Below are 44,062 nucleotides of genomic sequence, written 5' to 3'. Positions count from 1 at the left end.
CTTAGGGAAAAGGTAGACCAACTTCTAGCAGAATTAACTCCCCAAGTTATAGCATCGATTACTGGATATCCTTTCATTTTGGAAGCCCTATCTGTTGCCAATATAATTTAAATTGGTATTAGGCTTTACGGTAGAAGCCGCGATCGCAATGAACCAGCAGCGATAGTATTGGAGCAGTGCGATCGGCTGTAAAAATGATGCTCATTGAATTTTGGATTTTTAAGTAATATTCAAAAGCTGATTCGCTGTTAGATTTAGCTCGGGGAAAACATGCGATCGCATGTTTTCCCCGAGCGCGAAACTGCGCCAATTGATACTCGCGATCGACCAAGCCGATAATCTCTTCATGATCGCCAACTGGACGCGCTTCTACGATCTCTCCGTCAATGATTTCATAACGCCTGCCATCCTCGGGATACTGCTCTAGGAACTCCGCCAACGTAAGTAATCTTGATATTGCCTGTACCATCGTTCTCACTAACGCAATTAGAATTCATCGCTCGCCTACTCCAGTAGGGGCAATTCATGAATTGCCCCTACTGGAGGCAATTCGTTACAAGAGCGCTTCGCCGCGACGATAGAGTTCGCGAGCGTAGTCAGTCCAAGTTCCCTGACCCCAATAGCGGAAACAGCTCGTTTGCACCAGTAGGTTATAGAGTAGCGCTTCTTGATAGTCCGATCGCTTGGTCACAGAAGGATCTTGCTGCACCAAGGTATCGTACTTGCCATGGAACTTGGCACTGAGTTGATTCATTGGTTCCAAGACATTCTCATAACCGCGCACCCAGCTCAGATCGTTCGTCCATGAAGCGCCATCCATGTGGAAGCGGCGATCGGTTTGCTTTAACTCCGCGATCGCTTTTTCCACTGCCTCAGGCGTAGAATTATTTGGATCGACGCGTTCCCAAATCTTAGACTGTTGCACGGCTTGGCAGACAGGATAATCATCAGGACTGACACCTGCCGCTTCAATCAGTTCCAAATATTCGGTTCCATTAAAGCCAACCACGCCAGTTTTACCAATTTCTTGCCATACTCTTGGGTAATCGCGGGGGAATTCATTCATCATGACGCCACCATTCTCACCATCAGCAATTTGGGTAACTAGAGAAGGAACTTCAATATTCCCGATTTTCTGCTTTCCTCTACTCTTGGCTTCGTAGTAAGGTTGCATTTGGGCTACCAGCTTGGTATCAGAACCTTGGGTTTTAATCAGTGCCGTAATGCTTATGGTTTCGCTTTTAGAGTTACGTGCGACCAAGCGGTTGGGTACATATTTGTGTTCCTGCCAAATCCCCGAACCATCGAGCCGCTCGATCGAATGCTCTTGGATCATCAACCAGCGATAGCCGCATTCTTTGAGCGCTTTGATATATTCAAACAAAGTGTCGGGGTGGTTGGGCATATGCATCTCAGGCGGCGAGAAACCTTTCACCCGCTTTAGCGCCTCAAACCCAAAGATAGAGGCAAAATATTGCTGCCATGCTTGAATGTGCAGTTTCACATCGGGAATTGGTGTAGAAGGCACGACGGCATGGCTCCACATCGTTCCGAGCCACTCGACATAGGGCTGATATTGGCGATCGCAGGTGATGCGCTTGAGATGGGTAAAAATATCCTCTCTGCCCATTTGCTGTAGTCCCCACAACAAATTGCCTGAGTAATCGAGCATAATGCGAGGATTGCAACCCTGAGCCACGAGATCGGGAATAAACTCGCCCATGCGGCTATAACACCAAGCAAATACACCCGCATTATGATTGTCACCATCGCCTGAATGCTCAAACATATGCTGGAGATTGCAGATCAGTTCTCCATGTGCCCCAGCAGGGATGGTGGGCTGATGCATGTGAAGGGCGCAAGCAAACCCCGATGTAATGTCTTCTAAACGAAGATTTGTGGTAGGTAAAAATACAGGTTCATCTTGCTGAACCAACGAACGAATTTCCTCTTCCCAGCCAGAAATACTTGGCAATCCAGATTTTAGGTCTGGTGAATTGGGAAATGGTGCTGTTGCAATCATATAAACTTCCTTCGCGATTTGCGTTGCTTGCGATTTTGGGTAATGTCACCCCACTCTAAGCTTATGCGCGATCCTATCTCTGATAACGAACGCTTAGGTTTAGAATTACTGATTTTTATGTATATCCCCTTAATATCTGCTTAAAAAGTTTTTACAAAGGAATATAATGATTCTTTAAGATTTTGTTTCTAAGGATGTCAAGCGTTTATGAGTACTAGCAACATAGAAAAAGAAGATACCCCTGAGAAACCAACCCGCCCTGCCACTGCTAAAAGTTCTAAACCAGCTTCTAGCAATAACGCTCAGGACAAAGAAGGTGCTTCTGAAGTCTCAGCGCTAGCAATTCAAGGAGAATCTAAACCAGCTGCAACCGTTGGTAGTTCTAAGGGTGGACTTCAAATTAAGAAAACCGTGCAACATTTTGGCCCACGCCCCATTGGCTCGAGTGGGTTTAAGGTGAGCGAATATTATTCTCAGGCTGGTACGCGACCTATTGGAGAAGGGACTTTACAAATTGTGGAAACCTATGCAATTGGCGGCAGCGATCGCCCGATCACCTCTAGTGGTCTGCAAGTGCTAGAGACATTTTCGTCCGCAGGCATTCGCCCTGTAACCGCAAGCGGTTTGGTAATCGTGGACAAATTTATGTCCTCTGGCGAACGGCCTGTAATGGCAAGTGGACTGGAAATCAGCGATTCCTATGTGGTGATGGGCAATCGCCCTGTTGCCTCTAACACGACCGATGACTCCACCACTTTGATGGGCTTTATTGATTAATTTGATTAATGAATGCTTGCTAGATTTCACACTTAGCGTTCAAATTCTTTGATCCTAAGTTTTAATTCTGATAGGTTAGGCTGGGAGACGATCGCCCAGCCTAATTTATTCGTCTGAATTTTGGTTTGAATTTTAGTTTAAATTTCTAATGCGATCGCTAAATTGGCGAGGAAGTTAAAATTGTTTGATTCTCTTAACCCATGAGCCTTGACCCGAAATTTGATATGAATCTTGCCCCCCCTGATTTGAAGGAATTAAGTGAAAAGCTGGCATCAGGCAAGGAAACATTACAGCTACAAGCCATCCCTGAATTCATGCGTTGCGGAGATGCGGGGATCGAGCAATTAATCGACTTTTTGCGCCAACGTCAAGCCGCCAATATTGAAGTTAGTTATATTGATGGCAAAGCTTACCAGACGCTGATTCAAGCAGACTCATCCAAGGCGAGTGCCCTGCTGCAAACCCATTACCCCAACGGGCTCTTACCGATTCAATCGGAGTCTGGAGTAGACTTTGAGCCATTGCAGACCATGCTTGCCAAACAAGACTTTCAAGCCGCCGATCGCATCACCAGTGAGAAAATGCGCGAGTTGGCTGGCAGTGCTGCTGTCGAACGGGGTTGGCTCTATTTCACCGATGTGAATTTAATTTCTGATGACGATTTAAAAATACTTAACAATTTGTGGCAAGTTTATTCAGAAGGTAAATTTGGCTTTTCGGTACAGCGCAAAATTTGGCTCAGCTTGGGAAAAAACTGGGAAAAGCTGTGGTTACAGATTGGATGGAAAAAAGATGGCTCGTTTACCCGCTATCCCGATGCCTTTACTTGGAACTTGTCTGCCCCCAAAGGTCATTTACCCCTTTCCAACCAAATTCGCGGCAATAAGACCATGCAGATGATTTTTGGGCGCAAGGTGTGGTGATGGCTTGTCACTTACTGATTCCAGCGGCGGGTAGTGGTAAACGCATGGGGGGCGATCGCAACAAGTTACTGATCCCGCTCTTAGAGAAACCAATTCTGCAATGGACGCTAGAAGCGGCGATCGCCTCTGAAGCGATCGCCTGGATTGGTGTGATGGCGCAACCCCACGACTATCCCGAATTTCAAAAAATTTTTAATCGGCTGCATACCACCAAACCGATTCGCCTGATCCAAGGCGGGGCAACGCGTCAGGCTTCCGTATTTAACGGACTGAAAGCTTTACCCACCGAAGGCGATCGCGTCTTAATCCACGACGGAGCCAGATGTTTGGCAACACCCGAATTATTCGATCGCTGCGATGCCTCCTTACGAACGATGCCAGGGTTTATTGCAGCCGTGCCAGTCAAGGACACAATTAAAATTGTCAATGGCAAAACGATTGTCGATACGCCAGACCGCGATCGGCTCTGGGCAGCCCAAACCCCCCAAGGCTTTCAAGTAGATTTGCTTAAAAATGCTCACCTCAAAGCCGTAGAGCTAGGCTGGGAAGTCACGGACGATGCCGCCTTATTTGAAAAGGTGGGATTATCCGTTCAAATTGTCATGGGCGAGGAAACCAATCTTAAAGTTACGACACCCCAAGATTTAGCGATTGCTGAATTTATCCTGAAATCAAGATCCTAATCGAGTTTATGAAGGGGACTAAAGGCAATAGCTCATGAATTTTGTCAGAATGTTATCATGAAGCCTAAATCAAGCCCCTGTGAGGTATTTCCTTCATGATCCTCTCACTGGAAAAATCTAACCCAACTTCGCAAAATCTTCTACAACGCGATGCCACTTGGCAAGATTATGTGGCATGCCGAGATCGCCTCGATCTCGATTGGCGTAAAATAGCATTTCACAAAGGATGGTTATGGGTTGAGATGGGGAAAGAAGGACCAAATCATGCCTCTTTTAGCGACTTACTGACCGCGATTTTCTTTGCTTGGGCATTTCTAAACCCCGAACCCACCATTCAATCCTATGGGCGCTGCTTAATTGAGAAACCAGAAACCCAAGCCTGTGCCCCAGACTTAGTTCTATACAAAGGTGAAAATATTCCCCGTTGGCAAGTCGGCGAGCCACGTCGGATTCTCTTAGACAGAGATCGCCTCCCCGATCTAGTCGGAGAAATTTCAGATACAACCCTCAGTTTAGATCTCGACGAGCAAAAGCAGCTTTATGCCAGTTTAGGCATAGCGGAATATTGGGTGATTGATGTCAAAGGGATGCAGATTTTCGCATTTGGGTTAACCCAAACAGGACTGTATGAAGCGATCGAGATTTCGCAGGTGCTTACCAATCTATCGATCGCACTGGTAGAGCAAACCCTACAGCGATTGGACAAAGAAACAAATACAGCCGCCGCAAATTGGTTTATGCATCGGCTGCAAGATCTCAAACAAGCTTGACGCTTTCTCCTCAAACCCTCCCCAAGTTTATGGCTTTAAGCTACGCAGAGCCACCAAAAGCTCGCTGTCTTCACGCTTAAAGACTGGCAAAAACTCAATATGCTTGTAACGCACGATGCCATGAATATCGATGATAAAGTAAGCGCGCTTGCTGCCAAAGAGACCCGCCACCCCATATTTTTGGCTGACTTCCCTATTGCGATCGCTCAGCAGAGGAAATTGCAGCCCTAGTTTTTTAGAAAACTCAATATGTTTCTCGATCGGATCGGTACTGATCCCCAAAATTTCGGCACCCGATTCGCGGAATTTTGTCCAGTCGTCTGCAAAGCATTGCATCTCGCTCGTACAAACAGGGGTAAAATCCCCAGGGTAGAATGCCAATACCACATTGGTTTTGCCCTCATAGCGACTGAGCGTAATATCGCCGCGATCGCTTGGCAAAGTAAAATCTGGAGCTTTTTGTCCTATTTCGGCTGACATGAAATTTTCGTGCTATTTTTACAATGTTAACTTCAAACCCTAACAGGTAAGAAACTCGTTAATTTAAGAATCATCTTAGCAATCTCAGACAAACCGATCATAATTAAATTAGAAAGCTAATTTTAAAACTGGCAAATCTTATGTCCAAGGCACATCAGACAGAAAACCTCAATATTGAGCTTGCTTCTGACCTGTATGAAGCCCTACAAGGTAAGGCTCAGTTATTGGGAAAAACGACTACAGATCTTATAGAGAAAGGTTTACGACTACTATTAGAGCAGTCTCTTTTAGAGGAATCATTTCTCGAACAATCGTTTTTCCAGCAATCTCGATCTGAACCACCTCTCACATTACAGACGCAGCTAGAGCGCACAATCCAAACCCGTTTTAGCACGCTCGAAAAACAATTAGAAAATTACGTCAATGTCTTAGTGGAGCAGCGTCTCAAGCATGAAGGATTTTCACAAATCAAGTTAGACCTAGCCAGCAACACCGCCGCGATCGCCACAATTCAAACTCAGATACAAACCTTAAACCAAACGCCAATTTCTAAACAATGGCGATCTCAGACGACACCCTCTTCACAAACAGGCTCTCTGCAAACCGACACAAGGGCATTCTCAGAGCGGGAATCCGAGTTTGGGAAGGCTGAGCCTACTTCACCTGAAACACTACCAAAGAGTCAGACACAGGGACTAGAATCGCAGTCAAGCTATCTTGCACCCACTATTCGCCAGTTGCAGGTTGGGGATCTCGTGCAAATTCGCGATCCTGATAGCCCTCACTACATGGAAAAATTACGTTTGACCAAAGTTAGTTTAATCAGAGCCAGCATTCAAACCGAAACAGGCGAACATACTTATTTAAAACGCGATCTGCGCTTTGTCCAGTCGGAGGACAGTCCTGAAAGTTGAAAAGTCCTGAAAATCGAAAAATTGCCTTTGACCCCTGCGATCGCGCTATAAAGCTATATAAATTCTCTTGTTTAAACCTGTACAGAGCGATCGCGAATGCAGTAGCATCGATAACTAATACCCGTAAATGTTTTAGCTTATACTGAACAAAACTCAAGATCTGTAAATAGTATCTTGAGTTACAAATATCTACAGCTAATTCGGTGTAAAGAATTGCTATACGCAATGGAGGAGTTAATTTGAAAAAGGTTGAGGCAATCATTCGTCCTTTCAAGCTAGATGAAGTCAAAATTGCTCTAGTCAACGCTGGAGTAGTCGGTATGACTGTATCTGAAGTACGCGGTTTCGGTCGTCAGAAAGGACAAACAGAGCGTTATCGTGGCTCAGAATATACTGTTGAGTTTCTGCAAAAACTCAAGGTTGAAATCGTCGTAGAAGACGATCAGGTGGATATGGTAGTCGAGAAAATTATCTCTGCTGCTCGTACTGGTGAAATCGGCGATGGCAAGATCTTTATTGCTCCTGTCGAACAGATTGTCCGTATCCGTACTGGGGAGAAAGATCTTGAAGCTGTCTAAGCTTCCTTCCTTCTAAGGTTAGAATATTATACAAATCATTACTCTTCTTGCTATTAAGCAGAAGAGTTTTTTGTCATTGGGCAAATGGCGATATTGAAAGCATCACTACGACAACTATCACGCACAAATCCGCAGGCACAGACCGTGTTTGCCTTAACAGATCGCTCCTCGATCGTGGGTAGAGACCCTAAATGTGAAATTGTGGTTGACTCTAGTTCTTTTGTTTCCGTTTCTCGACGACATGCAGAAATTAGACCTTTATTCAAATCTTTTAACGGCACATCGATTCTGAGTGGCTGGGAAATTTGCGATTTAGATAGTGCCAATGGCACCTATATTAACAAGCGGCGTTTACTCGGATGTCAGGTTTTGCAGCATGGCGATCGGATTCGCCTGACTCAAGATGGTCCTGACTACGAAGTTGTCTTTGAACGCGAATTTGAGGATGCTGGCTTAGAAACCGTCATTGCAGGTGATCGGTCAACTTTGCAGCCTATTTCTCAAATTACCAATCTAACGCTCAGCCAGTTAATTCCTATTTTTTCCAACGGGAGTGATTTACTGCACAAAGCCTATCTCGTTCCTGTGATAGGGACGGTAATCTTTGTCGTGCTGATGTTTGCCTCACTAAGGCAACCGATATATTTCAATCTAACTCTTTCTATTTATCTCAGTATTGCTGCCTATTATTTTGTCTATCAACTTTGTGGCAAGTCTAAACCTTGGTGGGTTTTGCTTGCAGCAATGATTGTAACCCTGCTGATTTTGAGTAGCCCCATTCTAGATCTATTCATCTGGGTGTTTCGCGATCTACTGCCGGGAAAAATACCTACAGGACAAGTTAGCTTTTTGAGCGTATTGGTTGCTATGTTCTTTGGAGCAGGCTTGATGGAAGAATTGCTCAAAGCTATCCCCATTTTTATGGCATGGTTGGTAGGCTCGCGATTGCGTTCCCCTTGGCGATCGCGGGTGGGAGTTCGAGAGCCTCTAGATGGCATTTTATTAGGGGCTGCCAGTGCGGTTGGGTTTACTCTATTCGAAACTCTGGGGGACTATGTGCCCAGTATCATACAGAGCGTATCTGCTCAGTCTGGCAATTCTAATCTCGGGGAACTGACTGGTCTACAGCTATTAATTCCGAGGGTGCTGGGTTCTGTGGCAGGGCATATTGCCTACAGTGGCTATTTTGGCTATTTTATTGGGCTGAGCATGCTCAAACCCTCAAAGCGCTGGCAGATTATTGCGATCGGCTATCTCAGTGCTGCCTTTCTTCATGCTCTATGGAATGCGATCGCGCTGTTTAATTTTTGGCTCTTGGCGATCGTGGGTGGTCTGTCCTATGCTTTCTTAGCCGCAGCAGTTTTGAAAGCCCGAACATTTTCCACTAGCCCCAGAGTTTAGTCCTGCATGAATTCTCAAGAGGTTTTAAAGAACCGAATAATTTCTCGGACGTGATCGAGAAACTGACCATCGCTGCTGAGTTGAGCGATCGCCTGTTGAGCCTCCCTAGAGAGACGTTCGTGATCTTGGTTGTTCACGGCGCGGAGTTCCTCAAATATGGCGGAGAGTCGGGCGACATCTTTTCGCGTTTCTTCCCAGTGTTGCTGTTGTTTGGCTGCCCAAGAATAGGGCTGCTCTTCATTCAGTTGTTCTTCTAGTCGTTGGACTGCCCCTTCTAAATTGGCAAAACGACTGCGTAACTCCATCACATCTTCACGGGGATAGACAATCTGAGCGCTAATCATGGCGAGGCGACTGGCTAGATATTCATAGGTACTGATCGCAGGGCGCAGGATCGTTAACAACAGCGCTGCGATCGCGCCGAAATAACCAATGCTACTAATGCCACTAGCGGCAAGTATATACAGCACCAAAGCAGAAATGCCATGCAAGGCGATTGCCGCGATTAACGAACGATCTGCCAAGGTTTTGGCATAGTCAAGTTGTTTGCGATCGAGCGGTATGCCCCTTTCTTGAGAAATCTCTGCCTCAATTAAAACCTTCTTGGCTTTGAAATGAATATTCCAAGGAACGGTGACAATAATCAAAAGCCAGATAAAAATGCTGCCACCTACGACCCAATCCATAAAGCTTCCCAAAGAGAAATGAAGCCACTGCGATAGACCAAAGGCAGCTAGCAGTAACACAACAAACCCAAATAACCAATTCATAAATCTTGAATCCATATCCTGTAAAGCCTCAGCGATTCCGAAACACTTCGATCGTGGTCTTTATCATGGGCGATCGCTCGAGGCTAGGTTTGCTGTGCTGTGACGCTTTTCGATCTGGCATATCAAAAATTAGGCTTAGCACGCAGCTTGTAAGCGATTCACGTAGCTGAAATATTGCCTTAAATCTGTTGTAGTCTTTAGCTCTTAAACTGATGCCCGATCGCTTTTTGTCAGAAAAAGATCGCCGATCGCCTGAGTTAATGTAATAATCATGGCAATTTTTATAGCTACGGGCTAGTAGCTGGTGTTGAGGGGTGTAAAATTCTGGTGGAATGAATGCAAGTAATGGGTCGCAATGCTGAATTACCTGTGGATACTTTAGAGGATGTTCCAGCCGCTACAGAAGTAGCTCAACAGACGTCGGAACATGGGGAAAATGCAGTTCGGGCTACCGCTCTGGAGGATGGTTCAGGAGCGACCCCAAAAACGAATACTGCAACGCCCATAGAGACAAACCAAAATCCGCAACTCCGCGATCAGTTTTGGGAGTTGGAAGAACTCAAAATTACTCAGGCAAAGCAAAAAGAGGACTGCCTTTATTTGCATTGTCAGTCAGATCGACCACGCAAGATTTTACAAGCGATCGCACCCAATTCTCAGGCACTATCGTCTTCTGTAATGTTTGCTGAGGGTGTCAGACGCGTTAAGCTTCATGGGAAGGGTTGGGCCTTGGGGGTAGATTTGCCGATCGATCATGCGGCGCTACTTGCTGCCGAGATTATTGAGTGTTTGCGACAAGATCCCAAAACAAAGCAGACTGCGCTCAAAGTATTACTGCACCAAAGTTGCCTCAATATCCTCTGTGAATGCCAAGCTGCGATTCCACAGGCGATCATGGCTTTGCCCATTCTCAGTGCCCTGCGCCAAACGAGACCCTCTGATTATTTACAATCTGTCACTGTCAGCAGTAGAACGATCGGACAAAAATTACCTAATTGGTCGTTTGAGATCGATCTACTTGCGATCGGAATTGTCCCCCCCAGCGATCGCCCCGACCTCTTATCAGCAACCTCTGAAGAAGATTCCGACAATGGAGAGGCAAGCGAGGGCGAGGAGGAGAGAGAGTCATCTGTCGTTATGACCTACGGCTTATCTGTTCTCAAATATCTGTTTGTAGGTAAATGGTTGTTTACCAATCAGCCTAGGGCTCTCACGCCGATCGTTTGTCTCTCTAGTCTAGTGGTCGGTGTAATGGGAACCTTCGTTCTAGATCGGACTTTATTTAATTATGCACAGCCTCACGCTCAGCTTAAAAAACAAGTTCAGAGCAGTGCGGTAGAGCTAAAAGGCAATCGCCTGACCGATCGCCCCAAACTAAATTTTCAGATCGATCTGCTCAACGACAAGTTGGCACTGATCGACTGGTATATCTCGGCGCAACGCCGCCCACCTGATGTCTTGATTATGGGAAGCTCTCGCGCTTTAAGAGGAGTCGAGCCGACGATTTTAGAGCAGTCGCTCGCACAAAATGGCTATAAGGGTGTAAGTGTATTTAATTTTGGCGTAAATGGTGCTACGGCAAAGGTCGTCAACCTACAACTTGCCGAAATCTTGTCGTCACAGCAACTGCCGCGAATGATTATCTGGGCAGATGGTGTCAGAGCGTTTAATAGCAACCGCGCCGATATTACCTATGATGAAATTTCCACATCCCCTGGATACAAACAATTACAGGTCAGCCGTAAATCGCCAGATACTTCTGGCGATGGGAAGTCTGAGCAGATCGATCGCGCTTCTAATAAAGATTTAGATGGCGATAAGCCCGTTACCCCACTTGGCAAGATGTTCCATGCCATTCTGGACAGTTATCCCCAGAAGCAACTAGTCCGCACCTCACTAGTCAAGGGGTTTGAACAATCGACCCTGTTGTTTAGCAATCGCAGAGAACTGCTTAGAGCCGCTCAACCCAACCGATCTGCCGAAATGGATTCAAAAGGCTTTGTGGGTTTTGATGTCACCTTCGATCCTAAAACCTACTTCCAAAACCACCCACAGGTCTCTGGTGACTACGATCTAGACTATCGAGATTTTAATCTCAATGGCAAACAGATGGAATCATTTACGGCTGTTTCAGAATTTTGCCGCCAGCATAATATTCAACTGGTGTTTGTGAATTTGCCTTTACACAATGTCTATCTCGACCCGACGCGATCGCGCTATGAATCGCTTTTTAGCAGCCGTATGCGCGATCTCTCAACGCAATTGAATTTCACCTATATCGATCTGAGTCAAACATGGCGCAATCAAGCCGCACTTTTTTCTGACCCCAGTCACCTCAACCGACAGGGTGCGATCGCGGTGGCAAAGGAACTCGCCAGCAATTCACAAATTCGCTGGAAGTCTGCAAGCTATTAATCAACGCTTCTATTTGGCAACCGTGGCGAAGGACTCCACACCCAGTGGGCTGGGAATCCAACCTGTGACAGCTTTGCGTTTTGCTAAGAGAGGTTGGGAATGCACGATTGGAATTCGCACCGCCTCGCGATAGAGAATCTCATCGACTTCCGCATAGACTTGCGCTCTCTCTTTGATGTCCGCGATCGCACGTCCTCGATCTAATAGCTGAATCAATCGTTCCTGTTTCCATCCTCCCAAATCGTTGGTAGAATTTGCGGCGAAGTGAGGATAGTAGAAGTTATCTGGATCGCCATAGTCAGCAGTCCAGCCCATCATATAGGACTGAAATCCAGGAGCTTTGTTACGATCGTTGAGATAGGCGGCCCAATCTTTGGTCTTTAAACTGACTCGAATGCCTACCGCACTCAGATCGGCGGCAAATGCCTCTGCGATCGGCTTGGGCGTAGGGAAATAGGGGCGCGAAACGGGCATATACCAAAGTTCCAAATCAAAGCCATTGGCATAGCCTGCTTCGGCTAAGAGTTGTTTCGCTTTTTGAGGGTTGTATTCATAATCTCCCAGTTTTGAAGACCGCGCCCAAGCTAAGGAAGGGGGTAAAAAATGGCTGTCACTGATGCCCAAATCGCCCCAAAAGGCTTTGACGATCGCTTTGCGATTGATGGCTTGGGCGATCGCCATTCTCACCTTTGGGTTAGACAAAGGCTGATAGCTGGGATTGAGTGCCAAATAGCCCACATTAAATGAAGGGCGGGCAACGACATCGAGATTAGAGTCGCTGAGAATTTCAGCCCTCTGATCGGGTGCGAGATCGACGGTGAAATCGAGCTGAGTTGCCCGCAGTTGCGCCAAACGTGCCGCAGGATCGGTGACAAAACGCATAACCAGTTGCTCGGATTTAGGCAAATCTTTTTGCCAGTAATTGGGATTCTTCACAAAGGCAATCCGATCGCCCGTACGCCACTCCTTGAGTCGGAAGGCTCCCGTTCCAACGGCAATTGAATTCGCATCGCTATTACTGGCAACACCGTAACTTGCCCCCATCTGTTGGATGGCTTTGGGACTCGCAATGCCAAAATAATTAGAGGCGATCGCCGTAGGGAAAGCGGCAAAGGCTTGATTTAGGGTGAATTTCACCGTATTGCGATCGACGGCTTCCACTTCCTTTAGTAAAGATTCAGGTTCTCCCTTAAAACCGCCAAAGAGGTCTTTCCAAATCTCGTAGTTCTTGCCAGCATTGCGAAAACCTTGGGGATGTTGCGGATCCCACCAACGTTCCACATTAAATTTCACCGCAGCCGCATCAAAATCGCTACCATCATGAAACTTAACTCCCTGAAGCAACTTAAATGTCCAAACCTTCCCATCTTCTGAGCCAGTCCATGATTCAGCCAGTGAAGGTTCTAACTCTACCGTGCCATCTTTAAAGGCAATCAAGCGATCGTAAATCTGTTGCTGCGCGATCGCCGAATTTCCGTCTATAAAATTTCCTGGTTCCAAGTTCACAGGCTGACCACCTGAGCCGTAAACCAATACCCCAACATTGGCAGTGTTACCATTAGATGAGTCACTTCGGGAAGGGCTTATATATTGATTAGTAGGCTGACAATTCGCTACAATCAAACCGCAAACTATAGCAACGCACCAGAAGCCCAATCGCCATTTTCGTTCCTGCCTACTTCTGAGCCAATTTCTTTGCCAATTTTTTAGTAATCCCATAATGATGTATGCCTGCTGAATTTGCCGAACGCGATCGCTAAACACAAATGTACAACTTGAAGCTACCTGTGGGAAATAAATGGCATCTACGATCTATTTCAATTGGTGTCGTTGGTTCTATTGCCACCTTAGCTGTATGTCAAGGGCTAAAAATGCAGGAGCGAGAACAACTTACGCAAATTCTCCATCAGCAGGTTTCCACAACCAAAACCGTATTGACCGATCAGCTAAATTCCCGCATTTCAATCTTGGAGGGAATGGTAGATCACTGGGAGGAATACGATAACAGGTCGCAGGCAGTTTGGGAAAAAGAAGCAGAAATTACCTTGAAAAGACTGGCTGGTTATCAATCTATTCAGTGGGTGGATAAAGATCTTCATCTTCTTTGGAGTGTTAAAGAGGGCGGTTGGAATCTATTGGGGCTTGATGCGACTTCAGTCGTAAATTTTCGCAAGGAATTTCTATCCGCGCAAGAGTCTCAAGCAATTGTGACCAGTCGTTTTGTTGCCCCTCAATCGAACGAGCAGAAATTACTTGCGATCTTTCCCATCTTCGATCAAAAGACAAAAATGATTGAAGGCTATATTATTGGGGTGTATAATCTTCGGCTTCTAATTGACACGATTCTTATACAGCAAAATCTTGAGAACTATGAGATTGCTATCTTTGATCGGGAAAGTTTTCTGTATCGACGCAACTCTACGCTATCCTCACAACGTCTGAGCGAGTTGTCAGAAGAGACAGAAATTAATTTTCGGAATACAAGGTTAAAAGTCAAGCTCTGGCTGACCTTCTCGTCCCTAGAACAACAGCAGTCTTACTCTTTTTGGGTGATTGCCTTTAGTGGTCTATCGATCGCTTGGATCTTAGCACTGGCGGTCTATTTTGCTGAAACTGCCAAGCAACGCCTACAAAACCTAGAAAGAGAATCTCAAGAACGAGAACGCGTAGAATTAGATTTACGAGAAAGTGAAAAACGCTTTCATAGTATGGCAGATATTGCCCCTGTAATGCTATGGATTGCTGATACCAAAGGTTTCTGTACCTTCTTTAACCTAACTTGGCTAAACTTCACAGGGCGATCGCTCGAGCAAGAAATTGGGGAGGGTTGGACAGAAAGCGTTCACCCGCACGATCTAGAGCGTTGCTTGTATGTTTACAGTTTCTCTTCGCAAAATCAACAACGCTTTCAGATGGAATACCGCTTGCGCCGATTTGATGGGGAATATTGTTGGGTACTGAGTACAGGCGTGCCTCGCTATGCCTCTGATGGTAGGTTTATGGGCTATATTGGCTCTTGCCTCGATATTACCGATATTCGAGAAGCTCAAGCTACATCACAGCGGGAATTTCAAAGTGTCTTATTACTCAAACAAATTACTCAAGAGATTCGCCAAAGTCTCAATCGCGAACAGATTTTTGCAACAGCCGCACTGCAAATCGGGCAGGTCTTTGGTTGCAGCCGCTGCTTGATTCGTGCCTATCTTGATGACCCTTTACCGCAAATTCCACTAGTTTCAGAATATTTAGAGGAGGGGTGTTCATCCATGCATGGCATCGATTTCCCTACAACTGGGAATCCTCATTTAGAACTTCTGCTCAGTCAAGATCAAGCGATCGCGACTTATAATGTTTATACCGATCCCTTACTCGAAAAAACGAGATCGATATGCGAACGAATTGGCTTAAAGTCTATGTTAGCGGTTCGGACTTCCTATCAAAATAAAACCAATGGGGTGATTGCGCTACACCAATGCGATCGCCACCGCCAATGGACATCCAGTGAAATCGAACTCCTTGAAGCGATCGCGGCCCAAATGGGCATTGCGATCGCTCAATCTGACCTCTTAGAAAAGGAAACCCGCCAACGGAAAACCCTCGCTGCCAATATTCTCGCCTTAGAACGGGCAAAACTGGAAGCTGAGTCTGCCAATCGTGCTAAGAGTGATTTTTTGGCAATCATGAGCCACGAAATTCGTACGCCCATGAATGCTGTGATTGGCATGACAGGGTTGCTGCTCGACACACCCCTCACAGCCGATCAACAGGAATTTACCGAAACGATTCGCAACAGTAGCGATGCACTTTTAACGATCATCAATGACATTTTAGACTTCTCTAAAATTGAGTCAGGTAAGCTAGATCTCGAAGAACAAGCTTTTAATCTTAGAACCTGTGTAGAAAGCGCAGTCGAGTTGCTGGCTTCTAGAAGTTTGGAAAAAAGAATTGAACTGGCTTACTGGATTAGTCCTGATGTACCCTCTCATATTATGAGCGATGTCACGCGACTGCGCCAAATTCTCGTCAACTTACTCAGTAATGCCGTCAAGTTCACCACCTCTGGAGAGGTTATCCTCGCGGTTGAAGTTTTATCCGTCGTTAATGAAGTTTTCAATATTCGTTTTGCGATTAAAGATACGGGAATTGGGATCGACAGCGATCGCCTCGATCGCCTGTTTAAACCTTTTAGCCAAGCTGATAGCTCAATTACGCGGCAATATGGTGGAACTGGCTTAGGCTTGGTAATCTGCCAACGTCTCAGTGCCATGATGGGAGGGCGGCTTTGGGTTGAAAGTCAGGGTGTAGTTGGTGGTGAACCTCCTTCCAATGATGGTAAGAAGACAATCTCACCATTTAACACGCTATCCTTGAATGCTGCTAGAGGTTCTACGTTCTATTTCACGATTCAGACAAAGGCGGTTCCTGCATTTGCCTCCATCGATCCTGCGATCTCTTCTTTGCACGAATTGGCTGGCAAGCAATTATTGATTGTCGATGACAATGCCACAAATCTAAGGATTTTAAGTTTACAGGTGCAGGCATGGAATATGGTTGCCCATGCGGTTGATTCTGGAGCCAAGGCACTGGAGCTGTTATCACAAGATCGTAAATTTGATGTCGTAATTCTCGACATGCAGATGCCTGAAATGGATGGAATGACCTTAGCTAAAGCCATTCGCAGGCTGCCTAAAGGCGACAGTCTTCCATTGGTCATGCTAACTTCCTTAACCAAGTCTGATATTCCAGATCTGGCTGCGGTCAACTTTGCGGCTTGCCTGAATAAACCGATCAAACAATCACAACTCTACGATCTGCTGAGTAATATTTTGGCAAGTCAGCCAATTAAAGTTGGAGTTCCATCTCAGCTTCCAGTCCTAGAAAACGATCTAGCAGAAAAATATCCCTTACGCATTCTTATGGCAGAAGACAACTTGGTAAATCAAAAGGTGGGCTTGCGTTTGTTGGCTCGTATGGGCTATCGGGCAGATGTTGCAGGAAATGGCTTGGAAGTGTTAGATGCACTAAGACGACAACCCTATGATGTCGTGTTAATGGATATGCAAATGCCTGAAATGGATGGATTAACGGCTACGCGCATGATTCTTGAGGAATGGAATCAAACGGAACGACCTCGGATTATTGCTATGACTGCGAATGCGATGCAAGGCGATCAGGCGAAATGTTTAGAGGCGGGAATGAATGATTACATCAGCAAACCCGTGCATGTCGAGGAATTGGTACGCGCTTTAAGCCAATGTAAACCATTGGGAACTTATCCCACATAAATCAACTGCCCAATTAGCGCGATCGTCACAGTTCCAATAACCGTAAGCAGATCCTGTAATCCAGGGGCTTGAACTTCCTCAATTGGTGGAATCTCTCGCAATCCTCGTGACAGCATGGCTTGATAAATTCGTTCTCCGCGATCGTAGGTGCGAACGAACATCACGCCAATCATATTGCCAATGACCTGACGTTGCCACGCGCGTTGTTGGGCATTCCCACGCCATAGTTTATGACTGGCAAAGTTTCGCGAAGCGGCTGCCCTTCTCATCGCGTTAAATTCTTCAATTAAAACGCTGAGATAGCGATGCATAGATGCCAAAATCGCCACCAGCAGAGATGGCACTCGCAGCACGCGCAAAGCATGGAGGAGCATCGGTACAGAGGTCGTCATCGTTAAAATATTGAGAACGAGCAGGGATAGAAACGCTTTAAGTGCGACGCTCCCCAATATGGTCAAACCTTGGGTTGTAATCTGCAACCATCCCCAAGCCCAGACGACTTCACCACCTTTTTGAAACAAGGTTCCTAAAAGCACCACCCCAATAAAGGATGACTCGATCGCCAAACGCTGTAAAAGTTTCAGCAACTTCACCCTACTGAGTGGGACGACCGCGCTCAGCCAAACTCCATAAAATAGCCATGTCCACCAGTGTCCATTGGGAGTTAAGGCGATCGCAAAAACTGTCAGAAACACACAAAAGACTCTTGTGGGTGGTGTGAGATATTTCCAAGAAGCGATCGGCAGATTGCTGGTCTGGCTCTCTTCGGTATTTAGATGAGATGCACCAATATGCAGCAATAGCATGAGCTTAAGCCTTTAGAACGATCGCTTGCGAACACCCTATTCAACAGGTCGATCGGGGCGATCTGCTGCGATCGTCGCATCTTTACCCCGTACTGTTAGTTTCCCAATGCCCAAGGCAATGCCAAATGTGGTTAACGTGCCAATTAAGCCAGCGATCGCTGTCGCAACTTTCTCATCGGGAATACCTTTTACGGAATATTCTTCAAATATGGCACGGAAGGGTAACTGTTTGGCTGCTGTATTCTCTGCGGCTTTTTCTTCAAACTTTAGATCTTTAGAGACTCGATCTAGACCATCAGGATCTTTACTGGCAAAGGGAGATAAGAAGATCGCGATCGTTAATGCCACACCAAGTCCTGCTAGGGCAAAAATATGATTTTTTTTCATGATCGGAAAAAAGGTAAGAAGGAATAGAAAGATAGGGATTCAGTGCTTAGAGATAGATTCCAAATTATTCATTTTCAATAGCCAATGGACGATCGTAGAGTAAGTCAGGACGAGTACGCCAAATGAAACTGAGCGCAGCTAGGGTAATCAGGGCTTCACCAATACCGATAATTAAATGCCAAGACACCATCGCTACAAATGCTACGGCGAGCGGCACTGTCTCCGAAAAGCCTAATTCCAAAGCAACTAGGATGGATGCAAACACGATACTCGTCCAAGAGGCGATCGCGACCCCAAGGCTCATGCCATACCAAGTGTTTCGACCAAACAAAAAGCGAATAGTGCGATAGAGGTAATAGCCCCCAAATGTGCCAATTAAGCCCATATTCACGACATTGGCTCCTAAGACGGTCAGACCACCATCTTGGAACATCACTGACTGCACGATAAAGACAACAGCCATCACCAAAGAGCCAGCCCAAGGACCTAGCAATGCTCCTGCCAATGTACCGCCCAGTAAATGCCCTGATGTCCCACCAGGGATCGGGAAGTTAATCATTTGGGTGGCAAAGATAAATGCCGCACATACGCCCATCAAGGGTACAGTGCGTTCTTGAGATTCGGCTTGTACCTTTACCAATGCCAGCGCAATCAAGGCGATCGCGATCGCCCAAGTCACCAGACTGACGGGTAAACTCAAAAATCCATCTGGGATATGCATCGCCAGATGGATCGAAAATGCAGGATGAAACATTTCTACCTCTTAGTTCAGTTATCAGCAATTTGTTACTCTATCCTAATTTTTCTGACGGATATTGTATAGAGTGATTTACTGAAGTGTGAGGAAATCTCGATCGCGGATGGTTTGTTTTAACCCGCGATCGCTCTTTCGGGTTTTACTTCCAACTGCTTCATGCGTTCTTCTTCCGCCCAATAGGCAGTTAACTGTTCTTCAATTTCTGCGCGTACAATTTCGCGATATTCCATAAAGTGCTCGTTATGGGCGCAGACAATCAAATAGTGTTCCCACACCGCAGGATTGCGTTTGATCATGCTAAAGAGATGATGCCAGAACTTCCAGCGAGTTTCACGCTTGATCCCTTGACGCCATACAATAATTGCCAGTGCGCGTAGATCGATTAGCGTCGGTAACTTGGCAGGAACCTTAACTCTGGGGCCACCTAGCTTGAGAAAATAGCTATAAACGCGATCGAGATAGGCATTAGGCTCATAAAGCTCGCAAAATGCTTCGACATATTCGCGGGCAATCTCATCGACGGGGCGCGTTGGCACAAAGTTCATCAGGGTGGTTTGATTGAGGTTGCCATTTGTACTACACAAGCGTCCTTCTTTTTCCAGACGATGCCAAAGTGCCGTATGGGGCAACGCCTGCAACATGGCAAAGGTGGTGGTAGGAATGCCCGTCAGCTCAGCAAAGCGCACGATGCGATCGCCCGCCCCAGACTTTTCCCCATCAAACCCAATGATAAAGCCTGCCATCACCCGCAGTCCTGTTTTGGTAATTGCTTCTACGGCTTCTAATAGCGAAGAGCGGGTGTTTTGAAATTTTTTGGTCATTTGTAAGCTGTCTTCATCGGGGGTTTCAATCCCAAGAAACACGGCATCAAAGTAGCAGTCCATCATCAGATCCATTAGCTCTTGATCGGCGGCAAGGTCAACGGATGCTTCGGTATTGAAACGGAAGGGATATTCATGCTCTTGCTGCCAAACTTTTAACGCTTCTAGCAGTAACTTGACATTACGCTTGTTGCCAATGAAGTTATCATCGACCATAAATACGCCCCGTCGCCACCCTAGCTCGTAGAGATAGTCGAGTTCTGCCAGTAACTGTTCTGGCGTTTTAGTACGGGGTTTACGCCCATACAGCACGATGATGTCGCAAAACTCACACTGGAAGGGGCATCCGCGCGAGAACTGTACCGACATGGAGTCGTAGGCATCAAACTCTAGTAGGTCAAAGCGGGGAACGGGCGTGCTCGTGACATCGGGCTTCTCTTGAGTGCGGAAAATGCCACTGGTTTCACCCTTGGCGATCGCTTCCACAAACATGGGTAGCGTAATCTCACCTTCGTCCAAGATCAGGTAATCCACACCTGCGGATTGTGGAACCTCGGGCATAGAGGTAGGGTAGGGACCGCCGCAAGCCACCCTCTTACCCCGCCGTTTTGCTTCTTGAATGATTGCCAGTAGGTCATCTTTCTGCACGATCATGGCAGACAGGATCACCAAATCAGCCCATGCCCACTCAGCTTCGGTAATGTTGCGAACGTTGCGATCGACCAGTTTAAATTCCCATGCTTGCGGCAAAATTGATGCAACCGTGATTAAACCCAATGGAGGTAGCAAAACCTTCCGATTTACCAACTCCAAGATTTTCTCGTAAGACCAAAATGTTTTGGGAAAAAGTGGGTAAACCAATAAAACGCGCATTATTTTTTTGGGTAGTTTGGGTTATCAACACAAGCAGGGGTAAGTTAACCATCGACATTAGGCTTCGTCTTACATAGCTGTTGGAAATCCAGTGCGAATATCCTCAACTAAACCGTCACGCAATACAATCTCAACCTGCATCATAGCAATTAGATTATCACCCTTGCTCAAAGGAAAAAAGCTATCTAACTGACCTTGGTTAACTTCTTGCTCTAACTCCAAGACTTGGACTTGGCTTAATTGTTGCAAAAGTTGATTTTTTTGCTCTAGAAATTCTGATTTGCGGCGATTCACCTCAAGCCGAATTTCTTCGATTTCCCGCATGACATCGGGACCTGGGGGCTTAATGCTTTGTCTCTCAATCTCGGCAATCATACGGGTACCTTGAGCCTCGATTTGCTGGATTTGCACATCAAATTGAGCGATTTGGGCTTGAAGTTGCTGCTGCATTTCGTCTTTCCAGCGCGGTGTCACAATTACCTTGATGTTGGCTGTGCGCTTGAGTAAAAGCTGGTTAGAAAAATCTATAGAACCCATAGTTTGCATCAGATTAGGTAAACATCTTGTCAATAATATCTCGGTAACGCTCCGTTACAACATTGCGCCGAATTTTAAACGTTTGCGTCATCATGCCGTTGGCGATCGCCATCGGTTCGGGCAAAAACGCAAACATGCCAATGCGATCGTTCACACTGTAACCTGGGCGGTTTTTTACCTCGCGATTCAATTCTTCCCGATATAGGGTCTGAACTTTCCGATCGTTTTGCAGCAATGGTAAGGCATCTTGCAGTTCTGCCTCTGGTGGGATCAAACCTTCTGCTTTTAGAGTGTCTAAATTGGGCACGATCAGTGCACCCAATTGCTTTTGATCTTGACCGACTAGGACGATCTGATCGATATAAGCGCTGCGGAGACAGGCATTTTCAATGGACTGGGGCTCGATATTCTCTCCATTGGTGAGCACAATCGTGTCCTTGGCACGTCCAGTAATAATTAGATCGTCGCGATCGCTGACCCAACCCAAATCGCCCGTATCAAACCAACCGTCAGGATCGATCGCCTTAGCTGTTCCTTAGAGGATTTTTATAATAGCCCTGCATGATCTGAGGGCCGCGCAGCATCACCAATCCCTTTTGCCCCACGGGTAAGGGCTTTTGGGTATCTAGATCGACAATCTTGGTCTCGGTTTGAGGTAAGGGTTGTCCGTCTGCGCCCCGCAAGTTGCGATCGAGGCGACGTACATGGGTGATCGGAGATGTCTCGGTTAAACCATAGCCTCCCAAAATCTGAATATTGACGATTTCGTAAAAATCTTCTAAATGGTCGGGAATCGATCCGCCCCCACTCACGATGATTTTAAATGCCCCACCCGTGGCTTCTCGTACTTTTTGATAGACGAGTTTGTCCCCTAATTTGTGTAGCCCAAACAGCGCTACCATTTTGATGCCTGCCCATAGGCGCTGCCCAAGCGATGGATGCAGATTTTCTAAACTCAAGCCCTGCACAATGCGACGCGCCAAAATGTACTGTAGACTGGTTTCCAGAAAAAAGTTGACAAGGCGTTGCTTGCTGGCAGGCTGTTCGCGAAATTGCTTTTGAATGCCCTCATAAATTGACTCCCAAAGGCGGGGCACAGCCACCATGTAATGCGGTTTGAATTGCTTGAGATCTTTTTTGATCGATCGCAGGTTGGTATAGGTCTGGGTACAGCCTTGCGAAAAAATAAAATACTCAAAGGTACGTCCATAGGAATGCCAAGTAGGCAGGATGCTCAGAACCCTCTCGCCTGCTTGGATTTGCACTACCGTTAACGCCCCATTAATTTCATAGATAAAATTGCCGTGGGAAAGCATTACCCCCTTAGGATTGCCACTCGTTCCAGAGGTGTAAATCAGCGTGGCAAGGGTATCGCGGGTAATGGGTGGATTTCCTAGATCGCGATCGCTACCTTTTTGGAGCAGTTGAGAAAAATTTAAAGCACCTTCGGGGGGCGTTTCATCAGACAGCAGAATCATCGACTTGATCGGCAAGTTTTGTAGCTCTGGCTGAAGTTTGTTTAAGGTTGCCAGATCCTCGACCACGATCGCAGTGCTATCGCTATGCTCGATGATGTAAAGTAACTCTTGACGTTCGGCCTGCGAGCTACGCGTGGCATCGGCGGCTCCAATCGCTAAAATTCCTTGATCGGCAATCAACCAGCGCGATGAGTTATCGGCAATCAAGGCTACCTTGTCCCCAAACTGAATGCCCAGCGATCGCAAACCTGCCCCGAAAGCTGAGATTTGTTCGACAACTTGTTTATAGGTAAGTCTGACTTCAGGCTTGGCATGGGCATCGATGACGGCGATCGTATCAGGATAGGCTTGAGCCGTTTTTTCCCACACTTGCCAGAGACTATTGGCATTAGCGTGATTTAACACCTTAGAGTTGTGCATAATTTTCGAGAATGTAATTGAAATCCACCAATTCAGGGTTGAAGTGCAAGCGATCGCGTAATTCCAAAATAGGTATTGTCTGTTGACAGTCAGGTAAACTGTAGGACAAATCTCATCGGATTGCTGTAACTGAATATCAGTATTCTAGAAAAGGGCAATTTATGCAGCTATCTGTGTGCCACTTCCCCAACTATCCCATAGCTAAAGCTGATAGCTGATAGCTGAATGCTATTGGCTATACTTTACGTCTCACCGATCGAGTTCTAAATATCAAGTTCTAAATATCGAGCCAAAATCTGTTGGATTTCTTGTAACTGATTTAACTCTAGTTGACCAAGACATTGCACAAGCCTGCGTTTATCGAACGTCATTGGATCGACACAGACAACAAAGCTAGAGGTACTAAGACCATTGATAGCAGAAGGAGTCAGAGGTACAACAATCGAACGCAACTGCTCGCTAGGGTTAGCAGAGGTGATGGGTAGAACAGTTACTTTACTACGTTGATTAAACATAGTTCCAGAAATAACTACCGCAGGTCGAGTTTTGCGAATTTCTGTCCCAATCGAAGGATCAAAAGTCACTAACCAGAGACTTCCCAATCGATAATCGCTGCTTGCTGCCATGCTTCATCTTCATCCGTTGACCGATCGCTTAATTCATCAAGCAACAAACAAGCCTTTACCATGGCAAGTTTTTCTTGCTGTTTGCGCCATGCTTGCAGTAACCCTTCAACCAGACGGCTGCGGTTTTCTACGTGCCGATCGACATATTGTACTAACTCATCTGGCAGAGAAATAGATACTTTCATAGCTACTACTTTATGCTACTCATAATACTACCCGTAGTAGTATATATTGATTTGCATCTTATGCAGCCATCGCTGTGCCACTTCTCAAACTATCCCATTTGGTTGGGATTCGCGGGTTTAGCTAGACGGTTTTAACCCAAGCAATTTTATGGATTTGGAAACCAAGCATATCTTGCTATTATCGGTTCTGAAAGTATTTAGCTTAGTTAGCGATCAGGGGAAGAATGTAGTCCAATGGCAATCTCTAAAGCAGTCAAAACTCGGCGAATTGTTGTCGGCATTATCTGTATAGCACTATTTTTTAGTGCTTTCTTTTTGGCGTTATATGCTTATCAAAACGATCTAACTCAACGCTCCAGTGGGTATAGCTTTGGGGTTGACGAAAAAGAGCCTAATCGCATCTCATTACCCATTGGTTTTTTAGCGGTAGACCCGATTAAAGGCGATCTATCGATCCGAATTGCCCCAATCCCCCACGGTAGTTTTGCGATCGGAGAAACAGACATCATGAGTACCGACCTCAATTTTTATGCCAGTATTGAGGGTGGCAAGGGCGATCTTCAAATTAAAAAGAAAAAGATTTCGCCTTCCGTAGATGGCACGCTGAGTTTGTTTAACGGGCGGGTAACAGACTATCCCTTTGACACGCACGAAGCTGAAATTTATCTTTACTTTTCAAACCCCAAAGACGAAAAGCAGAGTATTCCTATGGAGGTTGACTTTATTGGGGCATTGCCAGGTTACAACATTGACACCGACATCATCAAAGGATTTGACTCAGCAGAAGAGATTGGCGTAAAGATCAAAATTTCGCGATCGATCATTACCAAAGCTTTTGCCATGTTTATCTTGATAGCAATGTGGTTAGTACCTTTAGCAGTCCTATTTATGGCTTTGGCAGTGTTGCTACAAAATCGTCCAGCTGAGCTGGGTATGTTTGCTTACATGGGTGCTTTGCTGTTTGCTTTGCCTGCGGTTCGCAACATTCAACCCGGTATCCCACCTGTGGGAACGCTCACAGATTTCTTATCTTTCTTTTGGGCAGAACTGTTGGTAGCGATCGCGCAAATGATTATCTTTTACTGCTGGTTTACTCGATATAAGCCTAAGGATTCCTAAGTTCTACAGAAATTTACTGACAGACTGACTACATCTATTGCATAAAAAAGGGGGCAAGAGTGCCCCCTTTTTTATGTTTTCTAATTTCTAATCTTGACTATCTAGTTTGATACGGGGGTCAACTGCCTTTAAGAGCAAATCTGCTAAGAGATTGCCAATGACTAACATCAACGTTCCCAGTGTCAAACCTGCCATGACAAGGTTGACATCTTTTTCGAGGGTGGCTTGAAGCAGCAATTTGCCTAGCCCCGGCCAGTTAAAAAAGAATTCCGTAATAAATGCGCCACTGAGTAGGCTGGCAAATTCAAACCCCAGTAATGTGATCAGGGGATTAATCGCATTGCGGAGGGCATGGACATAGATGACTTTATTCTCAGGCATTCCCTTGGCGCGTGCGGTTTTAATATAGTCTTGACGCAAGACATCGAGTAGATTTCCGCGCATAATGCGTTGAAGGCTGGCAAAACTAAGAATTGTGAGGGTGAGGGTGGGTAAAACTAAGTGATGTGCGATATCTAAGATTTTGCCCAAGGGTGACAGATCGGAATAGTTGATACTCGTCATCCCACCTACTGGAAACAGCGAACTATTTTGGGCAAACATTAATAAAAAGATTGCCAAAATAAAACTGGGAAATCCCTGTACGGCGTAGCTTAAGAATTGTACGATTCGATCGCTCCAAGTATTTTGTCGCACCGCACAAAAAATTCCTAGAGGAATGCCAATCACCCATGTGGTGACCAGAGAAGCGATCGCCATAATCAGCGTATTCCCTGCTCTTTCTAAAATTAGCGGTGTTACAGGGGCTAAACCTTGACATCTGACGCCCAGATCGCCCTGTAAAGCACTACCTAGCCATAAACCATACTGTTCAATGAATGGCAGATCGTAGTTTAATCGCGCTCTTAGATCGGTAACAACTTTTTTGGGTGTGCTGGGGTTTTGGAGGAGTTCTGTAAAGCAGTCACCTGGAGATAGCTTAAGGGCAAAAAAGCTCAATATCGAAACCAAAAAGATCACTAGTACTGCTTGAGCTAGTCGTTTTAAGACATAAGCAGTGGTTTCGTTGGTAAAAAAGGTAGCGATCGCAGAGATTGGTTTAACGGTCATGGGCAAAATGACAGGCTTACAAATGTTGATAGATATAGCAAAGCAATCCTATTTGATTGGTATGTCGGGGCAATTCATGTTGACCCTACGATTCTGATTGCTATTATTCTTTGAGAATTTCTCTAAGAATGTCAAAGTTTCTGCATATTCAATAACATCGTAGTGGATGGTTCGGTATTTACAATATATTTGACCGATCGCAATTATCTCCATCATATTCTTCATCACAAATAAGTAATGTCCGATCACGCCGACCATCAACTGCTAGAGTCATTTTTTGAAAGTAGCAAAGCCAAATTTGAATCCGAAATTCACGAAAGTCCAGACATTCTCAATATTGTCGTCATTGGTAGAGTCAGTTCTGGGAAAAGCTCCCTAGTAAATGCCTTATTAAAAAAAACGCGCAAAGATTCTCTATTTAAAGTTAGGGCTGAGTCAGGTGTAACCAGTGATGTGCAATGCCTTAAACTCAACGAAAGGGTGCGCCTAATTGATTCCCCTGGTTTAGATGATGTGCGGGTTGCCAACAGTGATGCTACCCAAAGATTTCTCAAACGCATTGATATTGGCGTTTTAGTGGTGGATGGTTCGTCTGATGCGCGTCAAAAAAAGCACCTTGACGATCTAAAAAAGCAATGCGATATCGTTTTTGTCGTTTTCAATAAAATTGATGAATATGACAAATGGAAACCTACAGTTTTAGAGCGGGTGATTCAACAATGGAAGGTCGATCTGGGCGTTGCTAAAATTTATCCTACCTGTACATTTGGCTACGATCCAGAAGTCAATCATGATATGAAACTGGACATTCGTGGGGTAGAAGCTTTGCGAAATGATATTGAAGCATTGCTACAGTCAAAGTGGCAAAACCTCCTCGATTCTCGTTCTTTTACCGAACGTAGAATTGAGGCGGTGAAAATTATTGCCAATGCCATGCTGCGAATTAATGAAGAGGCATTTATGCCCAAACGCAGTCCTTTTATTTTGGGAACGCTAGCGATCGCTGTCACAGAAATTCATTACCTATTGCTGGGGCAGACGTTATCGGGCAAAGAAATCCGCAAGCGTATGGCACTTTTCACATCAGGCGATCTATGTGCGGCATCGTTTCTATGGTACGGTTCGCCGCTAGCTCCAGATTTTGTGCTCGATCCGATCACGGGGCGACGCGCTTTATCCTCAAGTCTTGTTATGCTTTTGACCTTTGTAGAACTACTGCGGCGCAAGCTAGAGTTTACAACGACGACTGTTGAGCTAGAATCTCGACCCTTTCGCGTCACGATCAAACCTAGGATAGAAGATACTCATCCCGCAGATTGGCAAGAGATTTCCTTTTGGCAAAATTTAGCACTGTCTGCCTTGTTATCTCAAGGTCTATCGTCGTCAGTGCATAAGCCTTAAATTTCAGAGAGATTTCCTGAACTCAATTCCACATCTTGTAGGGCAGTATTTTGTAGGGCAGAGGATGGTGTGTGCCTGCCCCTAATACCGATGATTAAGGAACTTCGCTCCACTATTTGCCGTTCATTTTTGCTAGGAAATCTCGTACCTGTGCGTCCGTAGGTTGTGCCTCGATTGCACCCATCGCAGTGGTTGCGATCGCACCTGCGGCACAAGCATAGGAAATGACATCATGGGCGTATTCAGGTTTGGATAGTTCAGCCAAGGGCTTTTGAGAAATTTTGTGGATAAATGCTGCTAAAAAAGCATCTCCTGCCCCCGTCGTATCTACGGCATTAATGGGAAATGCATTGCGTTTGCTTTGGCGTTCGCCGAGATAATAGCGACATTCTTTTGCCCCATCGGTGACAATTACGCCCTCAAGATGGTTTAAGGCTTGGGCAATCGCGGCGGGACTGGTGGCGCGAAATAGGAAATAAGCTTCTTCGGTGGTGAGCTTTAAAAAATCTGTATATCCCAACAAAACTCGGATCAACTTTGCGGCTTGGTCGAAATTAGACCAAAACATCGGTCGCCAGTTCACATCCACAATCACCCGCACAAAGTTATCTTCGGCAAGTTTTAAAGCCCGACCGATCGCCCGTGAAGTTTGAGCGCTAGCTAAGCCGAGCGTTCCGAGTACCAAAAAATCAGCATCGGCAAATAGATGGGCTGGCAAATGTTCGGCTGACATGAGGGTGTCAGCAAAAACGGTGTTGCTATCCCCAGAAAATTTAGCAAAGGTGCGATCGCCGTTTTCGTCACGGGTGACATAGATCTGTCGGGTCACAGATTCAGGATGCACTTGCAATCCTGTCGTATTGACCCCTTCCTTGCTAAGTAGTTGAATTAACTGCTCCCCTTCTGGATCTTGCCCCACACACCCAATAAAGCTGACGGAAGTTCCGAGTTTTGCCAGACCGCAGGCGACATTGGCTAGGGCTCCGCCGGGGCAAGATTGCCAAGACTCGACGCGATCGTAATCTACACCTACCTGTTCAGCGATTCGGTCGATCAGAATTTCGCCAAGACAAATAACTTTTGGCATAGAGGTGAAAGTCAGTGCTAGAGAATATTACAAAGTATGGGGAGGAAACCAATTACCTCCTCAATTACTGTAAAGGATTTGTTGCACACTCGATCGGGAAATTAATACCCAAGTTTTTGAGACGGGGATCGCCATGGGATGATTAAAATCCCATCGCCCCAATTCGCCTGTGGAATAATTTAAGTAGAGGCTGGCTAACTTAACTCTCTTAAAGAAACTTAATTATGGTACAGACCCCCACAAAGCCCCTGACGATAGAAGAGTTTTTGCAACTACCAGAAACGAAACCTGCTAGCGAGTACATTGACGGTCAAATTATCCAGAAACCAATGCCACAGGGAAAAAATAGTGCCATTCAAGGAGAACTTGTACCCGCTATCAATGGAGTGCTTAAACCTAAGCGCATTGCTCGTGCGTTGCCTGAGTTGCGCTGTACTTTTGGCGATCGCTCAACTGTCCCTGATGTGTCTGTGTTTCTATGGGATAGAATTCCGCGTAACCAAAATGGGGAAATTGCCGATGTTTTTGCGATCGCACCTGATTGGACGATTGAAATTCTTTCTCCAGACCAAAGCCAAACAAGGGTGACCAAAAATATTTTGCATTGCCTCAAGTATGGAACGCAGATGGGGTGGCTGATCGATCCAGAGGAAAAAGCTGTGTTTGTCTACCAAAGCGATCGCGCCACGACTTTCTATGACGAACCAGAGGCACAATTACCCATGCCAGAATTTGCCCAAGATTTTAACCTTACTGTGGGCGGTTTGTTTGGTTGGTTAGTCGAGTAATTGGCGGAACGCTTGAGTAGTACTTCTATAAAACGGCTGGACTGTTAGAAGGCTTCGCGGCATCTTGGGTGGTGTCTTTGGGCATTCTTGCTTCAATGGTGGCAATGACCGCATCGACTTTCTCTGGGAAAATCACCACGAGTCCCCCTTCAGGAGCCTGATCTAAGGCGATCGCTACGGCCTCAGCTTCATTGAGAATAATGTCGCAGGGCAGGTTGGGTTTGACCGAGCTAACGCCCTTTTGCATCAGGGCAGCGACGGCATTGACCTCGCGTCCCCGCCGATCTAGGTCTTCTTTAATGATCACGCGATCGAACATATTTGCGGACAGTTGACCGAGTTCCTCAATGTCGATGTCGCGGCGATCGCCTGGTGCGCCAATAACACCAATGCATTCACCATTCCAAGTGCTGATAAAATCAGCGATCGCTTTATATCCCGCTGGGTTGTGGGCATAGTCCACCAAAGCATGAAATTTTCCTAGATCGAATAGGTTCATCCGCCCAGGGGTTTGATTGGATGAGGCAACAAAACTGGTTAAAGCCGAGCGAATATCTTCAATTCTCACGCCTTGGGCAAAAGCGGCGAGACTGGCTGCCAGAGCATTTTGAATTTGGAATGCTGCCTTACCACCTAGTGTGAGCGGTACATTCACAGCTTGCTCGATGCGTAACGTCCAATCTCCCTTGAGAATCGAGAGGTAACCATTCTCGTACACGGCTGCTAAGCCACCTTGCTGTGTATGTGCAGTGACTATCGGGCTATCGGGGGTCATGGAAAAGTATGCAACTTGCGCCTTAACCTTTTCCGCCATTTTGACCACCAAAGGATCGTCGGCATTCAGCACGGCATAGCCGCTGGGAAAAGCTGATTGCACGACCACACTCTTAAGATTTGCCAAATCTTCCACGGTTTCAATGTCACCAATGCCGAGGTGATCGGCTTGTACGTTCATCACGACACCGACATCACAGCCATCAAAGCCCAACCCCGATCGCAAAATTCCCCCTCTGGCCGTTTCTAAAATGGCTACTTCTACCGTGGGATCGCGCAAAATCACTTGAGCGCTGTAAGGCCCAGTTGTATCGCCCTTTTCTACGAGCCAGTCACCGATGTAAATACCATCCGTTGTCGTGTAGCCAACCACCCGGTTGGTTTGTTTGAAAATATGAGCAGTGAGGCGGGTTGTAGTCGTCTTGCCATTCGTACCTGTAATGGACACGATCGGGACGCGGTAAGGTGCTCCAGGTGGGAACAGCATATTAATGACTGGTTCTGCCACATTGCGGGGAATGCCCACACTGGGTGAGGTGTGCATTCTAAAGCCTGGGGCAGCATTGACTTCGACAATGACGCTATCGGTGAGGCGCAGGGGCTTGGAAATATCTGAGGTAACCACGTCAATTCCTGCAATATCCAAACCAATGATTTTGGCAACGCGCTCTGCTAACCAGATATTTTCAGGATGGATATCATCGGTACGATCGACGGCAATGCCACCTGTACTTAGGTTTGCCGTAGCACGCAGATAACAAATTTGTCCTACGGCTGGAATCGAATCTAAGCTAAGCCCCTGACGTTGCAAAAGATCTTGGCTGTTGCGATCGACCTCAATTCGAGTCAGTACGTTATCGTGACCATCGCCTCGACGCGGATCTTTATTCGTAATTTCGATTAATTCAGAAATTGTGGACTTGCCATCTCCATAGACGTGAGCGGGAACTCGTTCTGCTACAGCAATCACCTTACCGTTGATCACCAACACACGATGGTCGCGCCCTGTATGAAACCTTTCGATAATCACATCTTCAGAAACTTCGTGAGCCATTTCAAAGGCATCTTCTGCGGCTAACAGCGATCGCACGTCGATGCTGATGCCGCGTCCGTGATTTCCACTGAGGGGCTTGACCACAATCGGGAAACCGCCGACTTCAGCGATCGCATCCTCAAGATACTTTGCAGAACGAATTACAGTGCCTCTAGGGACAGGTACGCCAGAGTCTCGTAAAATCCGTTTGGTTCCCTCTTTATCACAGGCAAGCTCTACCCCCAAAATTCCCGTATAGTTGCTCAGGGTTGCTTGAATGCGCTTTTGATAGACTCCAAAGCCCAGTTGGATCATGGCTCTGCTGCCCAGTTCTACCCAAGGGATACGTCTGGCTTTTGCCTCGGCAACAATTGACTCTGTACTGGGCCCAAGCTGACCTTCTAAGCGCAACTCAATCAAGTCCTTAAAATCTTTTTGCAGTTCCGCTTGCGAATATTCACCTATATCTAAAATGCTTTGGCATATCCTTACGGCTGCCCGTGCGGCATAGCGTCCCGCTTGTTCGTGTTGATACTCAAAAATCGTCTGATAAACATTAGGTTCGATCGTGGCGCGCACGGTGCCAAATCCAACATTCATGCCTGTGAGTTTCTGTAGCTCTAGTGCCACAAGTTGCACGACTTCCGCTGCTGAGGTAATCGATTTGGGGTGGCTGTGCGGACTATCGAGCGAACTATGCACAAGGCTTGGTAGAACCTTGATTACATCCTGGTAAAAGCTAATAATATTTTTGGAGAAATCCTCTAAATCCAATCTGACTACCACTAGCTGATGTCGTTGAATGCTCCACTGATTGGGCCCACGCAGTGTTTGGATTTTAAGAATTTTCATAATAAACGTCTTTACACGTCGCCAAGTGTCTAATTTCCAGTTTTAAATCCTAGCTATCCCGCAGCCTATTTTTTGTATCAAATAAACAAAAAAGATGTTCAACATATACATTCCTTGTAAATCTGTGTAAACCTGCGGGGGCAAGCTGACAAAGTAAACGATAAACAATATAGTTAAATTCGTTAGGCTACGGTGGGATATTGTGTTTTGCAACCTTTCGACAATACGAGATCGGCATAACACAACAGAAGATATTTTCTTCTTAGCCGTTGCATTTATTAACTATACCTTAAGGCAACTCTTCAGGTTGACTGGGATAGTTGGGTGGATGCGCATCAATTCTGCCTGGAACTGGTTTTTGATTGGGTTGAAGTCCAGACAACATGCGAGAAAGTTGCAGACCGTCCAAAACGGGTTTGGTTTCGCGAATTTTATGCCAAACCGATCGCGCCATTAATAGCCCATGACTTTGTCGTTGTGCCTGAATCTGTTCCAGATATGCCTCACGTTCAGGTTGATAGTCAGCCGAAGAGACCAGTAGGCTGTAGTTGGTTTCAGATTGCTCGGATGATTGTTTGGTAATAATTTTGGCAACTTGAGAGGTTAGCTCAGGGTAGAGCCATGTGTATGCAGGATGAACCGTCAGTTGGCAGTAATGGCTTAACTTTTCCTCTGGTTGTTGCCGTTTAGACTGAGGACGACTTAATGCCAGTGAGAAATATCCGATCGCAGCCTTACGCTGGGGTTCGTAGACATAGCCTGAGACCTCTTGGACTTGTTGCAAAATCTTAGCGGTGTGGGCGACAAGTTTCTCAAAAGAGCCGGTGCGAAAATCATTGACGCTTAGATCGTAAACTTGCCTAATTTGGGGGGGCATTGCAGCCGTGTCAAGCTGATAGAGCAATCCAGCATCCGCATTACTTACAGGTAAAAGATTTGGGAGGTCAGGTTGGTGTAGAGCCAGTTCTTGTAACCCTTCGGCAGATATTTCCCAATTGGTTAGCTGTGCGAGCGGCTGAAAGCCATTTTGACGATACAAGGCGATCGCATCTTTTTGATGGATGTTAACTTTGAGCAGCCAAGTACGAGCTTCCCAGCAAGACTCTAGGCAGTAGCGAATTAGTTGCGTGCCGATATGGCTGGGTTGGATTTGCGACTCGATTTGACTTTGTTGTGCGAGTGCAACGCGATCGATTTGCCAGGTGCTACGACTGCTGTTGGTTGGGGAAACGCAAATAAAGCCAAGGATTTCGCCATTAGATTCCGATACATACGCCCTGACATAGGGCTTTGCCAAATGTCGAAGGGGATCTGGCAGCCAGCTTGCCAACTTAACTAGAGAGAGCCAATCAGACTTGTAGCTAAAGCCATTCGGATGACGGTTTACATTTTGACTGGCATCGGGGAGTGCTTCTAGTTGTTGAACGATCTCTAGATCGCGATGCTGTAAAGGACGTATCGTGTTACCTAAAGAGGGAAAAGATTGCATAGCGGAATCATTCCAGAAAAACGAATACTGCTGCACGCATGCTGTAAATGGTCGCAAATGTTAGTGTAACTGTTTGCCTTCAGCAATGGATATTGATGTTGCCCGTGATTTTATCGCTCTATTAAATATTTTATCGCTCTATTAAGTTATAGAGAAGTCTAAACTTAATCAGCTTAAGCAAATTATCTATACACAGTATAGCTGAGCGAAATACCTTGGTCGAAAGTTATCCGTTTTATGTTAGGGTTGATCGATGCAAGATTTAAGGGGTACAACAGTTTAAAATGGCTAAGCGCCGCAATCAAAAAAAGGAAAAAGCTCTCCGCAACCAAGCTTACGCACGTAAGTTCCGTAAGCGCACACCTATGGGTCGATTTGGACGTAGACGTCCAGGCGGCAGTCGCTTTGGCGAAGGTGATGATGACAATGAAGGAGAAAACTCTGAAGAATCAGATGGTGCAGCTGGTGGTGGCGGTCTAGGTAAGTTCTAGATTGTTTGCCAAAATTTAACTGCCAGGACTTAAGTACCAAATTAAGTACCAAAGTTTATGTGTAAAGGTTGAAAGTAAAGAGGGTCAGTGCAAGGGACTAAAAACCAAGAATCAAGAGCCCACTGCTTTGCCTTAGCGCTACACACCACAACGGACAGCCTGGAACTTGCGATCGCTCAGTTGGGCGGATCGTCAGAAACTAAATCACCGATTGAATTAGGTCAGGATGTAATTTCTGACTTTGTTCTTGTAAAGGAGCAGTCATGGCACTTGGGAAGAGACCTATCAACCCAATTGCATGGCTGCTTACAGTCTTTTATAAGGGAAATTGCTTGGTCAGACATTGCTTGGTTCGCGATCGCCAGTGGTATTGGGGGCTATACAGGTACGCGCATCGGTATTGTTACCGCCCGTACCCTAGCCGAACAGTTAGGAATTCCGCTTTATGCGATCGACTGTGACAGAATTTCACAGCAGGCGGCGCAATCTCAGCCTGAAAAATCTTTAAGTTATAGCTTGTTAGAACTTGCCTATGCCCAGTGGTTAATCGAAGGGCAGCATGGCATTTATTCGCACTGGTCAGCAGCCTTACCTTTATATCGGGAATAACTCTAAAAAGTGCGTGAATCCGCCCTAGGCTATAGGGATCAAAGCGATCGCTGAATGTTAAGATCTATTTAAATACTTTAGTGTTTTATCGTATTCCAAGCTTGAGGAGCGATCTGATAGTTTTGGGAACTATCTCTTTAAGGACAATTTCTATACAAGAAAGATTTCTGCATAAGAGAAAATTTCTAAACGATCTTAATTTTATACAAGCGATCTATGCTGCAAGACACTATTACGATTCGTCACTATCAAAAGCTCACCGACTCCTTAGTCGATATGTGGGAACGGGGATACCGCTCGAACGACGAACTGCGTTTGTTTTTAGATGGTTACCTGTCTGCGCTCCGCAATTCTAGTGCGATGGAATCTCATAAAATCCATCGTTTGGAAGAGGAGACAGTCAGATTCCTCTATGACTCCTCTAACTTTATGTCTCCTTACCAGACTGAACTTCAAACCGAGGTAGAAAAGTAAGGGGCAAGGTAGATGCAGTGACGCGCGCTTGCGGTCAAGGGGGTGAAAAAAGTTTCAACTTTTACAATCTCAGCACCTATCGTTTCACATGCTTTTGTAAGTTCTTCCTGTTCTTTGTCTGACCACTGACCTCTATATAACACTGCTTGTCCGCCTGACTTTAAAAATGGCAATGCATATTGAGTGCAAAGCTCTGCACTGCCTACGGCTCGAATTAAGGCTAGGTCGTACTTTTGCCTTTGTACCTGAATACGACCGATCTCTTCAGAACGTCCTGCCAATGTCACGCCATTCACAAGCTGTATTTTTTCGATGACCTGTTTCACAAAGGCAGTTTTCTTTTGTCTGCTGTCTAGTAAAGTAATTTGCCAAGTTGGTTGAGCGATCGCACAGGGCAGTCCGGGGAAGCCTGCTCCTGTACCGATATCGATCGCCTGTAAATTTTCTTGCCCAAAATAGGGCATGACTCCCCGTAATGAGTCCCATAAATGCTTTTCCCAAAAATCTTGGCGATCGGTAATTCGAGTCAGATTTTGGATTTTATTGCCCTCGATCACCAAATCGTAAAGTTGCTGAAATTGTAATTCTTGGGCATTTGTAGGTTGCCAGTTGAGCGTCGTCTGCCAAAGGTGAGAAAATTCAGAAAACATGAGTTGCGCGTGATTCGTTGATTCTTTTGAGAATATTTCTAATTAAGCACGCGATCGAGTAATTCTTGCGGCTGCAATAGGAGCATTAAATACTATTCCATCTTTGAGGATGTTTTTTAGAACATCACTCTAAATTTTTCTGTATATCTACCTTCATAGGGGATGATACCCAGAAACTTTCTGGGTATTTTACTGCATTGATTGTGTTACCCAGAAACTTTCAGTATAATCACCCAATCTAGAGTAAATATTCGGAAATTTTCCGTATAACACATAGTTAGATTCCTCCAGATGATCCAACGCTTCCTAAACGACATCGTTAAGCCCTGGGACGAGCTTAATCTTCTTTTGGCACAGCGCTACGCGCTTCAGCCGGAGGTCTCAGACGTTACGCGCCTCGCTGGTGGACTCGCCGTCGCAATCCGGCATCAAGTGGACCTCGCAGGCTGGTCGGATAACGCCGCGATTGCGGCATCGTTTCACCATCGCCTCGTAGCGGACGCAGCGGACTTCTGGAAGCATGGCAGCCTTCGAAAAGTTGATCGCAACAACGAACTCAACGCCAGCGCACTATTCGAGTACTCACCTGGGAAAGGCTTTTGCTTTCTTCGCAATGGCCTGTTCATTGCGCATGCAACGCTTGGAGAGCATGACTTCATGGTCACTACACTTGCGGCCATCAACTTCTGGATCAAAGCGCGGGGCCTACCCATAACGTGGTCAGGTCAAGTGAAGTTGGCAGATCCTGCGTTTCATCAATCCGCATTCCTCAAATTTGATCCGAGGTATTGCATCTCTTTGTCCAGTGTTCGAACTCGGTTCTTCGTGCGCGACCAGCAGGGAATGTTGGTGCCTGTTGATCCGCCGGAGGTTCAAATTGAAATCTTCTAGCTTTTTGGGTGCAACTGAATCTAACCCTTCATTCCAGCGGACTGCCTTCGGCAGCCGCTGAATTCAAACGTTATATGGCCACAGGGCAAAGCTATGAGTAAGCCGGTCAACGTCATCAAGATCGCAAAAGTCCAAACGAAATCGAAAATTAAAAGCTACCGGATCTTAATCGACAAGAAAGATTTACAGGTTCACTTAGCGGAATCGCTATCGGCGGTGTCTGGAAGCCGGAAAACTTGGTCTGACCAAAACCACATTGTTTTTGATGGCCTGGAGCTTTTGGAATCTGGGAAGAAATCGGGGCATTACACCATTCTCAATTGCACTTGTGGCAGCGGTGCTGAATGCGCGGGTGTTCCTGGGAAAATCGAAGTTATCCATGAAGGCAATCTGGTTCGTTGGGTCTGTGGAGTTCCGGAAGTCTGGATAGACGGAGAGTCACAGTTTTTTACCTTTGTTTTCCACAAGCCACAGCTATTGAAGGAACTGAAAAACGTCGATCCAACTGCAAACCTCAGTGGTCTCTCAGGGTATGGTGTTCGCGGGTAGATGTGTTCATATCAATCGGGTCGGGAAGGGTGTTTAGCCCTTCCCTCCCACACCACCCGGCATGTGGATCCGCACTGGGCGGTTCATAATCGCCGCGCAAACAAACTTAAATTAGGATCGGACGAAGCCTTGAACTTTCATCCACAGGTCATGCACTGATAGCCATCCCTGTTGTTTTAACCACTGATTCGACCCATCTCTTGGAGATTCTGAATGTCCTGTTCAAAATCTTCCACTCCGTAATGTACTGGGATGTGACGACTAGCTAGTAAATGCTGAAACGCAACGCGGTGCATTCCTGCAAATCGGCTTGCTTGAGCAAGAGTAAGCTTTTCTCGCTGAAAGAGCATGACAGAGATTTCTTGACGCATTTCTGTCTCAGCCATGCGAGTTGTGGTTAAAATTTCGTCAGGAACAATAACACTCATGTGGCTAATTTCTTTGCTCTCCTAACTCTTGTACCCTAATGAATCTGGCAAATGTTTGTGTTCTGCCGAGCCAGCGATCGCGCAAGCATAAAGGTAGCAATCGTAGAAGTCATACCATTTTCAAAAAATGATGCAACGCATCTTTTTGAAAAGACCACGCTCTGCGCGGAACCCAAAAAGCGATCTGTCGCAAATTTAAGAGAAATTGGTATCACTCGTTCTCGGAATTACTACGGCTCGCCATTTTTTTCTCGGCAATTTTCAACAAGATCTCAGCGTGCTTCTCTTTTGTAATGGGATAAAGATAGGCAAGGACTAGCCCAATCAGTAAAAATACAGTTGGAATCGGCCCGATCGCAATCCGAATTGCCAGCAGCGCAGAATCAGGTTGAATCGGTACGGGCTGGTTAGCAACGGTTTCTTTAAATCCCGACCAAGCTAGCGTTTGTCCTAGCATAAACAACCCCACCGCCAGCCCCATTTTTTGTAAGAGCACCATGAAGGCATAAAAAACGCCTTCTCTTCTTTGTCCAGTCTCTAACTCATCTAGGTCTACCACATCGGGTAACATCGACCAGGGGATTAAATAAGCCGTCGAGACCCCACATCCAGCCACAAAAGCTAAGACTTTCATTAAGCCAACCTCGTTTGGTTGCAACATCACTAAACCGACTTGGGCGATAATCCACAAACCCATGCCCATAAAATAGACAGCTCTTTTTCCTACCCGCTTGCTGATCGCGCCCCAAACAAATAGCATCGGTAGCGCCGTACCCTGAACCCATAAAGTGACTTCGATAAAGTCAGACTGAGTCAGCTTCATCCAATGCACGACAAAGTAGGGAATGATCGAGGCAGTAATTTGTAAAGCTAGCCAAGAACAAAAATATATGCCAATCACATAGAGAAATGGTCGGTTGCTAAAGGCAATCCGCATTTGCTCTAAAAAAGGAATGGTGTGGGATACATCTGCTTGAGCTTGCTGGTTTGTCAGTCTCTGAGATTCTTTAACCAATACCTGTCGTTTTGTCCCCAAGACACACCAGCAAATGGATAAGACCGCAATGATTGCGTAGATGATGCCGAGGACGAGGTATGGCGTTCCACTATCAAAGTTATTGTTGGCTAACTGACCAGAGGATTTTTTGAAAAACTCAAAGATCAAAATGGCAATAAATAAGGAGACGATACTGCCTCCAATCGAAAACGAAAAACGAAAACTATTGAGGCTGGTGCGTTCGTTATAGTCTTGGGTTAGCTCCGCTGTGAGCGCTGTATAGGGCAAATTAACCATCGTAAAGAGGGTATTAAAAGCGATCGAGATCGCGACGTAATACCAAAATAGCCCGATCTTATCTAAGGGTGGAACCAGCCATAGTAGAAAATAGGAAATTCCAAATGGAATCGCGGCATAGATCATCCAAGGGAGACGGCGACCCCAACGGGATTGGGTGCGATCGCTTAAAATCCCAATGACAGGATCGATGGAAGCATCCCAAATCTTGCTAATCATTAATATGCTGCCAGCCAATCTAGGATCTAACCCTGCCACACTGGTAAAAAAGAACAGCAAAAAAGTGCCCGCAATATTGGTCGTAATTGCTGTGCCTAAGTCCCCTGCCCCATAGGCAAGTTTGGTCGCAAGGCTGAGTTTTTCTAAACTAGCAGCAGGTGGTGGCGCATCAGAATGAGCAGGAGCCATAGAAAAATTCCCGATTCTTATAGATTGCTAACACAGATCGTTATTCAGTCTATCTGTCTTGGGACTTCTATGCTTGCTTCTACATTGATGGATTTCCTTAAGCGATCGCCTAATGAATCATCAGAGCTGCGGCAAACTCAGCTTCTTGTTGGGTTGCAGTACTAATGGCATCGGTCAAAATTTGGCGAGGTGTAAGCCCTGTCGCATAGGCAGCTAGCCATCGCTGGGCTTCATTCCCCTGTTCTAAAATCTTCAAAAGCGGCGCAAGAAAGCAAGTCGTACCTGTCTGTTTGGCGATCGCTTTGGCTTGCTCGTATTGTTGTTGCACTAGATCTCTCGCTTTTACAGCGTTGCCAGTTTGCCAATCAATCAAAACGGCATCTAAACTATGCTGTGCTACTGCCATTTCATTTTTACTGGCGATCGCCACCAATTCATCGGGTGTAAAGGGGCTGGCTTTAGGGGCGAGGGGATCGAGCGCTGAACTCTCACCTGAATGCATCAGATTAATCAGCCGCATTTCAAGTAGGGTCGTAATTGCCAACAGTGCTAATGGATCGAACACCAGATCGCAAATTCTTAGCTCAAGGCGATTTAAGTCATAGGGGCGATTATCACCATTGGGGCGTACTGCCGACCAGAGATGCCGCACATTTTGCATCGTGCCCAGTTGTAATTGGGTCTCAGTCCATTCCACAAAATGTTTGTGGCTGGAAAATAAAGGGACATGGGCAGGTGTTTGGGGAAACATTTGCCAACGCGTCGAGTGATAGCCTGTTACCTCACCATCTAAAAACGGCGAAGAAGCGCTCAGCGCTAAATAGAGGGGAGCTTCTAACCGTATGAGTCGGCAGGCTTTAATCAGCATTTCTAGATTGCTGATGCCCACATTAATATGAATGCTGGCCGTAACGACATCCGTGCCATAGGTTTGCTCGATGTAGCCATGATAGGGATTATGCGGATCGGAGCGCTCAAACTTTTGAGTGCCACCCAAAGCAAGTGTGCTGCTTGGCATGATCGTGTAATCACCAAAAGATTTTAAGTATTTGCGCAATCTCTGCCTTGGTTCCACCAAAGCCAGAAACAAGCGTTCGTACTGCGTAAATGGTGCGGTTGTATATTCCACATTGCGGTTGTCAGGCTCTCTCACAAAGCCTTGCAGATCGGCGACAATGCGATTAGAAAAACCAACGGCATCCCCTGTAGGTGTAGATGTGTATAGTTCTACTTCAAAACCTTTGGATAAAAGCACAAATTCTTCCTTGTCATAAGACTTTATAGTGCTGGCTTTTTAACTTGCTGGAATAACAGATCGACGAAGATCGAACAGATAATGACAAAATCTTCGTTCTGTTTCAATTTTCCCTAGATCGATATTACCTTTTTGCTAGTGCATTCTGATTCCTGTAAATTTGCCCCATGACGAAACCACTACGTTTTCGAGATATTGGACAAACAATTTATGACTTTGGGCATAGTTTTTGGGTGCATTGTCCCCAGTGCGATCGCCTCAGCACCGTCATTCCATTCAGTGCATCTGCCAGTGAGTCTGCCCCACTACCTCAAACCCAAACGCATAAAATCTTCGATCGCCACCGCCTATCTTGCAAATACTGTGGCTATAGCAAAGATTGGCAAGGCAATTCCGTGACAATAGGTGGCGATCGCGACTGGTACTTTAATCTCACCCTCTGGCTGCAAATTCCCTGTTGCGGTGAAATTTTGTGGGTCTATAACGCCGAGCACTTGGATTTTCTGGAAAACTTCGTTCGTGCCAAACTGCGCGAGCGGTGGTACGCATCCCCAAGGGAATTGCCCGATCCAAAATTGGGCTGGCAAAATCAAAGTCTTGCAAGTCGATTGCCCAACTGGCTTCAAAGTGCTAAAAATCGCCAACAGGTTTTACATGGCATTGCCAAATTGAGAGAAAAATTGCCCGACACTAGCAACTAAATTACAAAAAATATTTCGAAAAATAGAAATTAAAGCGGCTGACATTTCCCTGCACGAATTAGCCCGATGCGTTTTGCGATCGCTTCGCCTTGCGTGGCAAAAGGTCCCCAACTTTCTCCTGCTTCTGCTTTCGCATTGCGATCGTTTGAAATGGTACAGATTCCAGAGGTTTGTTTGCAAATAAACCATTGATTCGTTTCAAGTTCGGCTACAGTTTCGCTAACCGATTCACTTTCAGAGTTGTTGTTTTTTGATTGAGACATAAATGATTAAAAAGGCTTGTTTAGGACAAATTTAATTCAAACTTAATTCAACCCAATAAAGTTACCAAAAATAGCAAGGGTTTTATAGGTGCGCCCTGGGACTTCGGTCGTATAAATACTAAAAATCACCATATTTTGTTGCTGTGTTCTAGGTGTAATTAGCTTTTTGACTAGGGCATCTTGTGAATCTATTCCTAATTTGCAAAGGTCAGCTGCAAGATTTGTAATATTGCCTAATAGATCTTTAGGATTTTTATTTTCAGTTGGTTTGCAAAGTTGATTTTGAATGTCCGCAGCCATTTTTACGGAAGCATAATCTATATATTTCTCTTTGTTCGGATTTGTAAATACCATTACCAATGCGATCGCTCCTACCGCACCCAAAACAGCAACTAACTTTCTTCTCATACCACTCTCCAAACCTTGTTGAAAGTTACAAAATATAACGCGCCTAAAAGAATAATTCTAAAGTCTGATCTTAAACACTCTTGGCAGTAAATTGTGCTTGGCTCATGTATATTTAGGCAGAACTTTTTCTCCGACACCAAAGCTAGGTGAAACTAATCCCTACTGCTTACGTCAAGGCGAAAAGTTAGAACGTTAGGAATTATTTTCAGAGGAAGATGTATGGCTAAATATCAAACGGCGGCTGGATTATTACTACTATTAACCCTAGGTAGTTATCAAAGCGCGATCGCCGCAGTTGACCGTGGCGCTAACACCTCCACATCCTCAAACCTACCCCTTCAAATTGCACAAGCTAACACAATTTTATTTGTTGCTCCCAGTGGTACGGATGCTCCCGGTGCAGGTACGCAAGCCACGCCCTTTCGCTCCATTACCGCAGCCTTAAATGCAAAACCACAGGCTGGCACAATTGTTCAGATTGCTCCTGGTACCTACTCTGCCGACACTGGAGAAATTTTTCCACTCAAAATTCCTGCTGGTGTGACTTTACGCGGTGATAGCAGTAGCAGAGGGGCAGGTGTTCTGATTAGTGGTGGAGGCACATTTGTCAGTCCTACCTTTGCACGTCAAAACGTTTCTATGCTTTTAGGGAATGGTGCAACCGTAGAGGGGATTACGCTCACTAACAGCGGTAACCGAGGTTATGCCCTATGGGTGGAATCAGCTAAAAATGTTGCGATCGCCAATAATACCTTTGTTGGAACCGGACATGATGGCGTATTTCTCACAGGCGATACCAGTGCAAATGTAGTTGGTAACATTTTTACGAAAAATGGAGCTAATGGACTTTCTGCCGTCGGAACGAGTTCAGGCGAGATCCGCGAAAACACGTTTGAAGATACTGGCTTTGGCTTAGCGATCGGTCAGCGATCGCGTGTTGCCTTAATTGGCAATCGCATCACGAAAAATCGTGGCGGTATTGTGATCTCCAATATTGCTACCCCTACATTACGTGGCAACTTAATTGAAAATAATACTGAAAATGGACTGGTCGTCCTCAAAGATAGAACGAGCCAACCTACCGTTGACTTAGGTACACTTGGAAACCCCGGTCAGAATATCTTCCGAGGCAATAAAGTCGCCGATATCAATAACGCCTCAGGCGTAACGATCGCCGCCGTAGGCAATCAAATCGATCCAAAGCGTGTCATTGGGCCGCTCGACCTAGTTGCAGCAAGCGTTCCGATTACACCACCACAAACCCCTTCACCCGTTACTCCTACGCCTCTTCCTCCTGCTCCTAAGCCACCCGCACCACAGCCAGCCCCCTCAGTCGGCGGTTTGTCTGATGTCAAAGGGCACTGGGCTGAGAAATACATCACGGCGCTAGCCGACCGAGGAATTATTAAAGGCTTCAACGATGGCAAATTTCGCCCCGAAGACCCAGTAACCAGAGCGCAGTTTGCCGCGATAGTGAATAGTGCCTTTCCTACCAAGCAAACCATCCGTCCTGTCACAACCTTTAGCGATGTACCCGCCAACTTCTGGGCAAGCACAGCGATCCAACAAGCCAACGCCAAAGGCTTCATTGCTGGCTATCCCAACCTCACCTTTCGCCCCGCCGAAAATATTACGAGAACCCAAGTAATTATCTCTTTGGTGAATGGCTGGCAACTTAGCGGCGGAAATTCAAATATTTTGGGGAATTTTTACCAAGACGCTGCCCAAATCCCCAGTTATGCTCGCGATGCGATCGCAACAGCCACCCTTAACAAACTAGTCGTCAACTATCCAGACATCAAAATGCTTGCCCCAAACCGCAATGCCACCCGCGCCGAGGTTGCTGCCATTATCTATCAAACCCTTTCCAGACAAGGCACAGTTCCAGCAATTCCCTCCGCATTTGTCCCAGTTCAATAGTTGTGTCAATAGTGAAATAAAAAAATACTTAAAAACGCTTGACAAAGCCAGATAAGTTAGGTAGCCTAGTAAGGCGAAAAAACGAGAGCAAACGAAAGGAGTTCTCGAGAAAGCGCCAGAACCAAGACAAGAGAATAGTTTGGAAGCCAAAGAGCACTA

Annotated in this window: 41 protein-coding genes and 1 pseudogene; 19 read left to right on the top strand and 23 right to left on the bottom strand. The window is 45.9% G+C overall.

Features of this window, described 5'->3' with window-relative positions; translation table 11 throughout:
- Positions 1-118: 118 nt before the first annotated feature.
- Together ACP2WE_RS23475 and ACP2WE_RS23470 are read right to left on the bottom strand one after the other, a co-directional pair.
- Positions 119-469, bottom strand: a complete 351-nt coding sequence (locus ACP2WE_RS23475) for a hypothetical protein (protein ID WP_425217946.1) — start codon at positions 467-469, stop codon at positions 119-121.
- Positions 470-553: 84 nt separating this feature from the next.
- A complete protein-coding gene (locus ACP2WE_RS23470) occupies positions 554-2,023 on the bottom strand; it encodes a polysaccharide deacetylase family protein (RefSeq protein ID WP_425217945.1) in 1,470 nt (489 codons plus the stop codon).
- A gap of 207 nt (positions 2,024-2,230) precedes the next feature.
- On the opposite strand from ACP2WE_RS23470, the gene ACP2WE_RS23465 reads away from it, so the two are divergent.
- From ACP2WE_RS23465 to ACP2WE_RS23450, 4 genes are all read left to right on the top strand, one after another.
- Positions 2,231-2,800, top strand: coding sequence for a hypothetical protein (locus ACP2WE_RS23465; RefSeq protein ID WP_425217944.1), 570 nt, complete (start codon positions 2,231-2,233; stop codon positions 2,798-2,800).
- 200 nt (positions 2,801-3,000) lie between these two features.
- Positions 3,001-3,723: a GUN4 N-terminal ARM-like repeat domain-containing protein gene (locus ACP2WE_RS23460; protein WP_425217943.1), complete on the top strand. Its 723-nt coding sequence runs from the start codon at positions 3,001-3,003 to the stop codon at positions 3,721-3,723.
- Positions 3,723-4,406: a 2-C-methyl-D-erythritol 4-phosphate cytidylyltransferase gene (gene ispD, locus ACP2WE_RS23455; protein WP_425217942.1), complete on the top strand. Its 684-nt coding sequence runs from the start codon at positions 3,723-3,725 to the stop codon at positions 4,404-4,406. Before ACP2WE_RS23460 ends, ispD begins: the two co-directional genes overlap by 1 nt.
- A 95-nt stretch (positions 4,407-4,501) precedes the next feature.
- Positions 4,502-5,176, top strand: coding sequence for a Uma2 family endonuclease (locus ACP2WE_RS23450; protein WP_425217941.1), 675 nt, complete (start codon positions 4,502-4,504; stop codon positions 5,174-5,176).
- A 27-nt stretch (positions 5,177-5,203) separates the two neighbouring features.
- Here ACP2WE_RS23450 and ACP2WE_RS23445 read toward each other — a convergent pair whose 3' ends face one another.
- Positions 5,204-5,656 (bottom strand): peroxiredoxin, encoded by a 453-nt coding sequence (locus tag ACP2WE_RS23445; RefSeq protein WP_330481792.1) that lies wholly within the window; start codon positions 5,654-5,656, stop codon positions 5,204-5,206.
- A 140-nt stretch (positions 5,657-5,796) separates the two neighbouring features.
- Here ACP2WE_RS23445 and ACP2WE_RS23440 point away from each other — a divergent pair, with 140 nt between their 5' ends.
- The 3 genes from ACP2WE_RS23440 to ACP2WE_RS23430 all read left to right on the top strand — a co-directional run bounded on the left by ACP2WE_RS23440 (position 5,797) and on the right by ACP2WE_RS23430 (position 8,549).
- Complete coding sequence (locus ACP2WE_RS23440) at positions 5,797-6,570, top strand: hypothetical protein (protein ID WP_425217940.1); 774 nt, start codon at positions 5,797-5,799, stop codon at positions 6,568-6,570.
- 239 nt (positions 6,571-6,809) lie between these two features.
- A complete protein-coding gene (locus tag ACP2WE_RS23435) occupies positions 6,810-7,148 on the top strand; it encodes a P-II family nitrogen regulator (protein ID WP_330481790.1) in 339 nt (112 codons plus the stop codon).
- Positions 7,149-7,232: 84 nt separating this feature from the next.
- Positions 7,233-8,549, top strand: coding sequence for a PrsW family glutamic-type intramembrane protease (locus tag ACP2WE_RS23430; protein WP_425217939.1), 1,317 nt, complete (start codon positions 7,233-7,235; stop codon positions 8,547-8,549).
- Between the two features lie 14 nt (positions 8,550-8,563).
- Here ACP2WE_RS23430 and ACP2WE_RS23425 read toward each other — a convergent pair whose 3' ends face one another.
- The gene (locus ACP2WE_RS23425; RefSeq protein ID WP_425217938.1) at positions 8,564-9,319 is read right to left on the bottom strand and encodes a hypothetical protein; all 756 of its coding nucleotides are present in this window, start codon (positions 9,317-9,319) and stop codon (positions 8,564-8,566) included.
- Between the two features lie 336 nt (positions 9,320-9,655).
- Between ACP2WE_RS23425 and ACP2WE_RS23420 the strand changes: the two genes are divergently transcribed.
- Positions 9,656-11,734 (top strand): D-alanyl-lipoteichoic acid biosynthesis protein DltD, encoded by a 2,079-nt coding sequence (locus tag ACP2WE_RS23420; RefSeq protein ID WP_425217937.1) that lies wholly within the window; start codon positions 9,656-9,658, stop codon positions 11,732-11,734.
- A gap of 9 nt (positions 11,735-11,743) precedes the next feature.
- Here the strand turns inward: ACP2WE_RS23420 and ACP2WE_RS23415 are convergent, their stop codons facing one another.
- Positions 11,744-13,453 carry an ABC transporter substrate-binding protein gene (locus tag ACP2WE_RS23415; RefSeq protein ID WP_425217948.1) on the bottom strand — a complete coding sequence of 570 codons (1,710 nt, stop codon included), beginning with the start codon at positions 13,451-13,453 and terminating at the stop codon, positions 11,744-11,746.
- A 47-nt stretch (positions 13,454-13,500) separates the two neighbouring features.
- Here ACP2WE_RS23415 and ACP2WE_RS23410 point away from each other — a divergent pair, with 47 nt between their 5' ends.
- On the top strand, positions 13,501-17,019 hold the full coding sequence (locus ACP2WE_RS23410) for a response regulator (RefSeq protein ID WP_425217936.1): 3,519 nt from the start codon (positions 13,501-13,503) through the stop codon (positions 17,017-17,019).
- Here the strand turns inward: ACP2WE_RS23410 and cbiQ are convergent.
- From cbiQ to ACP2WE_RS23370, 8 genes and pseudogenes are all read right to left on the bottom strand, one after another.
- Positions 17,007-17,825 (bottom strand): cobalt ECF transporter T component CbiQ, encoded by an 819-nt coding sequence (gene cbiQ, locus ACP2WE_RS23405; RefSeq protein WP_425217935.1) that lies wholly within the window; start codon positions 17,823-17,825, stop codon positions 17,007-17,009. The two genes, ACP2WE_RS23410 and cbiQ, sit on opposite strands and share 13 nt — an antisense overlap.
- Before the next feature lie 36 nt (positions 17,826-17,861).
- On the bottom strand, positions 17,862-18,212 hold the full coding sequence (locus ACP2WE_RS23400; RefSeq protein WP_425217934.1) for a PDGLE domain-containing protein: 351 nt from the start codon (positions 18,210-18,212) through the stop codon (positions 17,862-17,864).
- 64 nt (positions 18,213-18,276) lie between these two features.
- Entirely contained in the window at positions 18,277-18,966 is a 690-nt protein-coding gene (locus tag ACP2WE_RS23395) for an energy-coupling factor ABC transporter permease (protein WP_425217933.1), read from the bottom strand.
- Positions 18,967-19,082: 116 nt separating this feature from the next.
- Positions 19,083-20,663, bottom strand: a complete 1,581-nt coding sequence (locus ACP2WE_RS23390) for a B12-binding domain-containing radical SAM protein (RefSeq protein ID WP_425217932.1) — start codon at positions 20,661-20,663, stop codon at positions 19,083-19,085.
- A gap of 69 nt (positions 20,664-20,732) precedes the next feature.
- Positions 20,733-21,200: a YlqD family protein gene (locus ACP2WE_RS23385; protein WP_425217947.1), complete on the bottom strand. Its 468-nt coding sequence runs from the start codon at positions 21,198-21,200 to the stop codon at positions 20,733-20,735.
- A 13-nt stretch (positions 21,201-21,213) separates the two neighbouring features.
- A pseudogene (locus tag ACP2WE_RS23380) lies at positions 21,214-23,098 on the bottom strand (AMP-dependent synthetase/ligase).
- 263 nt (positions 23,099-23,361) lie between these two features.
- A complete protein-coding gene (locus tag ACP2WE_RS23375; RefSeq protein ID WP_425217931.1) occupies positions 23,362-23,682 on the bottom strand; it encodes a type II toxin-antitoxin system PemK/MazF family toxin in 321 nt (106 codons plus the stop codon).
- Complete coding sequence (locus ACP2WE_RS23370; protein WP_425217930.1) at positions 23,682-23,909, bottom strand: ribbon-helix-helix domain-containing protein; 228 nt, start codon at positions 23,907-23,909, stop codon at positions 23,682-23,684. The genes ACP2WE_RS23375 and ACP2WE_RS23370 overlap by 1 nt, the downstream gene beginning before the upstream one ends.
- Positions 23,910-24,143: 234 nt before the next feature.
- On the opposite strand from ACP2WE_RS23370, the gene ACP2WE_RS23365 reads away from it, so the two are divergent.
- Positions 24,144-25,028 (top strand): DUF8686 domain-containing protein, encoded by an 885-nt coding sequence (locus tag ACP2WE_RS23365; RefSeq protein ID WP_425217929.1) that lies wholly within the window; start codon positions 24,144-24,146, stop codon positions 25,026-25,028.
- Positions 25,029-25,115: 87 nt separating this feature from the next.
- Here the strand turns inward: ACP2WE_RS23365 and ACP2WE_RS23360 are convergent, their stop codons facing one another.
- Complete coding sequence (locus ACP2WE_RS23360; RefSeq protein WP_425217928.1) at positions 25,116-26,138, bottom strand: ABC transporter permease; 1,023 nt, start codon at positions 26,136-26,138, stop codon at positions 25,116-25,118.
- Between the two features lie 237 nt (positions 26,139-26,375).
- Here ACP2WE_RS23360 and ACP2WE_RS23355 point away from each other — a divergent pair, with 237 nt between their 5' ends.
- The gene (locus ACP2WE_RS23355; RefSeq protein ID WP_425217927.1) at positions 26,376-27,539 is read left to right on the top strand and encodes a GTPase domain-containing protein; all 1,164 of its coding nucleotides are present in this window, start codon (positions 26,376-26,378) and stop codon (positions 27,537-27,539) included.
- A gap of 112 nt (positions 27,540-27,651) precedes the next feature.
- Here ACP2WE_RS23355 and ACP2WE_RS23350 read toward each other — a convergent pair whose 3' ends face one another.
- Positions 27,652-28,626, bottom strand: coding sequence for a carbohydrate kinase family protein (locus ACP2WE_RS23350; RefSeq protein ID WP_425217926.1), 975 nt, complete (start codon positions 28,624-28,626; stop codon positions 27,652-27,654).
- A 224-nt stretch (positions 28,627-28,850) separates the two neighbouring features.
- Between ACP2WE_RS23350 and ACP2WE_RS23345 the strand changes: the two genes are divergently transcribed.
- Positions 28,851-29,414 carry a Uma2 family endonuclease gene (locus ACP2WE_RS23345; protein WP_425217925.1) on the top strand — a complete coding sequence of 188 codons (564 nt, stop codon included), beginning with the start codon at positions 28,851-28,853 and terminating at the stop codon, positions 29,412-29,414.
- Positions 29,415-29,439: 25 nt separating this feature from the next.
- On the opposite strand, the gene cphA is transcribed toward ACP2WE_RS23345, so the two are convergent.
- Positions 29,440-32,073 (bottom strand): cyanophycin synthetase, encoded by a 2,634-nt coding sequence (cphA, locus tag ACP2WE_RS23340; protein ID WP_425217924.1) that lies wholly within the window; start codon positions 32,071-32,073, stop codon positions 29,440-29,442.
- Between the two features lie 289 nt (positions 32,074-32,362).
- Complete coding sequence (locus ACP2WE_RS23335) at positions 32,363-33,562, bottom strand: GNAT family N-acetyltransferase (RefSeq protein WP_425217923.1); 1,200 nt, start codon at positions 33,560-33,562, stop codon at positions 32,363-32,365.
- Positions 33,563-33,846: 284 nt separating this feature from the next.
- Here ACP2WE_RS23335 and ACP2WE_RS23330 point away from each other — a divergent pair, with 284 nt between their 5' ends.
- From ACP2WE_RS23330 to ACP2WE_RS23320, 3 genes are all read left to right on the top strand, one after another.
- Complete coding sequence (locus ACP2WE_RS23330; RefSeq protein ID WP_330484858.1) at positions 33,847-34,053, top strand: Asl3888 family RNA-binding protein; 207 nt, start codon at positions 33,847-33,849, stop codon at positions 34,051-34,053.
- Between the two features lie 87 nt (positions 34,054-34,140).
- Complete coding sequence (locus tag ACP2WE_RS23325) at positions 34,141-34,662, top strand: hypothetical protein (protein ID WP_425217922.1); 522 nt, start codon at positions 34,141-34,143, stop codon at positions 34,660-34,662.
- 216 nt (positions 34,663-34,878) lie between these two features.
- The gene (locus tag ACP2WE_RS23320; protein WP_425217921.1) at positions 34,879-35,136 is read left to right on the top strand and encodes a DUF6761 family protein; all 258 of its coding nucleotides are present in this window, start codon (positions 34,879-34,881) and stop codon (positions 35,134-35,136) included.
- Here ACP2WE_RS23320 and rsmG read toward each other — a convergent pair.
- Positions 35,115-35,786 carry a 16S rRNA (guanine(527)-N(7))-methyltransferase RsmG gene (gene rsmG, locus ACP2WE_RS23315; protein ID WP_425217920.1) on the bottom strand — a complete coding sequence of 224 codons (672 nt, stop codon included), beginning with the start codon at positions 35,784-35,786 and terminating at the stop codon, positions 35,115-35,117. The genes ACP2WE_RS23320 and rsmG overlap by 22 nt on opposite strands.
- A gap of 291 nt (positions 35,787-36,077) precedes the next feature.
- On the opposite strand from rsmG, the gene ACP2WE_RS23310 reads away from it, so the two are divergent.
- Positions 36,078-36,677: a hypothetical protein gene (locus ACP2WE_RS23310; RefSeq protein WP_425217949.1), complete on the top strand. Its 600-nt coding sequence runs from the start codon at positions 36,078-36,080 to the stop codon at positions 36,675-36,677.
- A gap of 93 nt (positions 36,678-36,770) precedes the next feature.
- Complete coding sequence (locus ACP2WE_RS23305; protein ID WP_425217919.1) at positions 36,771-37,226, top strand: hypothetical protein; 456 nt, start codon at positions 36,771-36,773, stop codon at positions 37,224-37,226.
- Between the two features lie 176 nt (positions 37,227-37,402).
- On the opposite strand, the gene ACP2WE_RS23300 is transcribed toward ACP2WE_RS23305, so the two are convergent.
- From ACP2WE_RS23300 to gshA, 3 genes are all read right to left on the bottom strand, one after another.
- Positions 37,403-37,654: a UPF0175 family protein gene (locus ACP2WE_RS23300; RefSeq protein ID WP_425217918.1), complete on the bottom strand. Its 252-nt coding sequence runs from the start codon at positions 37,652-37,654 to the stop codon at positions 37,403-37,405.
- 211 nt (positions 37,655-37,865) lie between these two features.
- Positions 37,866-39,356, bottom strand: a complete 1,491-nt coding sequence (locus ACP2WE_RS23295; RefSeq protein ID WP_425217917.1) for an MFS transporter — start codon at positions 39,354-39,356, stop codon at positions 37,866-37,868.
- Positions 39,357-39,465: 109 nt separating this feature from the next.
- A complete protein-coding gene (gene gshA / locus ACP2WE_RS23290; protein WP_425217916.1) occupies positions 39,466-40,611 on the bottom strand; it encodes a glutamate--cysteine ligase in 1,146 nt (381 codons plus the stop codon).
- 167 nt (positions 40,612-40,778) lie between these two features.
- On the opposite strand from gshA, the gene ACP2WE_RS23285 reads away from it, so the two are divergent.
- Positions 40,779-41,312: a hypothetical protein gene (locus ACP2WE_RS23285; protein WP_425217915.1), complete on the top strand. Its 534-nt coding sequence runs from the start codon at positions 40,779-40,781 to the stop codon at positions 41,310-41,312.
- A gap of 29 nt (positions 41,313-41,341) precedes the next feature.
- Here ACP2WE_RS23285 and ACP2WE_RS23280 read toward each other — a convergent pair whose 3' ends face one another.
- Both ACP2WE_RS23280 and ACP2WE_RS23275 read right to left on the bottom strand, forming a co-directional pair.
- On the bottom strand, positions 41,342-41,575 hold the full coding sequence (locus ACP2WE_RS23280) for a hypothetical protein (RefSeq protein ID WP_425217914.1): 234 nt from the start codon (positions 41,573-41,575) through the stop codon (positions 41,342-41,344).
- Between the two features lie 42 nt (positions 41,576-41,617).
- Positions 41,618-41,983, bottom strand: coding sequence for a DUF4359 domain-containing protein (locus tag ACP2WE_RS23275; protein ID WP_425217913.1), 366 nt, complete (start codon positions 41,981-41,983; stop codon positions 41,618-41,620).
- Positions 41,984-42,202: 219 nt separating this feature from the next.
- Here ACP2WE_RS23275 and ACP2WE_RS23270 point away from each other — a divergent pair, with 219 nt between their 5' ends.
- Positions 42,203-43,903, top strand: coding sequence for a DUF1565 domain-containing protein (locus tag ACP2WE_RS23270; protein ID WP_425217912.1), 1,701 nt, complete (start codon positions 42,203-42,205; stop codon positions 43,901-43,903).
- Positions 43,904-44,062 lie beyond the last annotated feature (159 nt).

It is taken from the genome of Tumidithrix helvetica PCC 7403 (genome assembly GCF_965232925.1).
In the GTDB taxonomy this organism is placed as follows: Bacteria; Cyanobacteriota; Cyanobacteriia; order Pseudanabaenales; family Pseudanabaenaceae; genus Tumidithrix; species Tumidithrix helvetica.
Note: the sequence above shows the minus strand (reverse complement) of the source record. Positions and strands in the feature narration are given on the sequence as shown.

What these genes read in the sequence shown, in the direction of transcription:
- ACP2WE_RS23350 (WP_425217926.1), bottom strand. Translation starts at nt 28,626, where the DNA reads ATGCCAAAAGTTATTTGTCTTGGCGAAATTCTGATCGACCGAATCGCT.
- ACP2WE_RS23295 (WP_425217917.1), bottom strand. Translation starts at nt 39,356, where the DNA reads ATGGCTCCTGCTCATTCTGATGCGCCACCACCTGCTGCTAGTTTAGAA.
- cbiQ (WP_425217935.1), bottom strand. Translation starts at nt 17,825, where the DNA reads ATGCTATTGCTGCATATTGGTGCATCTCATCTAAATACCGAAGAGAGC.
- ACP2WE_RS23475 (WP_425217946.1), bottom strand. Translation starts at nt 469, where the DNA reads ATGGTACAGGCAATATCAAGATTACTTACGTTGGCGGAGTTCCTAGAG.
- ACP2WE_RS23335 (WP_425217923.1), bottom strand. Translation starts at nt 33,562, where the DNA reads ATGCAATCTTTTCCCTCTTTAGGTAACACGATACGTCCTTTACAGCAT.
- ACP2WE_RS23365 (WP_425217929.1), top strand. Translation starts at nt 24,144, where the DNA reads ATGGCAATCTCTAAAGCAGTCAAAACTCGGCGAATTGTTGTCGGCATT.
- ACP2WE_RS23370 (WP_425217930.1), bottom strand. Translation starts at nt 23,909, where the DNA reads ATGAAAGTATCTATTTCTCTGCCAGATGAGTTAGTACAATATGTCGAT.
- ACP2WE_RS23400 (WP_425217934.1), bottom strand. Translation starts at nt 18,212, where the DNA reads ATGAAAAAAAATCATATTTTTGCCCTAGCAGGACTTGGTGTGGCATTA.
- ACP2WE_RS23330 (WP_330484858.1), top strand. Translation starts at nt 33,847, where the DNA reads ATGGCTAAGCGCCGCAATCAAAAAAAGGAAAAAGCTCTCCGCAACCAA.
- ACP2WE_RS23390 (WP_425217932.1), bottom strand. Translation starts at nt 20,663, where the DNA reads ATGCGCGTTTTATTGGTTTACCCACTTTTTCCCAAAACATTTTGGTCT.
- ACP2WE_RS23320 (WP_425217921.1), top strand. Translation starts at nt 34,879, where the DNA reads ATGCTGCAAGACACTATTACGATTCGTCACTATCAAAAGCTCACCGAC.
- ACP2WE_RS23310 (WP_425217949.1), top strand. Translation starts at nt 36,078, where the DNA reads ATGATCCAACGCTTCCTAAACGACATCGTTAAGCCCTGGGACGAGCTT.
- ACP2WE_RS23440 (WP_425217940.1), top strand. Translation starts at nt 5,797, where the DNA reads ATGTCCAAGGCACATCAGACAGAAAACCTCAATATTGAGCTTGCTTCT.
- ACP2WE_RS23470 (WP_425217945.1), bottom strand. Translation starts at nt 2,023, where the DNA reads ATGATTGCAACAGCACCATTTCCCAATTCACCAGACCTAAAATCTGGA.
- ACP2WE_RS23450 (WP_425217941.1), top strand. Translation starts at nt 4,502, where the DNA reads ATGATCCTCTCACTGGAAAAATCTAACCCAACTTCGCAAAATCTTCTA.
- ACP2WE_RS23460 (WP_425217943.1), top strand. Translation starts at nt 3,001, where the DNA reads ATGAGCCTTGACCCGAAATTTGATATGAATCTTGCCCCCCCTGATTTG.
- ACP2WE_RS23345 (WP_425217925.1), top strand. Translation starts at nt 28,851, where the DNA reads ATGGTACAGACCCCCACAAAGCCCCTGACGATAGAAGAGTTTTTGCAA.
- ACP2WE_RS23420 (WP_425217937.1), top strand. Translation starts at nt 9,656, where the DNA reads ATGCAAGTAATGGGTCGCAATGCTGAATTACCTGTGGATACTTTAGAG.
- ACP2WE_RS23415 (WP_425217948.1), bottom strand. Translation starts at nt 13,453, where the DNA reads ATGGGATTACTAAAAAATTGGCAAAGAAATTGGCTCAGAAGTAGGCAG.
- ACP2WE_RS23285 (WP_425217915.1), top strand. Translation starts at nt 40,779, where the DNA reads ATGACGAAACCACTACGTTTTCGAGATATTGGACAAACAATTTATGAC.
- ACP2WE_RS23395 (WP_425217933.1), bottom strand. Translation starts at nt 18,966, where the DNA reads ATGTTTCATCCTGCATTTTCGATCCATCTGGCGATGCATATCCCAGAT.
- ACP2WE_RS23270 (WP_425217912.1), top strand. Translation starts at nt 42,203, where the DNA reads ATGGCTAAATATCAAACGGCGGCTGGATTATTACTACTATTAACCCTA.
- ACP2WE_RS23280 (WP_425217914.1), bottom strand. Translation starts at nt 41,575, where the DNA reads ATGTCTCAATCAAAAAACAACAACTCTGAAAGTGAATCGGTTAGCGAA.
- ACP2WE_RS23275 (WP_425217913.1), bottom strand. Translation starts at nt 41,983, where the DNA reads ATGAGAAGAAAGTTAGTTGCTGTTTTGGGTGCGGTAGGAGCGATCGCA.
- ACP2WE_RS23445 (WP_330481792.1), bottom strand. Translation starts at nt 5,656, where the DNA reads ATGTCAGCCGAAATAGGACAAAAAGCTCCAGATTTTACTTTGCCAAGC.
- ACP2WE_RS23300 (WP_425217918.1), bottom strand. Translation starts at nt 37,654, where the DNA reads ATGAGTGTTATTGTTCCTGACGAAATTTTAACCACAACTCGCATGGCT.
- ACP2WE_RS23465 (WP_425217944.1), top strand. Translation starts at nt 2,231, where the DNA reads ATGAGTACTAGCAACATAGAAAAAGAAGATACCCCTGAGAAACCAACC.
- ispD (WP_425217942.1), top strand. Translation starts at nt 3,723, where the DNA reads ATGGCTTGTCACTTACTGATTCCAGCGGCGGGTAGTGGTAAACGCATG.
- rsmG (WP_425217920.1), bottom strand. Translation starts at nt 35,786, where the DNA reads ATGTTTTCTGAATTTTCTCACCTTTGGCAGACGACGCTCAACTGGCAA.
- ACP2WE_RS23425 (WP_425217938.1), bottom strand. Translation starts at nt 9,319, where the DNA reads ATGAATTGGTTATTTGGGTTTGTTGTGTTACTGCTAGCTGCCTTTGGT.
- ACP2WE_RS23385 (WP_425217947.1), bottom strand. Translation starts at nt 21,200, where the DNA reads ATGGGTTCTATAGATTTTTCTAACCAGCTTTTACTCAAGCGCACAGCC.
- ACP2WE_RS23355 (WP_425217927.1), top strand. Translation starts at nt 26,376, where the DNA reads ATGTCCGATCACGCCGACCATCAACTGCTAGAGTCATTTTTTGAAAGT.
- ACP2WE_RS23360 (WP_425217928.1), bottom strand. Translation starts at nt 26,138, where the DNA reads ATGACCGTTAAACCAATCTCTGCGATCGCTACCTTTTTTACCAACGAA.
- cphA (WP_425217924.1), bottom strand. Translation starts at nt 32,073, where the DNA reads ATGAAAATTCTTAAAATCCAAACACTGCGTGGGCCCAATCAGTGGAGC.
- ACP2WE_RS23305 (WP_425217919.1), top strand. Translation starts at nt 36,771, where the DNA reads ATGAGTAAGCCGGTCAACGTCATCAAGATCGCAAAAGTCCAAACGAAA.
- ACP2WE_RS23410 (WP_425217936.1), top strand. Translation starts at nt 13,501, where the DNA reads ATGTACAACTTGAAGCTACCTGTGGGAAATAAATGGCATCTACGATCT.
- ACP2WE_RS23430 (WP_425217939.1), top strand. Translation starts at nt 7,233, where the DNA reads ATGGCGATATTGAAAGCATCACTACGACAACTATCACGCACAAATCCG.